This window comes from Paeniglutamicibacter psychrophenolicus (genome assembly GCF_017876575.1).
GTDB classification, from domain to species: domain Bacteria; phylum Actinomycetota; class Actinomycetes; order Actinomycetales; family Micrococcaceae; genus Paeniglutamicibacter; species Paeniglutamicibacter psychrophenolicus.
On record NZ_JAGIOE010000001.1, the window covers coordinates 2,280,378 to 2,338,048 of the forward strand.

Annotated in this window: 48 protein-coding genes (1 of these 48 only partly in view); 26 read left to right on the plus strand and 22 right to left on the minus strand. The window is 67.6% G+C overall.

Annotation, left to right across the window (positions count from 1 at the left end):
• A protein-coding gene (locus JOF46_RS10360) for an O-methyltransferase (RefSeq protein ID WP_209907218.1) crosses the window boundary here: on the minus strand, positions 1-306 show its 5' end (the start). It extends 330 nt beyond the left edge of the window; only the first 306 of its 636 coding nucleotides appear in the window; its start codon is at positions 304-306; its stop codon lies off the left edge, out of view.
• Between the two features lie 221 nt (positions 307-527).
• Between JOF46_RS10360 and sigE the strand changes: the two genes are divergently transcribed.
• Genes sigE through JOF46_RS10375 form a run of 3 tightly spaced genes read left to right on the plus strand, consistent with a single transcriptional unit; the run spans position 528 to position 2,480 of the window.
• Entirely contained in the window at positions 528-1,157 is a 630-nt protein-coding gene (sigE, locus tag JOF46_RS10365) for an RNA polymerase sigma factor SigE (RefSeq protein ID WP_425355049.1), read from the plus strand.
• A gap of 3 nt (positions 1,158-1,160) precedes the next feature.
• Positions 1,161-2,060, plus strand: a complete 900-nt coding sequence (locus tag JOF46_RS10370; RefSeq protein WP_209907219.1) for a zf-HC2 domain-containing protein — start codon at positions 1,161-1,163, stop codon at positions 2,058-2,060.
• Between the two features lie 42 nt (positions 2,061-2,102).
• A complete protein-coding gene (locus JOF46_RS10375) occupies positions 2,103-2,480 on the plus strand; it encodes a sec-independent translocase (protein WP_209907220.1) in 378 nt (125 codons plus the stop codon).
• Between the two features lie 163 nt (positions 2,481-2,643).
• Here JOF46_RS10375 and JOF46_RS10380 read toward each other — a convergent pair whose 3' ends face one another.
• Genes JOF46_RS10380 through JOF46_RS10390 form a run of 3 tightly spaced genes read right to left on the minus strand, consistent with a single transcriptional unit; the run spans position 2,644 to position 5,703 of the window.
• On the minus strand, positions 2,644-3,753 hold the full coding sequence (locus JOF46_RS10380) for an Mrp/NBP35 family ATP-binding protein (protein WP_209907221.1): 1,110 nt from the start codon (positions 3,751-3,753) through the stop codon (positions 2,644-2,646).
• A complete protein-coding gene (locus JOF46_RS10385) occupies positions 3,750-4,373 on the minus strand; it encodes a DUF1003 domain-containing protein (RefSeq protein WP_209907222.1) in 624 nt (207 codons plus the stop codon). Before JOF46_RS10385 ends, JOF46_RS10380 begins: the two co-directional genes overlap by 4 nt.
• Positions 4,366-5,703, minus strand: a complete 1,338-nt coding sequence (locus JOF46_RS10390) for a magnesium transporter MgtE N-terminal domain-containing protein (RefSeq protein ID WP_342592417.1) — start codon at positions 5,701-5,703, stop codon at positions 4,366-4,368. Before JOF46_RS10390 ends, JOF46_RS10385 begins: the two co-directional genes overlap by 8 nt.
• A gap of 150 nt (positions 5,704-5,853) precedes the next feature.
• Between JOF46_RS10390 and JOF46_RS10395 the strand changes: the two genes are divergently transcribed.
• Complete coding sequence (locus tag JOF46_RS10395; RefSeq protein ID WP_209907223.1) at positions 5,854-6,702, plus strand: YflT domain-containing protein; 849 nt, start codon at positions 5,854-5,856, stop codon at positions 6,700-6,702.
• A gap of 165 nt (positions 6,703-6,867) precedes the next feature.
• On the opposite strand, the gene JOF46_RS10400 is transcribed toward JOF46_RS10395, so the two are convergent.
• Positions 6,868-8,418, minus strand: coding sequence for an aminopeptidase P family protein (locus tag JOF46_RS10400; protein WP_209907224.1), 1,551 nt, complete (start codon positions 8,416-8,418; stop codon positions 6,868-6,870).
• A 220-nt stretch (positions 8,419-8,638) separates the two neighbouring features.
• Between JOF46_RS10400 and JOF46_RS10405 the strand changes: the two genes are divergently transcribed.
• The 3 genes from JOF46_RS10405 to JOF46_RS10415 all read left to right on the plus strand — a co-directional run bounded on the left by JOF46_RS10405 (position 8,639) and on the right by JOF46_RS10415 (position 11,986).
• Complete coding sequence (locus tag JOF46_RS10405; RefSeq protein ID WP_209907225.1) at positions 8,639-9,499, plus strand: PHP domain-containing protein; 861 nt, start codon at positions 8,639-8,641, stop codon at positions 9,497-9,499.
• A 649-nt stretch (positions 9,500-10,148) separates the two neighbouring features.
• Positions 10,149-11,831 carry a sodium:solute symporter family protein gene (locus JOF46_RS10410; RefSeq protein ID WP_209907226.1) on the plus strand — a complete coding sequence of 561 codons (1,683 nt, stop codon included), beginning with the start codon at positions 10,149-10,151 and terminating at the stop codon, positions 11,829-11,831.
• A 23-nt stretch (positions 11,832-11,854) separates the two neighbouring features.
• Complete coding sequence (locus JOF46_RS10415; protein WP_209907227.1) at positions 11,855-11,986, plus strand: putative transporter small subunit; 132 nt, start codon at positions 11,855-11,857, stop codon at positions 11,984-11,986.
• A gap of 478 nt (positions 11,987-12,464) precedes the next feature.
• Here JOF46_RS10415 and JOF46_RS10420 read toward each other — a convergent pair whose 3' ends face one another.
• Positions 12,465-13,004 (minus strand): hypothetical protein, encoded by a 540-nt coding sequence (locus JOF46_RS10420; protein WP_209907228.1) that lies wholly within the window; start codon positions 13,002-13,004, stop codon positions 12,465-12,467.
• 406 nt (positions 13,005-13,410) lie between these two features.
• Complete coding sequence (locus JOF46_RS10425) at positions 13,411-13,812, minus strand: DUF6318 family protein (RefSeq protein WP_209907229.1); 402 nt, start codon at positions 13,810-13,812, stop codon at positions 13,411-13,413.
• Here JOF46_RS10425 and JOF46_RS10430 point away from each other — a divergent pair.
• A complete protein-coding gene (locus tag JOF46_RS10430) occupies positions 13,790-14,098 on the plus strand; it encodes a hypothetical protein (RefSeq protein ID WP_209907230.1) in 309 nt (102 codons plus the stop codon). The two genes, JOF46_RS10425 and JOF46_RS10430, sit on opposite strands and share 23 nt — an antisense overlap.
• Before the next feature lie 61 nt (positions 14,099-14,159).
• Here the strand turns inward: JOF46_RS10430 and JOF46_RS10435 are convergent, their stop codons facing one another.
• The 4 genes from JOF46_RS10435 to JOF46_RS10450 all read right to left on the minus strand — a co-directional run bounded on the left by JOF46_RS10435 (position 14,160) and on the right by JOF46_RS10450 (position 18,848).
• Positions 14,160-14,327: a hypothetical protein gene (locus tag JOF46_RS10435; RefSeq protein WP_209907231.1), complete on the minus strand. Its 168-nt coding sequence runs from the start codon at positions 14,325-14,327 to the stop codon at positions 14,160-14,162.
• A gap of 139 nt (positions 14,328-14,466) precedes the next feature.
• On the minus strand, positions 14,467-15,408 hold the full coding sequence (locus tag JOF46_RS10440) for a DNA-methyltransferase (RefSeq protein ID WP_245348082.1): 942 nt from the start codon (positions 15,406-15,408) through the stop codon (positions 14,467-14,469).
• A gap of 19 nt (positions 15,409-15,427) precedes the next feature.
• A complete protein-coding gene (locus JOF46_RS10445; RefSeq protein WP_245348462.1) occupies positions 15,428-17,089 on the minus strand; it encodes a DEAD/DEAH box helicase in 1,662 nt (553 codons plus the stop codon).
• Positions 17,090-17,396: 307 nt separating this feature from the next.
• The gene (locus tag JOF46_RS10450; protein ID WP_342592419.1) at positions 17,397-18,848 is read right to left on the minus strand and encodes an RNB domain-containing ribonuclease; all 1,452 of its coding nucleotides are present in this window, start codon (positions 18,846-18,848) and stop codon (positions 17,397-17,399) included.
• Between the two features lie 76 nt (positions 18,849-18,924).
• Between JOF46_RS10450 and JOF46_RS10455 the strand changes: the two genes are divergently transcribed.
• Together JOF46_RS10455 and JOF46_RS10460 are read left to right on the plus strand one after the other, a co-directional pair.
• A complete protein-coding gene (locus tag JOF46_RS10455; RefSeq protein ID WP_245348083.1) occupies positions 18,925-19,605 on the plus strand; it encodes a ferritin-like fold-containing protein in 681 nt (226 codons plus the stop codon).
• 79 nt (positions 19,606-19,684) lie between these two features.
• A complete protein-coding gene (locus JOF46_RS10460; protein ID WP_209907234.1) occupies positions 19,685-20,401 on the plus strand; it encodes a 4a-hydroxytetrahydrobiopterin dehydratase in 717 nt (238 codons plus the stop codon).
• 74 nt (positions 20,402-20,475) lie between these two features.
• Here JOF46_RS10460 and JOF46_RS10465 read toward each other — a convergent pair whose 3' ends face one another.
• Both JOF46_RS10465 and JOF46_RS10470 read right to left on the minus strand, forming a co-directional pair.
• Positions 20,476-20,697 (minus strand): DUF3107 domain-containing protein, encoded by a 222-nt coding sequence (locus JOF46_RS10465; RefSeq protein WP_209907235.1) that lies wholly within the window; start codon positions 20,695-20,697, stop codon positions 20,476-20,478.
• A gap of 71 nt (positions 20,698-20,768) precedes the next feature.
• A complete protein-coding gene (locus tag JOF46_RS10470) occupies positions 20,769-21,350 on the minus strand; it encodes a TetR/AcrR family transcriptional regulator (protein WP_209911817.1) in 582 nt (193 codons plus the stop codon).
• 165 nt (positions 21,351-21,515) lie between these two features.
• On the opposite strand from JOF46_RS10470, the gene moeB reads away from it, so the two are divergent.
• A complete protein-coding gene (gene moeB / locus JOF46_RS10475) occupies positions 21,516-22,739 on the plus strand; it encodes a molybdopterin-synthase adenylyltransferase MoeB (protein ID WP_209907236.1) in 1,224 nt (407 codons plus the stop codon).
• Between the two features lie 155 nt (positions 22,740-22,894).
• Positions 22,895-23,971 (plus strand): SH3 domain-containing protein, encoded by a 1,077-nt coding sequence (locus JOF46_RS10480; RefSeq protein ID WP_209907237.1) that lies wholly within the window; start codon positions 22,895-22,897, stop codon positions 23,969-23,971.
• Positions 23,972-24,155: 184 nt separating this feature from the next.
• Here JOF46_RS10480 and JOF46_RS10485 read toward each other — a convergent pair whose 3' ends face one another.
• Positions 24,156-25,514, minus strand: a complete 1,359-nt coding sequence (locus tag JOF46_RS10485) for a glutamyl-tRNA reductase (protein WP_209911819.1) — start codon at positions 25,512-25,514, stop codon at positions 24,156-24,158.
• 134 nt (positions 25,515-25,648) lie between these two features.
• On the opposite strand from JOF46_RS10485, the gene hemE reads away from it, so the two are divergent.
• From hemE to JOF46_RS10530, 9 genes are all read left to right on the plus strand, one after another.
• Positions 25,649-26,719 (plus strand): uroporphyrinogen decarboxylase, encoded by a 1,071-nt coding sequence (hemE, locus tag JOF46_RS10490; protein ID WP_209907238.1) that lies wholly within the window; start codon positions 25,649-25,651, stop codon positions 26,717-26,719.
• Between the two features lie 127 nt (positions 26,720-26,846).
• Positions 26,847-28,931: a protoporphyrinogen/coproporphyrinogen oxidase gene (locus JOF46_RS10495; protein WP_342592420.1), complete on the plus strand. Its 2,085-nt coding sequence runs from the start codon at positions 26,847-26,849 to the stop codon at positions 28,929-28,931.
• Positions 28,932-29,059: 128 nt separating this feature from the next.
• Positions 29,060-29,773 carry a hydrogen peroxide-dependent heme synthase gene (hemQ, locus tag JOF46_RS10500; protein WP_425355050.1) on the plus strand — a complete coding sequence of 238 codons (714 nt, stop codon included), beginning with the start codon at positions 29,060-29,062 and terminating at the stop codon, positions 29,771-29,773.
• Complete coding sequence (locus tag JOF46_RS10505) at positions 29,770-30,975, plus strand: ferrochelatase (protein WP_209907239.1); 1,206 nt, start codon at positions 29,770-29,772, stop codon at positions 30,973-30,975. Before hemQ ends, JOF46_RS10505 begins: the two co-directional genes overlap by 4 nt.
• The gene (gene hemC, locus JOF46_RS10510) at positions 30,972-31,946 is read left to right on the plus strand and encodes a hydroxymethylbilane synthase (protein ID WP_209907240.1); all 975 of its coding nucleotides are present in this window, start codon (positions 30,972-30,974) and stop codon (positions 31,944-31,946) included. The genes JOF46_RS10505 and hemC overlap by 4 nt, the downstream gene beginning before the upstream one ends.
• Positions 31,947-31,951: 5 nt before the next feature.
• On the plus strand, positions 31,952-32,872 hold the full coding sequence (locus tag JOF46_RS10515; RefSeq protein WP_209907241.1) for a uroporphyrinogen-III synthase: 921 nt from the start codon (positions 31,952-31,954) through the stop codon (positions 32,870-32,872).
• 40 nt (positions 32,873-32,912) lie between these two features.
• Entirely contained in the window at positions 32,913-33,896 is a 984-nt protein-coding gene (hemB, locus tag JOF46_RS10520; protein ID WP_209907242.1) for a porphobilinogen synthase, read from the plus strand.
• Positions 33,896-35,209, plus strand: coding sequence for a glutamate-1-semialdehyde 2,1-aminomutase (gene hemL / locus JOF46_RS10525; protein WP_209907243.1), 1,314 nt, complete (start codon positions 33,896-33,898; stop codon positions 35,207-35,209). The genes hemB and hemL overlap by 1 nt, the downstream gene beginning before the upstream one ends.
• Before the next feature lie 380 nt (positions 35,210-35,589).
• A complete protein-coding gene (locus tag JOF46_RS10530) occupies positions 35,590-37,116 on the plus strand; it encodes an amino acid permease (protein WP_209907244.1) in 1,527 nt (508 codons plus the stop codon).
• 201 nt (positions 37,117-37,317) lie between these two features.
• On the opposite strand, the gene JOF46_RS10535 is transcribed toward JOF46_RS10530, so the two are convergent.
• The 6 genes from JOF46_RS10535 to JOF46_RS10560 form a co-directional block, all read right to left on the minus strand.
• Positions 37,318-37,740: a GNAT family N-acetyltransferase gene (locus JOF46_RS10535; RefSeq protein ID WP_209907245.1), complete on the minus strand. Its 423-nt coding sequence runs from the start codon at positions 37,738-37,740 to the stop codon at positions 37,318-37,320.
• Positions 37,741-37,845: 105 nt separating this feature from the next.
• Complete coding sequence (locus tag JOF46_RS10540; RefSeq protein ID WP_209907246.1) at positions 37,846-39,744, minus strand: HNH endonuclease signature motif containing protein; 1,899 nt, start codon at positions 39,742-39,744, stop codon at positions 37,846-37,848.
• Between the two features lie 301 nt (positions 39,745-40,045).
• Positions 40,046-40,897: a MetQ/NlpA family ABC transporter substrate-binding protein gene (locus tag JOF46_RS10545; RefSeq protein ID WP_209907247.1), complete on the minus strand. Its 852-nt coding sequence runs from the start codon at positions 40,895-40,897 to the stop codon at positions 40,046-40,048.
• A gap of 132 nt (positions 40,898-41,029) precedes the next feature.
• Positions 41,030-41,710: a methionine ABC transporter permease gene (locus tag JOF46_RS10550; protein ID WP_209907248.1), complete on the minus strand. Its 681-nt coding sequence runs from the start codon at positions 41,708-41,710 to the stop codon at positions 41,030-41,032.
• Positions 41,711-41,713: 3 nt separating this feature from the next.
• Positions 41,714-42,706, minus strand: coding sequence for a methionine ABC transporter ATP-binding protein (locus JOF46_RS10555; protein WP_209907249.1), 993 nt, complete (start codon positions 42,704-42,706; stop codon positions 41,714-41,716).
• Positions 42,707-43,119: 413 nt separating this feature from the next.
• On the minus strand, positions 43,120-43,800 hold the full coding sequence (locus tag JOF46_RS10560; RefSeq protein WP_209907250.1) for a 3'-5' exonuclease: 681 nt from the start codon (positions 43,798-43,800) through the stop codon (positions 43,120-43,122).
• 119 nt (positions 43,801-43,919) lie between these two features.
• Here JOF46_RS10560 and JOF46_RS10565 point away from each other — a divergent pair, with 119 nt between their 5' ends.
• From JOF46_RS10565 to JOF46_RS10575, 3 genes are read left to right on the plus strand one after another with little or no spacing between them, the layout of a single operon-like run.
• The gene (locus JOF46_RS10565; protein WP_245348085.1) at positions 43,920-44,363 is read left to right on the plus strand and encodes an MGMT family protein; all 444 of its coding nucleotides are present in this window, start codon (positions 43,920-43,922) and stop codon (positions 44,361-44,363) included.
• A gap of 8 nt (positions 44,364-44,371) precedes the next feature.
• Positions 44,372-47,878 (plus strand): ATP-dependent helicase, encoded by a 3,507-nt coding sequence (locus JOF46_RS10570; RefSeq protein ID WP_245348086.1) that lies wholly within the window; start codon positions 44,372-44,374, stop codon positions 47,876-47,878.
• Entirely contained in the window at positions 47,875-51,435 is a 3,561-nt protein-coding gene (locus JOF46_RS10575; protein ID WP_209907253.1) for an ATP-dependent helicase, read from the plus strand. Before JOF46_RS10570 ends, JOF46_RS10575 begins: the two co-directional genes overlap by 4 nt.
• A 120-nt stretch (positions 51,436-51,555) precedes the next feature.
• On the opposite strand, the gene JOF46_RS10580 is transcribed toward JOF46_RS10575, so the two are convergent.
• Positions 51,556-53,043 (minus strand): macrolide 2'-phosphotransferase, encoded by a 1,488-nt coding sequence (locus tag JOF46_RS10580; protein ID WP_342592421.1) that lies wholly within the window; start codon positions 53,041-53,043, stop codon positions 51,556-51,558.
• A 209-nt stretch (positions 53,044-53,252) separates the two neighbouring features.
• On the opposite strand from JOF46_RS10580, the gene nudC reads away from it, so the two are divergent.
• Both nudC and JOF46_RS10590 read left to right on the plus strand, forming a co-directional pair.
• Positions 53,253-54,218: an NAD(+) diphosphatase gene (gene nudC / locus JOF46_RS10585; protein WP_209907254.1), complete on the plus strand. Its 966-nt coding sequence runs from the start codon at positions 53,253-53,255 to the stop codon at positions 54,216-54,218.
• A gap of 3 nt (positions 54,219-54,221) precedes the next feature.
• Complete coding sequence (locus JOF46_RS10590) at positions 54,222-56,369, plus strand: ATP-dependent DNA helicase UvrD2 (protein ID WP_209907255.1); 2,148 nt, start codon at positions 54,222-54,224, stop codon at positions 56,367-56,369.
• A 100-nt stretch (positions 56,370-56,469) separates the two neighbouring features.
• On the opposite strand, the gene JOF46_RS10595 is transcribed toward JOF46_RS10590, so the two are convergent.
• The gene (locus JOF46_RS10595) at positions 56,470-57,540 is read right to left on the minus strand and encodes a ThiF family adenylyltransferase (protein WP_209907256.1); all 1,071 of its coding nucleotides are present in this window, start codon (positions 57,538-57,540) and stop codon (positions 56,470-56,472) included.
• Positions 57,541-57,671 lie beyond the last annotated feature (131 nt).

The window sequence follows — 57,671 nt, forward strand, 5'->3', positions numbered from 1 at the left end:
TCCCGCGTCATGGAATGCCTCGCGGGCCGCGGCCAGGTGGTCGACATCGATGTCGATGGTGGTCAATGCGGACTGCTTTCCCGCGCCGCGCAGCAGGCTGGTGCCCGACACGCCGACTCCCGTCCCGATTTCCACGATGTTCCGGGCCCCTGAGACGGCGGCCAGGACCGTGAGAAAACCGGCGGTGGCCGAACCCACCGATTCGACCCCCAGCTCGCGCCCGCGTTCGCGGGCCCGCTCGAGCACCGCATCCTCCTGGGCCTGGGCCTGTGCGTATGTCCAGCTGCTAAAGATGTCCAGGTTCATGGTTGTGCAGCAAATCCTTTGCGGTGCAAGAGTGTTAGATGAGCGGGCGGCTCGCCCGGCGACCGGCAGCGGAACCGATCGCGTCGGAGGGAAAGCCCCGCGCCCATCTTATCCCCGTGCGGTTATCCCCGTGTGGGTGACCCTGCCGGGGACGCCAAACCAAAGTGGGGGCACAGGCCGCTTTCAGCTTCTGCTCAGGAGCCTGCGCGAGACTTGTTGTCGTGAACGCATCGAATCTGTCCGTGACCAGCGACGTACGCTCCCTTGATGAGCCTGCGGAGCACACGGTGCCCAGCTGGGACGAAATCGTCAGGGACCATTCGCCGCGGGTATACCGCCTGGCCTACCGGCTGACCGGCAACCGGCAGGACGCCGAGGACCTGGCCCAGGAGACCTTTGTCAGGGTCTTCCGCTCCCTGCACACCTTCACCCCCGGCACCATCGGCGGCTGGCTCCACCGCATCACCACGAACCTGTTCCTGGACCAGGCCCGCCGCAAGTCCCGGATCCGCTTTGACGGACTGGCCGAGGACGCGGAAGCCAAGATCCCCGGGACCGCACCGGGCCCGGAACGCAGTTTTGAATACAACAACCTGGATGTCGACGTGCAGGCGGCGCTCGAAGCGCTGGGCCCCGAATTCCGGGCGGCCGTGGTCCTGTGCGATCTGGAGGGCCTGTCCTACGAAGAGGTCTCCGAGGCGCTGAACGTGAAGCTTGGCACGGTTCGTTCTCGCATCCACCGCGGGCGGGGAATGCTCCGCGAGAAGCTGGCCCACCGCAACCCCGCCGCCAGGCAGCCTGCAACGATGACGTTGCCCAAGATTCGGCGGACGATCCCGGGAGTGCGCTAGGGCATGCATCGTTACGAACGTTGGATGGGTGAATACGTCGCCGGTTCCCTGGACGGGCGCCGCGCGCAGGCATTGGAACGGCACGTGCGGCATTGCGCGCAGTGTTCGGCGGCGCTGGGACATGCCCGGCGCGCCGGATCGCGCGGGCCCGCGTTGGTGCCCCGTCCGCTGAGCCCGTTGAACGCCCAAACCCTGCTGGGCACCCACTACTCGCTGCCGCGTGAACGCGAGGCCGGATCCCGCCGTGCCGGCTCCTTCGTGCCCATGGCCGTGTTGCTGATGGTCTTCGCCCTGGTGGGCACGATCGCCGCGATGTCATGGTTCCTCGGCGCACCGGCCGCCCAGGGCGCACCGGAGCATGATCCGGCCGAATCCTTCAGCACCTCGGCCCGCAACCTGGATGCCGAAGCCATCAACCAATTGCGCCAGGCCGGCTGGACCTGCCCGGTGATCGAAGCCGCGGGGTTCACCCTCACCTCCGCCACCGGGGCAATCAGCAAGGGCGAGGCGACCGTGACCCTGGTGCTGAGCGACAGCCAGCACACCGTGCAGGTGGCCGAGACCCGTGCCCTTTCCGGCAGCCCGGCCGCATTGCTGCAGAAGTCGGTGGCGGCCGGGGCCACCACCGACCCGACCTCGGGCATGCTCACCGAGCTGGGGCACCGCCTGGGCGCCAAGGCCGCTGCCGCGGTCACGTATGCTGATGGAACCGCCACGTTGAACATGGAAGACGTCAAGTACAAGGTCACCACGAACCTTTCCAAGTCAGACGTGGAAGGGATCCTGCAGCGGCTGGTCGTGGGGGAGCACACGCGCATCGTGTCCCTGGACCCGGCGGCCGAGAATTTCTCCCAACGCCTGCTGCGGGGCTTTTCCCGCCTCATGGTTTTGGACTTCCAATAGCAAATGGCCTCACCGCCGCTCGAAAGCAGGTAGTCTACAAAGGTGTTTTTGGGAATCAATGGCAGTGAACTGCTCGTGCTTGCGGTGTTGGCCGTGGTTATCTTGGGACCCGAAAAGCTCCCGGAATACGCTGCCCAGCTGGCGCGCCTGGTCAAGGAGCTGCGCCGGATGGCCACCGGCGCCAAGGAACAGCTGCGCGAGGAAGTCGGCGACGACATCGCCGACATGGACTGGCGCAAGCTCGACCCGCGCCAATACGACCCGCGGAAGATCATCAAGGACGCGCTGCTCGAGGACTTCGAGGATGCTGTGTCCGCGGTGAAGGAAACCCCTGCCATCGAGCAGCGTCCGGTGGCGATCGCCCGGAGCGCTCCGCTGGCCCCGCACGAACCGGCGCCCTTCGACAACGAAGCGACCTGAACCCACGGCCCCAGGCCCAGGAGCTGGCCTCCCGCATCGGGGTTCCGGACAAGGAACTTGAACAAGGAAGGCGGCATCCACTGGATGCCGCCTTCGTTCTGCCCGCCGGGTAGGTGCCCGCCTGGCCACCCCGCGCAGGCGCCGGGTGGGAGCGTCGGTGTGCCTAGACCGGGGTGACGCCCAGTTTCAGGCCCGCCAGGCCGCGTGGGCGGCGGGTGAGGGCCCGTGACATGGCAAGGATCTGCGCAGCTGCCGGCGACTCGGGGTGCGAGAGCACCAGGGGCACCCCCGCATCGCCCCCGGCCCGCAGCATCGGATCCAGCGGGACCTGTCCCAGCAGCGGAACCTCGGTGCCCAGCACCAGCTCCAGACGCTTGGCCAGCTCCGCCCCGCCCCCGGCGCCGAAGACCTCCATGGTGGACCCGTCGGGCAACACCAGCCAACTCATGTTCTCGATGACGCCGACAACCTTCTGCCCGGTCTGCACCGCAATGGACCCGGCGCGCTCGGCGACCTGGGCGGCTGCGGCCTGCGGGGTGGTGACCACCACCAGCTCGGAGCCGGGGAGCAGCTGGGAGACGGAGATCGCGATGTCCCCGGTGCCCGGGGGCAAATCCAGCAGCAGCACGTCCAGGTCCCCGAAGTGAACATCGGTGAGGAATTGCTCCAGTGCCCGGTGCAGCATCGGCCCGCGCCAGATCACCGGCTTGTTGTCCGGGACGAACATGCCGATGGAGATGACCTTGACCCCGTGGGCGACCGGCGGCAGGATCATCTCGTCCACCCGGGTGGGCTGGGCGTTCGGGATGCCCAGCAGCCCGGGGATGGAGAAGCCGTGCACATCCGCGTCGATGAGCCCCACGCGCAGCCCGTCGGCGGCCATCGCGCAGGCCAGGTTGGCGGTCAGCGAGGACTTGCCGACCCCGCCCTTGCCGCTGGCGATGCCGATGACCCGGGTCAGCGAGGAAGGATCGGAGAACGGGATGGAGCGGCTTTTCAGCGATTCGCGCAGCTCGGCCCGCTGCGCCGGGCTCATCACGCCCAGCTCCAGCTTCACCTCGGTGACCTCGGGCAGGGCCGCCAGGGCGGCGGAGACGTCGGCCTCGATGGTGGAGCGCATCGGGCAGGCGGCGATGGTCAGCAGCACCTTCACGTGCGCGGTGCCATCGGCCAGGACGGCCGATTCGACCATGCCCAGCTCGGTGATGGGGCGGCGCAGTTCGGGGTCCTGGACGGTTGCAAGTGCTTCAAGGAGCCGGGGTGCAAGGCTCATGGGGTGTCGTTCCTTCGGGTGCGCCGTTCGCGGCGCGGTGCGGGGACCTGCGGGATCAGCCCGGTGTTGGTGGAGGTGCGGTCGCGGCGCCGCGGGTTTCGGGCGCGCAGGTTCAGTTCCTCGCCGTCGCTGGTTTCCAGCAGGTCCTCCAGGGCCGAGCGCAGCTCGGAGCGGACGTAGTCGCGGGTGGCGACGTCGCGCAGGGCGATGCGCAGCGCGGCGAGCTCGCGGGTGAGGTACTCGGTGTCGGAGAGGTTGCGCTCGGCCCGGCCGCGGTCCTCGGACAGCGAGACCCGGTCGCGGTCGTCCTGCCGGTTCTGGGCCAGCAGCAGCAGCGGGGCCGCATAGGAGGCCTGCAGCGAGAGCATCAGGGTCAGCGCCGTGAAGCCCAGCGCGGCGGAGTCGAAGCGCCAGCCCTCGGGTGCCAGGGTGTTCCAGATCAGCCAGAACACGCAGAAGATCGTCATGTAGAAGAGGAACTGCGGGGTGCCCATGAAACGTGCGAACTTCTCGGTGCTGGAGCCGAACCTGTCGGGGTTCGGGGCGAAGCGCGGGAAGAAGCGGGCGCGCGCGGTCATCGGGGTGTCGAGGCCGGTCGACACTCGCCGGTTCTCAGCCATGGGGCCCTCCGTTCACTGGTGGTTTCGGGGTTCCGGACGGCTCGGCGTCCGGGACGTGCACGGCGGCGCCGTCGGGATGGTCGTCGTGGGTGCGCCAGTCGTCGGGCAGCAGGTGGTCCAGCACGTCATCGACGGTCACCGCACCGACCAGCCGGCCGTCGTCGTTCACCACGGCCAGCGAGGTCAGGTTGTAGCTGGCCAGGGTGCGGGCGACCTCGGCGACCTGCGCCAGGTCGTCGATGGGCTCGACGTCGGAGTCCAGGATGTTGCCCAGGGACTCGGGCGGCGGGGTGCGCAGCAGCGCCTGGATGTGCACCGCCCCCAGGTAGCGGCCGGTGGGGGTCTCCAGCGGGGGACGGGTCACGAACACGGTGGAGGCCAGCGCGGGGCTCAGTTCCTCGCGGCGCACCGCGGCCAGGGCCTCGGCGACGGTGGCCTCGGGGGAGAGGATCACCGGGACCGGGGTCATCATCGACCCGGCGGTGCCCTCGGCGTATTCGAGCAGGCGGCGCACGTCGCGCGCGTCCTCGGGCTCCATCAGCTCCAGCAGTGCGTGCTTGGTGTCCTCGGAGAGCTCGGAGAGCAGGTCGGCGGCGTCGTCCGGGTCCATTTCCTCCAGCACGTCCGCGGCGCGTTCCATGTCCAGGGCGGAGATGATCTGCACCTGCTCGTTGTCGGGCATTTCCTGCAGCACGTCGGCCAGGCGTTCGTCCTGCAGCTCGCTGGCGACCTCGACGCGGCGCTTGAGGTTCATCTCGTGCAGCGCGTCGGCGAAGTCGGCAGGCTTCATCTCGTCGTGGGCGGCGACGTAGGTGCTGGCGGCCTGCGGTTCGTGCAGCGCGGTGTGCACGATCGCGTCCCAGGGCACCAGCAGCCGCTCGCCGCGCGCCCTTCGCAGCCCCAGCAGCCCGGAGGCCGGGTCGCCGCGGCGCACGAAGTAGTCGGAGATGATCCAGTCCCCGTTGCGTTCGCGGGCCAGACCGATGTCCTCGACCACGGCGTTGCCGCTGCCGTCCTCGAAGACCACGCGCCGGTCGAAGAGCTCGGCGGCGACCAGGATCTCGGCGCCGCGCTGGACGAAGCGGCGCATGTTCACCAGGCCGGTGCAGATGATCTGCCCGGACTCCATGGCCTGGATGCGGGTCATCGGCACGAAGACCCGGCGCTTTCCGGGCACCTCGACGACCACGCCGACGCATTGGGCGGGCTTGGTGGCCAGGCGCGAGATGACCACGACATCGCGCAGCCGCCCCAGGCGGTCGCCCAGGGGGTCAAAGACGTCCAGCCCCAGCAGGCGTGCGATGAAGACCTTCGTTGAATTGCTGCTCACGCTCTCTAGGCTACTGCCTGTGCTGCACCCGGACCCGGTTTGGTCGATGTGTTGAGCGCGACGCCGCCAAACCCCGCGGCGCGCCGCCTGCGCTTTCACCTTCAGCGATCAAGCCCGGTCTTCTGCCTGCGCAACGTGCACAATGGATATATGTCTTCCCCACTTGGTGCGTCCCCGTCCAACCCGAACTCGCTCGGCCTGCCGCGCGGCGAGCTTTTGGGGCGCTACAACACCTACCTGGACGCCCAGAAGGTGGTCGACTACCTGGCCGACAACGACTTCCCCGTCGCCAACCTCACGATCGTGGGCAACGACCTCAAGTCGGTGGAGCGGGTCACCGCCAAGCTCAGTTACCCGAAGGTCGCCGCCGCGGGTGCGGCACAGGGCGCGATGTTCGGCGTGTTCGTCGGTTTGGTGCTGACCATCTTCAGTCCGGGCTCCAACGCACTGGCGCAGATCCTGTCCTCGGTGGGCATCGGCATGGCGATCTGGATGCTGGTGGGCGTGGTGAGCTACTCGTTCAGGCGCGGCAAGCGCGACTTCGCCTCGCAGTCCCAGGTGCTGGCAACCAGCTACGACGTGGTGGTCTCGTTCTCCCACGCTCATGCGGCACGCGCGATGGCTGCCAAGCTGCCGATGAGCCGCACGGCGGCAGACGCCGGGGTCGGCGCCAACCACGGCTCGCACCAGCACCAGCACCAGCCTCCGGCCCAGGCCCCGGCACCCGCCCAGCCGGAGGCACCCACGGTCCCGTCCGCCCCGTCGACGGGCAGCTACTCGGACCTGCCCGACGGGCGCCCGCAGTTCGGCATCCGGATCCAGGACAACCCGCCCGCCGCTGCCCCCGCACCCGAGCCGGCCTCCGAGCCTGCCCCCGCGCCTGCCGCAGAACCGGAAGCGAAGCCCGAAGCCGAAGCACCCCGTGACGGCGATGCACCGGCATCGGACGGCTCGGTCTCGGAGACCCATGACCAGGCGGAGCACGGCAAGCACTCCTAGAACGGCTGGGCCGCGACCCGGCCAAACCGGTACGCGAACCGGAGGGACGCAAGGCCACAGGCGGCCCCAGGCAACAACGTGAAACAACAACGGCGGTCCTTCACCCAAAAGGGTGCGGGGCCGCCGTTGCCATGCCCGGGGCCATCCGCCGGGCCGCAGTCGAATCTAGCCCTTGCGGACCTGCGCCATCCAGGCCTCGACGTCGGCCGGGGTGCGGGGCAGCGCCGCGGAGAGGTTCACGCATCCGTCGGCCGTGACCAGCACGTCGTCCTCGATGCGCACGCCGATGCCGCGGTACTCCTCCGGCACGGCAAGGTCCTCGTTCTTGAAGTACAAGCCGGGCTCGATGGTGAAGACCATGCCTTCCTCCAGGATTCCGTCCAGGTACAGCTCCGCCTTGGCCTGCGCGCAGTCGTGCACGTCCAGGCCCAGGTGGTGGCTGGTTCCGTGCGGCATCCAGCGGCGGTGCTGCTGCCCCTCGGGGGACAGCGCCTCCTCCAGCGACACCGGCAGCAGGCCCCAGGCGTCGAGGTTCTGCGCCAGCACCGTCACCGCAGCGGTGTGCAGGTCGCGGAACTTGGACCCGGGCTTGGCAACGGCGAAGGCGGCATCCGCCGCGTCGAGCACCGCCTGGTAGATCTTGCGCTGAACCTCGGTGTAGCTGCCGTTCACCGGAAGGGTGCGGGTCACATCGGCGGTGTACAGCGATTCGGCCTCGACGCCGGCGTCCAGCAGCAGCAGGTCACCGTCGTTGACGGTGCCGTTGTTGTTGATCCAGTGCAGCACCGTGGCGTTGTTGCCCGAGGCGGCGATGGTGTCGTAGCCCAGGTCGTTGCCCTCCTCGCGGGCACGGGCGAAGAAGGCGCCCTCGACCACGCGTTCGCCGCGTTCGTGGGTCATGGCGCGGTCCAGCGACTTGACCACATCGTGGAAGCCGTTGACCGTGGCGGCCACCGACTTCTTCATCTCGCCGATTTCCCAGGCGTCCTTGACGAGGCGGATCTCGGACAGTGCCTCGGTCAGCTCCCCGTCCAATGCGTCGGATGCCTCCAGGTCGACGCCGGTGTTGATGCGCGAAGTGTCGACCAAGGCGTCGCAGTTCATATCTACATCGCGCAGCAGGCGGATGCGCATGCCGCCGAACTCCACCACTCCGGCATCGGTGGTGATGGCGAACTCCAGGCCGGTGAGGTCTGCGGTGGGCAGGCCCAGGCGCGCCTGCAACAGGGCCAGCGTCGGGCGCGGGCCGATCCAGAATTCGCCGCTGCGGGCGCTGGAATAGAACTCCTCGGAATCGCGTCCGGCCATCGGGGCGAAGAAGAGCGTGGAAACGTGGTTCGAACCATCGTCCCCGGAACCCTCGGCGGTCGGCTCCATGACCAGGACGGCGTCGGGTTCATGGTCCAGGCCAAGCCCGGTGAGGTGGGCGAAGCCCGAGTGCGGGCGGAAGCGGTAGTCGGTGTCGTTGGAACGGACCTTGTGCGGCCCGGCCGGAATGACCAGGCGCTCACCCGGGAAGCGGACGGAGATCGCGGCGCGGCGTTTGGCCGCGTACGGTGCCACTTCGTCCTGGCCGGGAAGTTCGGCGGTGTCGGGGGCCCAGGAGGAGGCCATGAATGCCTTGAAGGCCTCGGAGTTGGGGCGCTGGGAACGGTTGTTCACGCGCTCTTCGAGGGGCTGGTCGCTGCCGGTGGTGGTGGTTGCATCAGTGCTCATTGACCAATCGTCTCAAAGCCCGGGCGCATACGCCAAGGCACCCGGCTCTGCGCGTGGTGCCGGTGCTGGCGCGGCCCCTGCAATCGGCCCGATCAGGCGACTCCCAAGTGGACGTCTAAGTCACGGCATCGACCCATGGTGCTTCCGGAGGTGTTCGTCCGGGGAAGAACACCGGGGGACCGCGCCCGTTGCCAGTCAGGGAGGGGATACCCTGAGAGCTATGCGGATCGACCTTCATGCTCATTCACACGTTTCCGACGGGACGGAGCCTCCCGCCGATTTGGTTGCCTCGGCGAAGGCAGCCGGGCTTGACGTGGTTGCCTTGACCGACCATGACCAGACCGCCGGGTGGCAGGAAGCCGGTGCAGCCGCTCTCGAGCTTGGCATCGGGATGGTCCCGGGGATGGAGATCTCCTGCAAGACCGAGCTCGGCATCAGCGTCCATTTATTGTCCTACCTGCACGATCCTTCGCATCCGGGGCTGGTTGAGGAAATCGACAAGGCCCGCGACGCCCGCATCACCCGTGCCCGGCGCATGGTGGAGTTGCTCGCGGAAGACTATCCGGTGGACTGGGACATGATCGCCCGCCACACGGCTCCCGGGGCAACCATTGGGCGACCACATATTGCCGACGCATTGGTGACTGCAGGGGTTGTCAGGACGCGCACCGAGGCCTTCGCCCAAGTGCTGACCGCACGTTCGCGCTATTACGTCGGGCATTACGCCATGGACCCGGTGACCGCCGTCAAGCTCGTGCGCGAGGCGGGAGGCGTGCCAGTGTTTGCCCACCCAGTGGCCTCCGCCAGGGGCCGGGTGGTCGGTGAGGAAACGTTCGAGCAAATGATCGAGGCTGGATTGCTTGGCCTGGAAATCAACCACCGTGACAACCCGGAAGAAGGGCGCGAGTATTTGCGTGCCATCGCCGCTGAACACGACTTGATCGTTACCGGGTCATCCGATTACCACGGCACCGGCAAGCCGAACAGGCTCGGCGAAAACACCACCACGGTGGAGATGCTTCAGAGGATCCTTGAAGCAGGAACGGGCACAGCACCGGTGGGCATGCCCGAATTGTCCTGAACGACCATTTCAGCACACCCCCGCTGCCCGTCCAGAACGGGCAGCGGGGTTTTTTGTGTGCCGCATCCGAGCCCTTGCTCTGCACTCCGGGTTGCGGTCAGGCCTATTCTTCGCGGTGTCGATGAGCCAGATTGGCCACGAACCAGAAGCATCTATAATATAAATATCAAACGATATGGTCAGTTGGTAACTGAGATGGCTATCCAATATCAATCTTGGATTCTGAATGCATCGGTGGAACGAGCGGTCGGCTGCCCTCAGCAGCGATTCTGCTGAATCGCTATTTCTCTCACGAGCGGACTCGTGGCATTCCTGCTAGTATCGGTTCAGTTGCTTCGCTGAATGAAATATTTTTGTTGAGCTTTGTTCCAAGGTTTCACGTAGCAACTCACGACCACGACGGCATGAATTTCGCCGTCATATTGGACATGAATCGGCGTCGCGTTGGTGAGGATGACCTCCCGCGACCAATATCCGAAGTCCGATTTCCGGCCTGTTGACCGGGTGGCTTAGCGCGCTCTGAATGCGTCCACGCCGGATGCATACTCGATTTCGTGTACGCGAAATCGATCATAATTGTGCCCTTATTGGCCAGCGCGCATGTAATAGGAATTGTTTCCGGCGGCATTCCTATAATGAGAGGAAAGATATGGATCTCCAAAGCGGAGAATATCAACTTCTCGCGGGATCAGTTGTCCTGGGGCTGTTGGTGCTTTTTTACGGAGGCACATTCGTGATGACTCTGTTTATTGGCAAAAAGAAAGAAAATGCCGATGGGTATATGACTGCCGGAAACAAGATTGGTTTCGGTGTCTCTGCGGCAAGCATGACCGCGACATGGATCTGGGCTGCTTCGATGTATGCTTCGGCTACCTCCGGCTACACCTATGGCATTTCCGGGCCGATTCACTATGGCCTTTGGGGAGCCCTGATGATTCTATTCATCTACCCCTTCGGTCGGAGAATCCGTGCGGTTGCGCCAAAGGCACACACCTTGGCAGAGGTCATGTACGCCCGTCACGGACGGTCCAGCCAGCTCATGCTTGCAGGCTCCAACATCCTGGGCAGCGTCATTTCCCTCACGTCGAACTTCATCGCAGGCGGCGCGCTGATCGCGCTGCTCTCGCCGTTCAGCTTCCGCCAAGGCATCATCGCAGTTGCCGCAGGCATTCTGCTTTATACGCTGTGGTCGGGATTCCGGGCCTCGGTGTTGACTGACTTCGCTCAAGTGGTGGCGATGCTCGGTGCAGTGGTCATCATCATCCCGGTGGTGTTCTTCGCCGCCGGAGGACCCGGACTCTTTGAAACCGGCGCCTCGAACCTGACGGTGCAGCAGGCCAACTTCTTCTCGTCCGAGGCATTCCTGAACCAGGGAGCCCCGTACATTGCGGCCGTGTTGGCCTATGCCATCGGCAACCAGACCATTGCCCAGCGGCTCTTTGCCGTGCGTGAGGACCTGATCAAACCCACCTTTATCACGGCCACCATTGGCTACGGGGCAACGGTGATCGGTTTCGGCATGCTCGGCGTCATCGCCCTGTACGCAGGCATCACCCCGTTGGACGGGGACACGAACAACCTCATTCCGCAGATGGCGGTCACATACCTCGGCCCCGTCCTGCTGTGCGTCTTCTTCATCATGATCCTCGGCTCGTTGTCGTCCACGGCGGACTCGGATTTGGCAGCGCTCTCCTCCATCGCCATGACGGACCTCTACGGCCAGACGGTTGGCAAGAAGAACGTCAAGCCGAAAACCATGTTGCTGGTTGGACGCATCACGATGATCCTTGCCACTGCCGCGGGTCTCTTCTTCGCCAGTGGCCAAATGAATATCCTGGACCTGTTGGTGTTCGTAGGTGCACTTTGGGGAGCGTTGGTCTTCCCGGTTATCGCCAGCTTCTACTGGAAGAAGGTCACCAACAAGGCCTTCACCATCTCGACCCTTGCGGCGCTGGCGTTGTTCTTGCCGGTGCGCTTCGAATGGATTTCGGTGTCGGGATTCACCGGATATGCGGTGGATGTCCTCGGCATCGTCGGTGTCGGCGTCGTCCTTGGCCTCATGACCTTTGGCTTCTTCGGGTTGAAGGTAGCCCGCATTGTGGGAATCGTGGCCATCGTCGTTGCCGCGCCCTTCGCAATGGGTGCACTGCACGAGTACGCGGTGCTCAGCGGATCACTGGTGGCCTATGCAGTTTCGACCATTATCTGCTACGCGATGTCGGTGCGTTCGAAGCAGAACTTCGACTTCAGCACGATCAAGGATCGCGTTGGTGACTTCGACCCCATCGAGACGATCAAGCGCGACACCGACCCCGTAGCCACAAGCAAGTAGAGAAAAGGAAGCAGGAGACAACAATGGAAATCTTTTGGTTGACCGTATATGTCCTGATCTGGCCTGTCATCGTTGCAGGAACCCTCTTCGTGATCACTCGCGCATTCTTCCGTGAATGGAAGCAGGCCCGCGCCGAGGGCCGTAGCTTGGTTTAAGCGATGGTTGGTTGGTCCGTAGGGACCGCACCTCAATGAAGATAGCTGATGCCCCGGTGTTCTGCCTGTATTGGTAGAACACCGGGGCATCTTCATCCGCGACTACGCATCGTCAGGGGCTATTGAAAGGTATGCGACGATCGCCAATCTTCTTTTTAAAGAATGAAGTGAAATTTGGAGCGTCACTGTTTTGATAGCAGTTCTAGGTCATAACGATCTTCGCCGCCCTGCACGCGCTCATCGTAACGCCATTGCCGAATGATTGGGTGGGGTGTCCATGGTCGCTCGGCACTTCGTGCCAGGGACGGAGACGACCACTTCGTGTTGGGGCGGCACCATAGTCGGCCGGTCGCGGGGCGTCCGCTCGGCAGCCACGTATGCCTATGTCCGTTTATACATGGCGCTGGCACGGATGACTAAAGTGTGAATGACCGGATGATTCGTTCGCCGTGTGGCCACCCGGGGAGCCCTTCTGGCGCTACTTGTCGAACAGGGACGCGCAGCCCGGTGCGTCGGGGTTCCGATTGCAGTTCTCGGCGACCAGGATCTTCTTGGTCCGCCACACGCTCATCGTGATTTGCTCGCTGGGCACGTTGGCGACGCCCGGGATCGGGGTCCACGGGCCGCCCTCGGTCGAGTACTCCCCGCGGAACCGGGTGGTCAGGCCGACCCTGAAGTCGCCGGTGTCCTGGTAGACGTGGCTGGTGCTGGTGGGTTCGTCGAAGCCGCGTTCGGCCACGGGCCCGCCGGGGAATGAGAGGATCCGGGAGGTTCCGTCGCCGTACTTCCAGAGGTAGGACACGGGGATCGCCCGCACCCGCACATCCTGGTCGAACAGGGTGATGTTGAAGTCCTGGGGTTTGGATTCGGCGTACATGTGGGCGTGCCCGTTGCGCAGCGAGAAGTTCTCGGGCTGGCTGACGATGCTCGAAGCGAGGATCCGCAGTTTCCGGAAGTCGCTGAGGCTTACCTTGGCGATGTCGCCTTCCGCGCCCGGAATCGTTGTTGGGGGCTCCACCTGGCAGTACTGCGTTACCGAAATTACTTGTCCAGCTCGTGGACCGTTGACCGCTCGAATGGTCCGTACGATTCGATAGCCTCCATCCGGGCAGGTTGGGTCGGAGATGGCATTGCATGCCCGGGCTCGTGTGAGATCCGGGGTGCATTCGCTGAAGTACTCCACGTCGTAACGAAGTCTAGGGCCATTTGAAACAGTTTTTGATTTCCCGGGAATGTGGGCGAAGTTGCTGGAATCCTCAACATTTTTCGGTGGGCATTTGACCTCGATGGTCATGTAACGACCTCCAACCTTCGTATAGTCAACGCACCCTGTCTGCGCGTGCGCAGGCGATGCAAATGCGACCCAAGAGATCAAAAAGGTCAGAACCGCAATAATTAGTCCGCTGCAATTGCGGCCCGACATGTCACTTCACGTCCAGGTATTCAAGCGTCTCCACTGACCAGCCGCTATCCCAACTGAGGAGCATGGTGGCCGGAAACGGCTCTTCGCTTGCCGGAAAGACACCTTGTCTGGTTCCATCACTCATGTAAGCGACCATTTCGCTTTGGGTGGATGTGTAGAGAACGACTCCGTTCTTTGGCTGCAAGATGCTCTTCGTAACGGTGACTTCAAAGTCAGCTCCTGCAAGCCAAGAGCCAGCCTTCTTGTTGTTGTCGAACGGATCAATGAAGCCGCTGGCGCACTCAACACAAGTACGTTTTGTCACCTGCTTGATCGGTTTCGTATCGTTCGTTTGGATCGTGTACTCAATGAGCGCGTAATAGTACTCGGCAAATGCCTTAATGCCAGCCTCTGATTTCTTCATTGCGGCATCCGGCATCTTGGGGACCGGCCAATTCTTTGCCGGTCCCTTGGAACTAGAAGCTATCGGCTTTGGCGATGGTTTTGCCGTTGGGCTGGGAGATACGCTCGGAGAAGAGGTGGAAGATGTAGCTGTGGGCGTCGAAGGTGAAATAGTGGGCTCGACAGGGTCGGCGTTACCGCCGCATCCTGCCGCTGCCAGCAGGAGCGCACCCGAACTCAAGACGACGATGACTTTTCTGGTTTTCGCAAACATGCCACTGGCCTACGATTCGGTCGGAGTCAATTAGCAGACATCCTAACCCCGTTCCAAGGCCTTTGGGAGAGGTTGTCCACAGGCCAGGCTGGCCCTCAGGGCTCCTGCTGTTGCTGGTTCATGGTCAGCAGGCTCTGTGCGATGGACAGCGTGGACAACGCCTGCACCGACTCCCACGATCCGGGCTTGAGTTTGGTCGCAACCTGGAGAGCTTGTTCGGCAAGCATTGCTGCAAGCTGGGCACGGGAATCCATATCGGTCATGATGATCACTCCTGAAAACACTGAACCCCAAGTCGCCTGGGGGATTCGAGACAACTTGGGGTTCAGTGTAGCGGCAGATCCAAGTGGTGGACATGTCGGTCTCTCGACCGGCGACCAATTGCAGCCTGCGTGCGGGTGCTCAGTCTTCGAACGTGTCCAGGATCGTGGCCTTCGGGATGCGCTTGGTCATGACCGCAATGGATTGCGGGTTCTCATCCACGCAGACGAAGCGGCGGCCCAGCGCCTGGGATACGGCCCCGGTGGTGCCGGAGCCGGCGAAGAAGTCCAGGACCCAGTCGCCTTCGCGCGAACTCGCGTTGATGATCCTGCGCAGGATGCCCTCGGGCTTCTGCGTCGGGTAACCGGTCTTTTCCTTGCCCGTGGGCGAGACGATGGTGTGCCACCAGACATCGGTGGGCAGCTTGCCGCGCTCGCGCTTCTCGGCGGTGACCAGCCCGGGGGCCATGTATGGCTCGCGGTCGACCTCCGCCGAATCGAAGTGGAAGGTCTTCGGGTTCTTCACGTACACCAGGATGTTGTCGTGCTTGGCCGGCCAGCGGGACTTGGCACGTGCGCCGTAGTCGTAGGCCCAGATGATCTCGTTCAGGAACGACTCCCGGCCGAAGATCGCATCAAGCATGACCTTGGCATAGTGCACCTCGCGGTAGTCCAGGTGCACGTACAAGGTGCCGTCGTCGGCCAACAGCCGCCAGGCCTCGCGCAGGCGCGGTTCCAGGAAGGACCAGTAGTCGTCGAAGGCGTCGTCGTAGCTGTGCAGGTCCCCGCGCAGGGTGGAGTAGCTCCGGCCCTGGAAGCCGACCCGGTCGCCCTCGCCGGCGGCCGCGCGGACCGCCGTGGTGACCTGGCGCTTTTGCGTACGCCCGGTGTTGAACGGGGGATCGACGTAGATCAAGGTGAATGATTCGTCCGGAAGCGTCGGTAGGAACGCAGCGTTTTCCGCGTGGACGATCAGGTTGGGCCCCGCGGGATCCCAGGCGGTGGCTGGGGATGCAGCGGCGGGCCCATCGGTCTCCTGGGTAGGATCGGCGATGGGCCCGTCGGGAATGCTGGTCAACGTCATCTAGTGGCTGGGCGTCAATCTACTCGGCGTCGTTGTTGGTCACGACTTCGCCGTCGCTGCGGCGGGTGCGGGTGCGGCTGCGGGTGCGGGCCGGGCGATCGGCGGCGGCAGCGGACTGCTCCCCGGAATCGGCGGCGACGGCCGTTTCGCGGTGGCGTTCGCCCTCGCGGGCAGGGCGGTCCGAACGGCCGCGGGAATGGCCGTGGCGTCCGCCGCGCTCACCGCTGTTGCTGCGTTCCGAACGGTCCGAGCGCTCTCCGCGTCGCCCGCCCTCGGAAGAACGGCCGCCGGAACGCGGGGCGTTCTTCTTGCCGGTCTCGCCCAGGTCCTCGAGCTTCTCGCCGGCCAGGCCCTCGAGCTTGCGCGCGTGGCGCGGCAGGCGGCCCTTGGTGCCGGCCGGGATGTTCAGGTCCGCATAGAGGTGCGGGGAGGAGGAGTACGTTTCGACCGGGTCGGTGACGTTCAGGCCCAGGGCCTTGTTGATCAGGCCCCAGCGCGGGACGTCTTCCCAGTCAACGAAGGTGACCGCGGTGCCCTTGTTGCCGGCGCGGCCGGTGCGGCCCACGCGGTGCAGGTAGGTCTTCTCGTCTTCCGGGCACTGCAGGTTGATCACGTGGGTGACGTCGTCCACATCGATGCCGCGGGCTGCGACGTCGGTGGCGACCAAAACGTCGACCTTGTTGTTGCGGAAGGCGCGCAGCGCCTGCTCGCGGGCGCCCTGGCCCAGGTCGCCGTGCATGGCGCCGGCGGCGAACCCGCGATCGATCAGCTCGTCGGTCAGCTTGGCCGCGGAGCGCTTGGTCTTGGTGAAGATGATGGTCCGGCCGCGGCCCTCGGCCTGCAGGATGCGGGCGACGACCTCGTCCTTGTCCAGCTGGTGGGCGCGGTAGACGACCTGGCGGATGTCCTTCTTGGTGATCGAGTCGTCGTCCGGATCCGCGGCGCGGATGTGCGTCGGCTTGGTCATGTAGCGGCGGGCCATCGCGATGACCGGGCCGGGCATGGTGGCCGAGAAAAGCATGGTCTGGCGGATCGCCGGGGTGGCGGCCAGCAGCGTCTCGACGTCGGGCAGGAAGCCCAGGTCAAGCATCTCGTCGGCCTCGTCGAGGATCACGATGCGCACGTTCTTCAGGTTCAGGTGGCGCTGGCGGTGCAGGTCGATCAGGCGCCCGGGGGTGCCGACCACGATCTCGACGCCGTTGTTCAGCTGCTCGATCTGCGGCTCGTAGGCACGGCCGCCGTAGATCGTGGCGATGCGGGCGTTGCGCTTGGTGGCTGCCTTGGCGATGTCGGTGGCGACCTGGACCGCGAGTTCGCGGGTCGGTGCAACGATCAGGGCCTGCGGGGCGCCGGGGGCCGGGAGCTTGTCGTAGCCCTCGTCGTCGGGGCCGATCACGCGCTGCAGCGCGGGAATGCCGAAGCCGAAGGTCTTGCCGGTGCCGGTCTTGGCCTGGCCGATGATGTCGTGCCCGCCCAGTGCAACCGGGAGGGTCATCGACTGGATGGGGAAGGGGTGGATGATCCCGGCGTCCGTCAGGGACTCGACGATGTCGGCGCGCACGCCGAAGTCGGCGAAGGTCAGCTGCGGGATTTCGTGCGGGGTTTCATCGGTGGACAGGGATTCTTCGATGTCCACTGCCTCAGACGCCGAATCGGCGGTGAGCTGGTGTTCTGTATTCAACACAGGGGGTCTCATTCGTTTAGGCACTTTAGGAGAGGGGTGCTCGACGACCGTCCCCGTGAATACCGGGGAAGAGGGGTCGGAGGTCCACCACTATCGGGGTGCTTCCAGCGGAGCCGATCGCAGGCTTAGCTAGCGGTCAAGTGGATCTGACCACGTGGGGCGCGGAAGTCGCTGGGTAATCCCGCATGAATTCTTTTCAAGGTACGCGACCGGGCATCCTTGTATACCGTTCAAGCATATCGTGGACCCGATGAAAATACGGTATTGCCCGCCCCGACCGCTTGGGCGGGCCTTCGGCGGGAAGCTAGGCACCCACGATGCGGAAGAGCACCTTGCGGCTGGCCAGGTCGGCATGCACCAGTTCCACCTCGACGTGCACCCCGGCCTGCGCGCTGCCCTCGAACGGAGCCATGACGGCGGGGGATTCCAGCTGCAGGGTCCCCAGCGAGCGGTGGTTGCCGTTGGAGGACTCCTCGGAACCGGTCAGTGTCACCGCGCGGAAGCGTTCGCCCACGCGGTGGGCCAGCGAGGCGGCCTCCACGGTGTCGATGGCAGCGCGTTCGATCTTGTTCACCACGCGGTTCGAGTCGTTCATCAGATCCGGCAGGGTGGGCAGCACCTCGCGAAGTCCCCGGGGCACTTCCTGGCCGGTGACCGCGTAGGAGCAGACCAGCAGCGCGAAGCGGTCCACCAGCCGGCGCAACGGGGCAGTGGTGTGCGCGTAGGGTGCGGCGATGGCGGCCTGGACGGTGTCCGGGGGCAGTTCGCCGTCGATCGCGGTGTACGTGGCCCCGCGAAACAGGCTGGTGGCCTGGTGCATCAGGGCAAGCTGCCGCGGATCGGCCAGGTCCAGCGAGCGCAGGAACTCGCCATAGGGCTGGGTCGGCTCCCACGTGGTGCCCAGCGCCTTGGCCTGGAGCCGGAAGATGTTGATGTCCTTCTGGGCAGGGGCGGGCATGGTGCGCAGCAGCCCGACCTTGGCCTCGAGCATGATGCGGGCCGCCTCCATTCCGGTCATCAGGGAGATCTGCGCGTTCCAGTCCTCCACCGGCAGTGGGGCATCGGAGACGATCTTGTAGGTGCCATCGATGCATTCGACCTCCTGGGAGGGGATGCGCAGGGAGGCCCCGCCGCGGGCCCGTTCCAGTTCGATGCGCTTGAGCCCGATCTCGCGCAGCAATTGCAGCATCTCGGTGGCCGTTCCCGCATCGAGGGACTCCTGGACGCCGACGTAGCTGAGCTTCTCCCGGCTGCGGACGATGGCCCGCTGCAGGCCGGTGTCGGTGACCGCGCCTTCGGCATCGAGGGTGAAGGTCCACAGGTAGGCGCTGCGGTCCTGGTTCGGCAGCAGCGAACCGGCGTCCTCGCTGATGGATTCGGGATGCAGCGAGATCCGCCGGTGCGGCAGGTACACGGTCTGGCCGCGCAGTCTGGTCTCCGCGTCGAGGATGCCGCCCAGGGCCACGAAGCCGGGCACATCGGCGATCGCATAGTGCACCAGGTAGCCCTCGCCGCTGCGCGAGAGGTGCAGGGCCTGGTCCAGGTCGGTGGAGCTGGCCGGGTCGATGGTGACCAGCTCGATCCCGCGCTTGTCGATGGGCGGCAGCTCGAAGCCCGCGATGGCGCGCTCGGCTTCCTCCAGCACCTCGGCCGGGAATTCGGAACGAACCTCGAACTCCGTTTCCAGGGCCTTGAGGGCCTGGGCCAGTGCGGTGCTTCGGGCCTCGGGGGTCAATGCGATGTATTGGTGGCTCACAACGCCAGCATAACCACCCGGCCGCTTCCGTGGCATCGACGTGCCGCGCGTGTTGGGCCCCGAGTACGCTGAACCCATGACCAAAACACCCTTGACCTATGGTTCGGCGGCCGCCGCCGACGACGCGGAGCTGGCCCTGATGGGGCTGATCGCCTACCAGGAACTCACGGCCTTCGAGCACCTGTCCTCCGATGCGCGCCTGTCGCCGACCCTGGTGGACCGCGAAACCCTGGGCCGCTTCGCCGTGAAGGAGTTCGGGCACTTCGAGATGGTGCGCGAGCGCATTGCCGAGCGCGGACTGGACCCGCAGGAGGTCATCGAGCCGTTCATGGCCTCGCTGGACGAAATGCACAGGCGGACCAAGCCGGGGGACTGGTACGAGTCCCTGACAAAGGTGTATGTGATCGACGGGGTCGCCGCGGACTTCTACGCGCTGATTGCCTCCGGACTGGAACCCGAGGTGCGCACCCTGGTGCACGAGGTCAAGACGTCGCAGGCGAACACCGAATGGTTGCGTGAGCGGCTGCAGCTGGCCATCACCGACCGTCCCGAGCGGGCCTCGCGCCTGGCACTCTGGGGCCGGCGGCTGCTGGGAGAGGCGCTGACCCAGGCCAGGGAGATCGGCGAGAAATACGACTACTGGGGCGCCCTGCAGCTTGAGGGCCCCGACGGCCGCGGACAGGAAATGACGCGGCTCTTTGCCCGGCTGGTGGAGAACCACTCGCGGCGCATGCGCCAGCTGGGCATGACCGCCTGAGTCTGCCGGCCCGGGTCCCGCCGACCTGCTTCGGGCCCCGCGCCGTGCCGACTGCCCGCGCCGGGGCAAACACCGACCAATGACAGCACCACAAGAAACGAGAACCACCACCATGGGCCTTGACAAGGACTCACCCACCCGCGTCCTGACCGACTACGAGATCGCCAGGGCGCTGAAGGAACTGCCGTCGTGGAGGAAGCGGGAAGGATCGCTGGTCTGCGCCTGGACGTTCCCGGGCACCCGGGAAGCCGTCGACTTCCTGGCGCTGGTGGCCGAGGCCGCCGAGCACCAGGGCCACCACCCGGATGTCGACTGGCGGGCGAGCGCCATCTTCCTTCGTACCACCTCCCATGATGTGGGCGACGAAATCACCCTGCGAGATGTGGCCCTGGCGTCGCTGCTGGAATTCGCCGCCACCGACTCGGGCGCCGTCGCGGTGCCCCATCGCCACCAGGACGTCGACCTCGGCATCGAGACGCAGGATCCGGCCAAGCTGGAGGACTTCTGGATCGGCGTCATGGGCTACCGCAAGGGACGCGACGGGTTCCTGGTGGATCCCGAGGGACGCAACCCGCGGATCCGGCTGGAGGGCACGGCAACGCCAAGCGCCAACCGCATCCACGTCGAGAAGTTCATGTCCCATTCCGGGCTCGAGGCGCTCCAGGAGGCACTTCAGCCGCATGCAGGTGCCGGGGACCGGACCCACGCACCGGCCCTGAGCATCTACACGGATGCCGACGGCAACCGCGTGGGCCTGAACACCGAGCAGCGGGACGAACCTCCGGCGTTCCAGTAGCCGCACGGAGGGGTTAAACAGGTGGGGGAGGGACGGTTGCCCGTTCCTCCCCCACCTGCCTGGTGACTCAGTGCCTAATGGGCGAAGCCCACGCGGCGTGCTTCCTCGACACCGATCTCGACATACGCGATGCCCGCGACGGGCACCAGCATGAGCTTGCCCTTGGAGTCGGTGAGGCGAAGTTCCCCGCCTGCCGCCAGTGCGTCGGAAACGCGTTTGGCCAACTCCTCGGCATCCTCGGCGGACTCGATCACGATCTCGCGGGCAACATTCTGAATTCCAATGCGAACGTCCATGGTGGCCTTCCTGGTTTGTTGCATGTGCCGGAGCCCGGTGGCGCCGACCAACATCTAGTGTCGAATTTACGTCAGGATTCCTTGGGGAATCGACCGATTCCGCGCCAAGCTAAACGCGAGACCAGATCGCTGGCCTCTTCCATGGACACCTCGTCGGCCATATCCACCCAGTAGCGCGCCGAGACCTGGGCCATCCCGGCCATGGCCCGGCCCATCAGCAGGGCCTGTGCCGGGGGAAGCCTGGTGTCCTCGGCCACCACGTCGGCGATGCGGCCGGCGAACTTCGCGTTGAACGCCTCGATGCGCCCGCCGATCAACTCGTCGTTGAGCAGGTCGGATTCGAAGATCAGCCGAAACGCCTGCGAATCCCTGGAAATGTACTCGTAGTAGGCGCGAATCGTGGCGCCCACCCGCAACTTGTTGTCGGTGGTGGAATTGATGGCCTGCTGCAATAGTGCGCTGAACTCGTCCATGTGCGCATCGAGCAGCGCGACATACAGCTCCCGCTTGCCCGGGAAGTGCTGGTACAGCACCGGCTTGGACACCTCGGCGACCTCGGCGATCTCATCCATCGAGGCCCCGTGGAAGCCGTGGGCCACAAAGACCTGGTGGGCCGCGTTGAGCAGCTGGCGGCGACGGGCCTCGCGCGGCATCCGTTGCGTCCGGCCGCCGCGGCTTGGGGGAGTAGTCACATCGGCCCTTTCGCGAAAGCTCGCCGCCCGAATCGAAAACGGGCGACATTCCGCACAAGTCTACTCTTGGGTAACGACGGATGCCGGACCGGCGCCAACGCGCCGCACAAGCATTATGGTGAATACATGAACCAGCGCAACAACCCCGCCACCCGATACGAGAACGTCGCCGCCGGCCGGCTGCCGGCCCTCGTGCCGCCCGGGGACGAACTGCTGCCGGAGGAATTGCTGCGCTACTCGCGCCAGATCATCATCCCGGAGATCGGGATGACGGGGCAGCGCCGGCTGAAGAATGCCCGGGTGCTGGTCATCGGCGCCGGCGGGCTCGGTGCCCCCGCGCTGCTCTACCTGGCAGCCGCGGGCATCGGCACCCTGGGCATCATCGACGACGACGAGGTGGACCTGGGCAACCTGCAGCGCCAGGTCATCCACTCCACCCTCACCGTGGGCCAACCGAAGACCGAATCCGCCGCTGCGCGCATCAAGGAACTGAACCCGCTGGTCACCGTGCGGGTGCACAACCACCGGCTGGACGCCACCAACGCCGTGGAGCTCTTCGGCGAATACGACCTGGTCCTGGACGGGACCGACAACTTCGCCACCCGCTACCTGGTCAACGACGCCGCGGCGCTCGCCGGCATCCCGTACGTCTGGGGTTCGATCCTGCGCTTCGACGGCCAGGTATCCGTCTTCTGGGACGCCCACGGCCCGAACTACCGCGACCTGTATCCGACCCCGCCGCCGGCGGGCACAGTGCCCTCCTGCGCCGAGGGCGGGGTCTTCGGGGTGCTGTGCTCGCAGATCGGCTCGGTGATGGTGGCCGAGGCCATCAAGCTGATCACCGGGGTCGGCCGCTCGCTGTTGGGGCGGCTGTTGATCCTGGACTCGCTGGACATGACCTGGCGGGAGGTGTCCCTGCTGCCCGATCCCGACCTCCCGCCGATCACCGGCCTGCTGGAGAGCTACGACGACTTCTGCTCGGTCCCCGCGCTGGATGCACAGGGGCTTGCGCGGATGGCCGCGCACAGCATCGACGCCAGGGAGCTGGCGCGCCTGCTCGCCCTGCGCACCGAGGGGAAGGAAGACTTCCTGCTGGTCGATGTCAGGGAGCCGGGCGAGGCCGAAATCGCCTCGATCCCCGGGGCGATCCTCGCCCCGCGCGGGGCGATCCTGGGCGGGGAAATCGAGCTGCCCAGGGATCGGGAGATCATCCTGCATTGCAAGTCCGGGGGTCGATCCGGGGAGGTGCTGCGCTTCCTGCTGGATGGGGACTACGCGCGCGTGCGTCATGTTGCGGGCGGAATCCTGGATTGGATCAGTGATGTCGATCCGCGCATGGCTGCCTACTGATGCGTTGAACCAGCTTGTCAGCGGTGGATTGGCGGGTTTCCGGGGCGATTTTGCCGTGTCGCGGTGGCCAACGTGCGTCAGGGGTTCCACTACCCTGTGAGTGTTCACACTGAAGTGTTGCTCGTTGGGGAGGGCACTGAGGTTTAAGGCACCACATGAAAACATTCCTGTTTGCGCTCGTTGGCGCACTGGCCCTCACGCAGGGCCTGCTGTCCGCACCGTCGGCCGGCGAAGGGCCGGGCACGGCCACCGTCGTCGAGAAACCATTGGCGGCTCCGGCTCCGGCCGCTGCTCCGGCAACGGCACCGGCGATGCCGGTGGACGCATCCGCCCAGTCGATCGTGCTGGCCGGGTCCAGCACCGTCGGCGCTTCAAAGCCGCACTACATCACCACCGCCACCATCAGGCCGCGCAGCAGCAAGGGCGCCGGGGCCCGGCTGGGGTCGGCCACCAAGGGGTACAAGGTCTGGGGCACCGGCAAGACCTCGAAGGGCTACACCCAGATCAAGTTCCTGGGCCGCACCGGCTGGGTCAAGTCCAACCAGCTCAAGCGCCTGGTCGTGGCGAAGTACACCGCCAAGCAGTCGACCGTCCTGCGTTCGAAGGCCAACGGCGGCAAGAAGCTGGCGACCATTGGGCGGGACTACACCCTCGGAACCGTGGACAACGCCAGGAACAAGTCGCGTTCCTGGGTCCGGGTCCAGTACAAGGGAAAGACCGGCTGGGTCGCGCTGAAGCACGTGAAAAAGGCTTCACTGGGCAAGGCCGTGGGCCCGGGCACCCGGACGTACTCGGACGCGGCATGGTCCAAGGCGGTCTCCAAGAACATCTCCAGATACTGCCCGCGGACCACCGTGCGGGTGAGCCACCGCAAGAACGAGTACTACGCACAGTCCAGTCCACGGCGCATCACGCTGAGCCGGGTGGGCCACCCGGACCCGAACGCGGCACCGATCAAGGCCGTGGCCCTACACGAATGCGCGCACATCATGCAGTTCAAGGCGTATCCCAGGGGCTTCTCGAAGCTGGTTCGCCATGCGGAGAAGATCAACCCGCGCCGTGACGGATACGGGATCGAGCACCTGGCCGATTGCATGTCCGATTCGATGGGTGCCAAGCGCAGCGGACGCCTGGCCGACGGCAGCACCTACTACACCGGGTACCACGGCAAGTGCAGCAGCACGCAGAAGCGGGCGGCGGCCCAGTTGATCGCCGGCAAGCGACCGGCCTGATCGACACCACTGCCCAAAGGCAGCACCCGGCCCCCCCGAAGGGGGGAGCCCTGGACATGGGGATGTCCAGGACCGGTACCGGCACGCGCTGGACGGCAAAGGGGCACCGCGGGAAGATGTTTCCCGCGGTGCCCCTTGCGTGGTGCCCGGTGCCCGGCCGTGCCGACCCGTGTGCCGGAGTTGACTAACCGGCCTGCTGGATGGAGTCGGCCCCGGCGAGGTTCCCGGCCTCGGTGCCCTGGATGCCGGTGACCGGACAGGTGCCCGACTTCTTCATCGAGGGTGCCACCGGCACCTCGACCTCAAGCCCGTACAGCGTCTCCAGGGCGTCGATGTAATCCCCGGCGCGCCCGGCCGCGGCCAGCTCGCGGGCACGGACCGTGGGCACGTGCAGCAGCTGGCGCATCATCCGGCGCATGGCGAATTCGACTTCCTCGGCAGCGGCTGTGCAGCCGTGCTGGGCGCGGACCTTCTCGACCTCGGCCTCCAGGACCTTTTGGGTGTGCCGGCGCAGGGCCACGATGGCGGCATCCGCTGCACGCTCACGCTGTTCGGCGGCGAAGGCCTCGGCCGCGTCGAGCACGATGCCGCGGGCCTGGCGCAGCGACTGCGCCTGCTCCTCGGGGGCTGCCATGCGCACCGACTCCAGGTTGATCAGCTCCACGTTCGCCAGCGAGCCGAGTTCCGGGTCGAAGTCGTGGGTCAGGGCCAGGTCGATGGCGATCAACGGGCGGGAACCGCGGTCAAGGCTCGCGATGTCGGCGGCCATCAGGCGGTGGTCCGAACCGCTGCACCCGATGATGACATCGGCGGCCTCGAGGGCGGCCTCGAGCGTGGACTCGTCCAGCGCGGTTCCCCCGCGGGTGGCGACGAAGGCCTCGGACCGGCCCGAGGCGGAAAACACCGAGACGTTGTGGGCCGCGCGCTCGCGCAAGAGGGACATGGTGGCCCCGGCATAGGCGCCGGTGCCGAAGATGACGATGTTCTTGGAGCCCCAGTCGGGCTCGCGGCTCAGGTCGGTGGCCAAATCCAGCGCCACGGAGACGACCGAGAGGCCGCGCGATCCCAGCGAGGTCCGCGATCCGACGTCCTTGGCGGTGCGCGAGGCGGCCTGGAAGAGCCGGACCAGGGAACCGGTGGCGGTCCCGGCTGCCTGCGCCTCGTTCAGGGCGCGGCGCACCTGGCCGGCGATCTCTCGCTCCCCGATGACGGCGGAATCAAGTCCGGCGCCGACGGAAAAGAGGTGCTCGATGACTTCGGTCTCGGTCTTGGAGACCAGCGCGGTGGAGATGGTGGCCTCGGAAAGCCCGGTGCTGGCGGCAATCTGGGTGATCACCTCCGAGCGCGCGGCAGGTACGTCCTCTGATTGCGGCACTTCGCAATAGATTTCGTAGCGGTTGCAGGTGGCCAGGGTGATGGCGCCGGCAACAGGGCTGGCCGAAGCGAGCACGACGGAAGCGACCTGGGAGGCGTCGGCACTGATCTTTGCCACGGTCTCGAGGTCGATGTCTGAATGAGAGGCAACGAGAGATAGTAAAACCACAGTGCCTCCCATGATAGCGCTTCTACTGGTTGTAGAGCATCGGATGTGACGAGGTCGCCCAATACCATGCAGCGTACGTTCGCTGGGGGCGTGTGGATTACGGTTCGGGCCGATATGTTGGCAGAATCAATAGCATGACGTTGAGCCAGAACCACCCGCTGATGGACGGTCGTACCGCCAATTCCCCGTTGATTACCGCCTACCGCGGCCAGAAGCCAAGCCGCAGACCCGTGTGGTTCATGCGCCAGGCAGGCCGTTCGCTGCCCGAATACCGCAAGTTGCGCGAGGGCACCGAAATGCTTGAGTCGTGCCTGCGCCCCGAGATGGCCTCGGAAATCACCTTGCAGCCGGTGCGCCGGCACGACGTGGATGCCGGGATCTTCTTCTCCGACATCGTCATCCCGCTGAAGCTCGCGGGCATCGACGTCGACATCGTCCCGGGCGTCGGCCCCGTGCTGGGCACCCCGGTGCGCACCGCCGCCGACGTGCGTGCGCTGCCGAAGATGACCGACGCCTCGCTGGACCCGATCCGCGAGGCCGTCGCGATGACCGTCGAGCAGCTGGGCAACACCCCGCTGATCGGCTTCGCCGGCGCCCCGTTCACCGTTGCCGCCTACATGGTCGAGGGACGCCCGTCCCGCGACCACATGGGCCCGCGCACCATGATGCATGCCGAGCCCGGCGTCTGGGAAGAACTGGCGAACTGGGCCGCCGACGCCTCCGGTGCGTTCCTCCGAGCCCAGATCGAGGCCGGCGCCTCCGCCGGGCAGCTCTTCGACTCCTGGGCCGGCTCGCTCTCGCTGGCCGACTACACCAACTTCGTCGCCCCGGCCTCGGCCCGCGCCCTGGATGTCGTGCGCGGCACCGGCGTCCCGCTGGTGCACTTCGGCACAGGCACCGGTGAACTGCTTGGCGCCATGCGCAACGTCGGCGTCGACGTCATGGGCGTTGACTACCGCATTCCGCTGGACGAGGCCAACCGCCGCCTCGGCGGGGACATCCCGCTGCAGGGCAACATCGACCCGGCGCTGCTGTCGGCCCCCTGGGAGATCCTCGAGGTGCACGTGCGCGAGGTGCTCGCCGCGGGTGACACCGCCGTGTCGCACGTGGCAAACCTGGGCCACGGCGTGCCGCCGGAGACCAACCCGGAAACCCTCACGCGTGTGGTTGAACTCATCCACTCGATCCCCGTGGCCGGGCGTTAAGCTAGAAGAAGCAGTACCGGGTGCAGGACACGGTGCGCTGGCCGCACGGCCCAGCGCCGCGCGGACGCCGCGCATCGTGTCCGGCGCCTTCGAAGATACACATTCGTTTCCCTGAAAAGAGTTGATGGTGCCAAACGTCGAAGAGCAGCCACGCCGTGGCTCGGCCAATGAAGCCGGAACGGCCCGGCGCCTTTCGGGCGCTGCGGCGGACCTCGACGACGGGACATCCGGGACCACTCCGGTGACCGATACGCCTTCGGCCGACGACGCCGCCGGCACCGCGGATGCGGCAACGCCTGGCACGGCGACACCGACGGCAGCAGCCGCCGAGACGGCACCGGCCAAGGCACGGCGCACCCCGGTCGCCTCCAACGCCGCGGCCCACGCCATGCGCCTGCTGGCCCGTGCCCGCGGCACCGAAGCCGCAACCCCCGGCCCACGCGGCCAGCTCGCGGCGGACCTCGACGACGGGACATCCAGGACCGCGCCGGTGACCGACACGCCTTCGGCCGACGCCGCCGATGGCACCGCGGATGCGGCAACACCTGAAACGGCAACGCCTGACACGGCGGCACCGGCACCGGGGGCAGCTGCCGCCGAGAAGGCACCGGCCAAGGCCCGGCGCGCCCCCGTCGCCTCCAACGCCGCGGCCCACGCCATGCGCCTGCTGGCCCGGGCCCGCGGGACCGAAGCCGCAGCCCCCGGCCCCAGCGGCCCGCTCGCGGTGGTCATCGGCGGCGGCATCTCCGGGCTCGTGGCCGCCCGCGAACTGGCCATCAGCGGACACCGCGTCCAGGTCCACGAGGCCTCCGCGGCCTTCGGCGGTTGCGTGGGCGTCCACGAGGTCGCCGGACTCAGGCTGGATGCCGGCGCAGAATCCTTCGCCACCCGATCCACCGCCGTCGCCGACCTGCTGGGCGAACTGGGCCTGGGCGATGACATCACCACCCCGGAACCCGGGGGCGCCTGGCTGTATTTGAAGCGCGGGCATGAATCGGTCGCCCAGCCGCTGCCGGCCACCGGCATCCTGGGCATCCCCGGGGACCCGTGGGCCGAAGAGGTGCGCAGCGCCGTGGGACGCGCCGGGGCCCTGCGCGCCGCCGCCGACCTGATCACCCCGGTCTCGAAGAAGATCACCGAGGGCCACATGTCCCTCGGCGCGCTGGTCCGTTCCCGGATGGGCTCGGCGGTGCTGGAAAACCTGGTGACCCCCGTGGTCTCGGGCGTGCACTCGGCCGATCCCGACACCCTTGACGTCGACGCCATTGCCCCCGGGCTGCGTGCCGCGGTGCTCAAGCACGGCTCGCTGGCCCGCGCCGTGGCGGCCATGCGCGCAGCGGCCCCGGCCGGATCCGCCGTCGCCTCGGTGGTCGGGGGCATGAACCGGCTCACCGCAGCCCTGCTGGCCGACCTGTTGTCCGCGGGCGTCGAATTGCACGCCAACAGCGCCGTGGTGGCGCTGGAACCCCACGAGGGCACCTCCGGCTTCCGCGTTCTGCTGGCTGACGCCCCGGCCCCGGCCGCCGCGAAGCACGTACGTCCCGGGCGGGCGGGCAAGCCCCCGGCCGAGACGGCCCCCGTCCCCGAGACCCCGGCCGCGCCCCGCGAGGTGCTGGCCGAACGCGTCGTGGTGGCCACCGGCGGGACAATCGCAGTCGACCTGCTGGTCGGCGTCGACGAGGCCTTCGCCATCCACCGCCCGGCACCCGGCGCGGGCATTTCCCTGGTCACCCTGGTCATCGACAAGCCGGAGCTCGACGACGCCCCGCGCGGGACCGGCCTGCTGGTCGCGCCCACCGCGGACAACGTCGGGGCCAAGGCGCTGACCCACGCGACCGCCAAGTGGCAGTGGCTGGGCGACGAATCGGGCCCCGGCTCGCACGTGCTGCGCCTGTCCTACGGCCGGCTCAACGACGTGGCGTCCGCGCTGGTGAACGCCGACGACGCCTCGCTGCGCAACGCGGCGCTGGCCGACGCCTCGGTGCTGCTGGGCATGGAAATCACCGCCGGGGACGTGCTGGGCTTCGACGTCGTGCGCTATTCCGGCGCGCTGCCCTTCGCGACCACCGGGCACGCGGCGCGCGTGGCGGCGATCCGCGAGATCGCCTCCGCGCACCCGGGCCTCGAGCTGGTCGGCGCCTGGCTGGCCGGCACCGGTCTGGCCGCCGTTGTCAACGACACCCGCAAGCGGCTGCGCATCACCGCCAGCTGACCCATCCCTTCCCGTCCGGCGCCGCCCCGGCGTGCAGGACGGGTGAAGCACCACAGACTTTCGCAACACGTACGAGAACCACTTCGCCGGAAGGCGAAGTACCGCAAAGAAAGCAGGAGAACCAACCCATGAGTGCAGTGGAATCCAATTCACCCGTCATCCGCGACCGCGAAGCAGCGGGTGCCGACGCGACCATGTACTACACCCTGTGGACCGTCTTCAAGCGCGATTCGGACCTGGACCGGTCCGAGGGCGTCGAGGCGTTCGACGCACTGGTGGCCGAGCTGGCCGCCGAGGGCGTGACCCTGCGCGGCACCTACGACGTTTCCGCCATGCGCGAGGACGCCGACGTGATGACCTGGGTGCACGGCCCGACCGCCGAGTCCCTGCAGGCCGCGGTGCGCAAGATCCGCCGTTCCTACCTCTTCGCCGAGACCACCATCGTCTACTCGACCATGGCCGTGCACCGCGAGGCGGAATTCGCCAAGGACCACTCGCCGGCATTCGCCCGCGGCGTTGCCCCCGAGGCCTGGATGACCGTCTACCCGTTCGTCCGCTCCACCGACTGGTACCTGCTTGACCCGAAGGAACGCGGCAAGATGCTGCGCGACCACGGCATCCTGGGCCGCGACTTCCCCGGCGTGCTGGCCAACACCGTGGCGGCCTTCGCCTTTTCCGACTTCGAATGGCAGATCTGCCTCGAGGCCCCGGACATGATCGATTTGGTCGACATGATGCGCCACCTGCGCTACACCGAGGCCCGCAACCACGTGCGCGAGGAAATCCCGTTCTACACCGGCCGCCGCATCTCCACCGCCGAGGTCGCCGAGGTCCTGCGATGAGCCAGGGCTTCGATCCGCGCACCGGGTACGACGAGAACGGGGTGATGGCCCCCAAGGCGTACGACGCGATCCTGCTGGCCTCCTTCGGCGGACCGGAGGGGCAGGACGACGTGATCCCGTTCCTGCGCAACGTCACCAAGGGCCGCGGCATCCCGGACGAGCGACTCGAGGAGGTCGCCACCCACTACCGCGCCAACGGCGGGGTGTCCCCGATCAACGCGCAGAACCGCGCGCTGAAGGCGGCCCTCGAGGCCGAGCTGGCCGCCCGCGGCATCGCCGTGCCGGTCTACTGGGGCAACCGCAACTGGGCGCCCTATGTCGGGCAGACCATCGAGCAGATCCACGCCGAGGGCCACCGCCGGGTGCTGATGCTTTCCACCAGCGCGTACTCCGGCTACTCCTCCTGCCGCCAGTACCGCGAGGACCTGGGCGTCGCGCTGCGCGAGACCGGCCTGGAGGGCAAGCTCGAGGTCGACAAGGTGCGCCAGTACTTCGACACCCCCGGATTCGTCACCCCGTTCATGGGCGGGCTGCGCGATTCGCTGGCCGAGGTCCGGGCGCAGCTGGCCGCGGCCGGCAACCCCGGCGGCGAGATCAAGATCGTCTTCGTCACCCACTCCATCCCGACCTCCGACGCGCAGGCCGCCGGCCCGCGCGACCTGGTCGCGGAGCTGGACACCGACCTGTACTCGGCCCAGCACCTCGCGGTGGCCGACGCGATCCTGGCCGGGGTGCCCGAGGCCGCCGGCCTGGAGCACTCCCTGGTCTTCCAGTCCCGCTCCGGCGCCCCGCATGTGCCGTGGCTGGAACCGGACATCAACGACGCGCTCACCGAGTACAAGACAGCCGGCGTCGCCGGGGTCGTGGTGATGCCCATCGGCTTCGTCTCGGACCACATGGAGGTCCTCTGGGACCTGGACACCGAGGCGAAGGAAACCTGCGCCGAACTCGGACTGGCCTTCCACCGCGCCCCGACCCCCGGCACCCACGCGGACTTCGTCTCCGGCATGGTCGACCTGGTCTCCGAGCGCCTGGCCGGGTCCGACGGTGCCGCGCTGAAGCCGGGCCGCGCCTCGGTCGCCGAGCTCGGTCCCTGGTTCGATGTCTGCCGCCCCAACTGCTGCGCCAAGGTGATGCGCGACGGCACCGTCAAGCCCACCATCGCCGCCGTCGACTCCGAGGTCGGGGTGCCCGCACCATGAGCGCCTCCCGCTTCACCATCGGCACCCGCGGCTCCGCGCTGGCCACCACCCAGACCGGGCATGTCGCGTCGCAGTTGCACGAGATCGCCCAGGTCCCCTACGACACCGTGCTGGTGAAAACCGAGGGCGACGTGACCACCGGTCCGCTCTCGCAGCTCGGCGGCACCGGCGTGTTCGCCGCCGCCCTGCGCCAGGCACTGTACGAGGGTACCTGCGACATGGCGGTGCACTCGCTCAAGGACCTGCCCACCACGCAGCCGGCCGGCCTGGTCATCGCCGCCACCCCGGCGCGCGCGGACGTGCGCGACGCGCTGTGCGCCCGCGACGGGCTCTTCCTGGCCGAGCTGCCCGAGGGCGCCACCGTGGGCACCGGTTCCCCGCGCCGCGCCGCGCAACTGCTGGCCTTCCGCCCGGACCTGAGAATCGTGGACATCCGCGGCAACGTCGGCACCCGGCTTGGCAGGGTCAAGGGCTCGCCGGCGCAGAAGGACGACGGGGGAGTGGGGCGCACCGCCCAGGGCGACCTGGACGCGGTGATCCTGGCCGCAGCCGGCCTGGAACGCCTGGGCCTGGACTCGCACATCACCGAGTACCTCGACCCGGAAATCATGCTCCCGGCCCCCGGCCAGGGGTCCCTGGCCGTGGAGGTGCGGACCGGCGGCACCGGACACGCATCGGTGGACGCGGCGCTGGAAACCATGGACGACTCCGACACGCGCCTAGCGGTCACCGCCGAACGCGCGCTGCTGGCACGCCTCGAGGCCGGCTGCGCCGCGCCCATCGGCGCCCTGGCCACCGTCCGCGGGGACGAATTGGTGCTTGACTCGGTGGCCTGCAAGGTCGACGGATCCGACACCATGCGGCGCTCCGCCACCACCCGGGAGCTTACGCTCGACGGGGCAGCGGCCCTGGGCGTCGCCCTGGCGGAGCAATTGCTGCGCGAGGGCGCGGCCGAGCTGGCGGGACTGTAGGAACCATGTCGAATCCCGGGGTGTTGGCGGGGCGCACCGCCCTGCTGCTGCGCAGTGCCGACCGTGCCGCGGCGACCGTAAAGGTCCTTGCGGCACGCGGCGCACGCACCGCCGTGTGCCGGCTCATCGACTTCGAGCTGCCCGCCGACACCGCGGAACTCGATGCGCGCCTGCGGCGAATGCTTTCCGGGCACTACGACTGGTGCGTGTTCACCTCCGTCAACACGCTCACCGCGCTGGGCGCCCGGGCCGCGGCGCTGGGCGTGGAATTGCGCATCCCCTCCGGCACCCGGGTCGCGGTGGTCGGCGAAGCCACCGCGCAGGCCGTGCGTGCACTCGGCGCGCACATCGACTTCATGCCCGCCACCGACCACTCGGCCCGCGGCATGCTCGCCGACTGGCAGGATTTGCGCACCTCGGCCGCACGGGTGTTCGCCCCGCAGGCGGACATCGCCTCGGCCACGCTGCGCGACGGATTCGCGGCGCACGGCTGGGATGCGGACATCGTCATCGCCTACAACACCGTGACCGCCCCGGCGGATCCGGCACGTGCACTGCATGCTTCGGGGATCGGGCATCCGCCCGCGCTGCCCGAGGGCGGGTACCTGCTCACGGTCCCCGAACTCCCCGAGGCCCTGGCCGGGATCGATGCGGTCATGTTCTCCTCGCCGAGCACCGTCGACAAGTTCCTGGCACTGCTCCCGGACCCCGCTACGCGCCTGACCGGGGGCCAAGCGCTGATCGCCATCGGGGACAGCACCGCCAAGCGGCTGCGCGAGCATGGGCTGGAACCCTCGGGCATCGCCGCCCTGCCGACCCCCGAGGGGCTTGCGGACGCCTGGGAAGCCGCCGTTGTTGCCACCCGCCACCCAGCTTCCACGCTTGCCGCCTCCACCCATGCAGCCTCCACCGATCCAGCCACCTAAGACTTGGCTACCACCACACCAGCTTCACAAGGAGCGAAGAATGTCATTCCCCGCCCGCAGGCCCCGCCGCCTGCGCACCACCCCCGCCATGCGCCGGCTCACCGCCGAGCTGACCCTGGCCCCCCCACAGCTGATCCTGCCCGCGTTCGTCCGCGAAGGCCTGACCGAGCCCAACCCGATCACCTCCATGCCCGGGGTCGTGCAGCACACCATGGACACGCTCAAGGCAGCCGCGGCCGAGGCCGTCGAGCTGGGCCTGGGCGGCATCATGCTCTTTGGCATCCCGGAGACCCGCGACGCGACCGGCAGCGCCGGCCTTGACCCGAAGGGCATCCTGAACCTGGGCATCGAGGCGGTGCGCGCCGAGGTCGGCGACGAGCTGGTCATCATGTCCGATGTCTGCCTGGACGAGTTCACCGACCACGGCCACTGCGGCGTGCTGGATGCGGCGGGCAACGTCGATAACGACGCGACCCTGGAAATCTACGGCCAGCTCGCCGTGGCCCAGGCCAACGCCGGAGCGCACATCGTCGCCCCTTCGGGCATGATGGACGGCCAGGTCGGCATCATTCGCCAGGCCCTGGATGAGGCAGGCCACCAGGACGTCTCGATCCTGGCCTACGCCGCCAAGTACGCCAGCGCGTTCTACGGCCCGTTCCGTGAGGCGGTGGATTCCCAGCTGACCGGGGACCGCCGCACCTACCAGATGGACGCCGCAAACCGCCGCGAGGCCATGCTCGAGGTCGAACTCGACCTGGCCGAGGGCGCCGACATGGTCATGGTCAAACCCGCCATGAGCTACCTCGACGTGCTGGCCGACGTCGCCGCCATGTCCCCGGTTCCGGTCTCCGCCTACCAGATCAGTGGCGAGTACGCGATGATCGAGGCCGCCGCAGCCAACGGCTGGATCGACCGCCGCGCAGCAATCCTCGAATCCGTGCTGGGCATCCGCCGCGCCGGCGCCGACACCGTGTTGACCTACTGGGCTTCTGAAATCGCCCAGTGGCTGAAAGAAGGAAAGTAATGACCAGCTCAGCTGAACTCTTTGCCACCGCCCAGAAGCTCATGCCCGGCGGGGTGAACTCCCCGGTGCGCGCCTTCGGCTCGGTGGGCGGGGTGCCCCCGTTCATGGTCGGTGCCAAGGGAGCCTACCTGACCGACGCCGACGGGAACTCCTACGTCGACCTGGTCTGCTCCTGGGGCCCGGCCCTGCTGGGCCATGCGCACCCGGCCATCCAGGATGCCGTGCACGCCGCGGTTGACCGTGGGCTGTCCTTCGGCGCCTCCACCCCGGATGAGGGCAAGTTGGCCCGACTGGTGATGGACCGCTTCGGCGGGGTCGAGCGCATGCGCATGGTCTCCACCGGCACCGAGGCCACCATGACCGCGGTGCGCCTGGCCCGCGGCTACGCCGGCCGCGACCTGATCGTGAAGTTCGCCGGCTGCTACCACGGCCACCTTGACGGCCTGCTTGCAGCCGCAGGTTCCGGCCTGGCCACCCTGGCGCTGCCCGGCTCCGCCGGCGTCACCGCGGCCACCGCCGCCGAGACCCTGGTGCTGCCGTACAACGACCGCGAGGCCATCACCGCCGCGTTCGCCGAACATGGCCCCAAAATCGCCGCGGTCATCACCGAATCCGCGCCCTGCAACATGGGCGTCGTGACCCCGGAACCGGGCTTCAACAAGTTCCTGGCCGAGACCACCACCGCCAACGGCGCGCTGCTGATCCTCGACGAGGTGCTCACCGGGTTCCGCGCCTCCGACGCCGGGTACTGGGGCTTGACCGGCCGCACCGAGGGCTGGACCCCGGATCTCTACACCTTCGGCAAGGTCATCGGCGGCGGCCTGCCCACCGCGGCCCTGGGCGGACGTGCCGAGGTCATGGACTACCTGGCTCCGCTGGGCCCGGTCTACCAGGCCGGCACGCTCTCGGGCAACCCGGTGGCCATGGCAGCGGGCATCGCACAGCTGACCAATGCAACACCCGAGGTCTACGCGCACATCGACGCGAAGTCCCTCGAACTGCAGGCCGCCCTCACCGGGGCGCTTGCCGCCGCCGGCGTCGACCACTCGATCCAGAGAGCGGGCAACCTGTTCTCCGTCGCCTTCGGAACCTCGGAAAACGGCGTGCACAACTACGCGCAGGCCCAGGCCCAAGAGGCCTACCGCTACGCGCCGTTCTTCCACTCGATGCTGGAGTCCGGCATCTACCTGCCGCCGAGCGTCTTCGAGGCCTGGTTCCTCTCCTCGGCGCACGACGACGAAGCCATGAACAAGATCTTCGACGCACTCCCGGCCGCCGCACGTGCGGCGGCTTCGGCTGTTCCCGCCGTCTAGCTCGACAGGGTTGTGAAAGCCCCCGGAAGCTGCCGCGTCAATCGTTTGATGCAGCGGTTTCCGGGGGTATTTTCGTGTGTTTGGGCACCTCGCGCCGCCTCGGAGATGAAATTCGGTGAGGTCTAGACCACTTTTTCGTCCGGTGTATTTGTCTGACCGAGGCCCGTGCGGGAAAGTGGCGCCGGCGCGTTTGGGCAATGTGAGAGACGGTAAAAGGGCACGTCAGATATTGATTGGTCGGCAAGTTCGGGTGTGGGGGCAGGTGCAAGGATTCCCGGCGCCGGGACGCATCCGGGGGTAATCGGTTCACCAGGGCGTATAGGCAACGCGGCTAGGCTTGTCCGGTTAGTTTTCGCGTTTCATTGCCGCCGAGGAAATCAGTGAGCCTTTTTCGTACCAAACCCGTGGAGAGTTTCCTGGCTGACGCCGCGGAACCCGGCCGCCAGCTCAAGCGGACCCTGAACACCTGGGATCTGATGATCATGGGCGTTGCCGTATCGGTGGGTGCCGGAATCTTCTCCGTGGGCGCGAGGGCAGCAGCAAACTTCTCCGGACCCGCAGTCACGCTGTCATTCGTGATCGCAGCGCTTACCTGCGCCATGGCCATCATGTGCTACGCGGAATTCGCGACGGCGATCCCCGTCGCAGGCTCGGCGTATGTGTTTTCCTACGCCACCATGGGTGAGTTCATTGCGTGGATCATCGGTTGGAACCTGATCCTCGAACTCTTCACCGCAGCAGCGGTGATCGCCAAGTATTGGGGTATCTACCTCACCGAAGTTTTCCAGCTCGTGGGAGTACACCTCTCACCCACCATTGACCTAGGCATCGTCACCATGAGCTGGGGACCATTGCTGATCGTTGCGCTGTTCACGCTGCTGCTCGTCATGGGCACCAAGCTGTCAGCCACGGTCGGGAATGTGTTCACCATCATCAAGATCGCCGTCGTGCTCTTTGTCATCGTCGCCGGTCTGTTCTACATCAAGGCGGAGAACTTCACTCCGTTCATCCCTGAAGCGGTTCCGGCCACGGGGGATGGCACCGCCGAGGTGCTCAAGCAGTCGCTCTTCGCCTTTGCCACCGGCGCCGCACCGGCCCAGTACGGCATGATGGGCGTACTTGCCGGCGCCGCACTGGTCTTCTTTGCGTTCGTCGGCTTCGACGTCGTGGCCACCAGCGCCGAAGAGGTCAAGAACCCGAACAAGACGCTGCCCCGCGGCATCTTTGCCGGCCTTGCCCTGACCACGTTGCTCTATGTCGGTGTTTCGTTCGCGCTGACCGGCATGGTCTCCTACAAGGACCTGGCAGCAGTGGAAACCCCGACGCTGGCCACCGCGTTCTCGCTGGTGGGCAACGAAGGGGCGGCCTCGGTCGTTGCCGTCGGCTCACTCATCGGCCTGACCACGGTGGTCATGGTGCTGCTCATGGGGCTCTCACGAGTCGTTCTCGCCATCAGCCGCGACGGGCTGCTGCCGCACGCGCTGTCCAAGACCAGCGCCAAGCGCGGCACACCGGTGCGCATCACCATCATCTGCGGATCGCTGGTCGCCCTGGTGGCCGGCTTCACCCGCGTGGATGTGCTCGAGGAAATGATCAACATCGGAACGCTGTCGGCCTTCGTGATGGTCAGCCTGGGCATCATCGTGCTGCGCCGCAAGCGCCCGGACCTCAAGCCCGCCTTCCGGGTTCCGTTCGGTCCGGTCATCCCGATTGTCTCCGCCCTGCTGTGCACCTATCTGATGCTCAACCTCGCCGTCGAGACGTGGATCTACTTTGTCGTGTGGTTGGTTCTCGGCGTGCTGATCTACTTCGGCTACGGACGCAGCCACTCGCGCCTGAACCAGAAGTACACAGATCAGATGGCGGCGATGGCTGAGATCACCGAGCCGGAGCTTGCCAACAAGTAGTTCTGCATCGTTGATGTGCGCGGCAGGACGTCTTGGTAGCCAGTTGCAATGGTCAACAAGCGGCAAAGCGCCGGTGCCAAGAAGCCTCGGTGGTTCAGAGGCAGGCACCGGCGCTTTTGCGTAGCTGCGGGCAGCCCGTGGGGTTGGACACGAGGGCCCATTTCGGCCGGGGCGCCGGCGTTCAACGTGGTCGGGATTGATTTAGTCGAATTTGACGAAGGCACGCATTTCGCCGGAGGGGTGCTCGCTGGCCTGTGTCATGCCGAGGGACTCGTAGAAGGCCTTCTGCCCGGGTTCGTTGTCGGTCAACAAGACTTTTTGCCGCACACCCGGGTACTGCGCGAAGACCAGCTCGGCAAGCCCACGGCCAATCCCTGCCCGGTGGTGCTCCGGGTGGACGAGTATGTCCTGCAGGTAGCAGATCGAGGCGCCATCGGAAATGCTTCGGGCCAGCCCGACCAGCTGGTTGCCGGCTCGGGCGACAGCTACCGTGTGCGAACCCTGGATCGCGGCCAGCAGTGTCTCGGGGGAGCTTGTGTAGGCGCTCCAGCCGACAGCGTCGTACAGGCCGATCAGCTCGACGGCCTCGATCTTCTTCGTGAGTGAATACTCGATGTTCTCCATTCCCGTAGTTCTATCACGCGGCGCATATGGGAGTGGGGAGGCACCGGGCGAGGGCCACGAGTGGGACAGCGGAGCAGGTTGACCCGCGGGAGGAATGGAGAAAAATCAGGCGGCTGCGGTTTCCGGATGGAAAACCCAATTCCGCCTGGGTAATCGCAGCGGATCACGCGATGCGGGTAGCACCACATGGGGGATTTGGTCGATCACGACGATGTCGAAATGGCCCGCGTGGTAGGCGGTGTGGCACCGGATGCATAAGAGCAGGCCATTGGATACGTTGGTCTTCCCGCCCTCGGAGAACGCCTTGATGTGGTGGACCTCGGTGCGGTGCACCGGCATCGAACAGCCCGGGTTCGCACAGCCGCGGTCTCGGGCGGCGATGGCACGCTTCTGCGCCTTGGTGAAGTAGCGAACTTTCCTGCCAAGATCCAGCGGCTGGCTCTTGCCGCCCATGACCAGGGGCAGGATTCCGGCGTTGCAGGCCAGCCGGCGTGCCGTTGCAGCGGAAATGAGTTCGCCGTGCTGGGTGAAGCCGGGTTCGTCGGTGATTCCGGCCAGGGCCTCATAGGTGATCGTCACCAGGATGTCGATGCGGGAATTCATCGGCATCCACACGTCTTCGGGCGTTGGAGGATCGACCAGCCTGGTGATGGCGTCGAACACCAATTGGTACAGCCGGCGCGCGCGCAACCTGGCGTTTGCTTCCTTGGCGGTTTCCCCGGGGCGCGGTGCTTCCTCGGGGTCGGTGACCAGCGGGCGGCCAACGTCGTTGAATCCTGCGCGTGGGCGTTGATCGACGGGAGTGTCGGGGTTTGCCGCCCATTCGGGGATGGGGAGGAAGTCCTGGTCGAACGGGGTGCCGATCGTGCCGGGAGTGCCAGATCCGGTGAAATGGACACCGGGGGTGGCCGTCTCGTCGTCGGTGGATACATCCGTGAGGTCTGCCGGGGAACCGATGCAGTCGGCGTCGTCCGCAGGGGAAGCTGTGCCATCGGTTTCGGCGGTATCGGGCGCGTGCTCCTTGGTGTTGCTGTCGCCGGGATCCTCGCCATCGACAAGAACGCCGGGAAGCGGGAGCCGGCCGGAAGAGGTGCGGGGGTTGTTCAGGTCGTCGGCCAGGCTCATCAGCAGCTCGTGGCCCACGGCGTCGGTGGTCAACTCCCAGACGTAGCCGGTGGGCCGTTTGCCCTTGAAGTTCAGGGCGAGGTTGCTCTCCATGCTGGCTTCGTCGCGGTCAAGGACACTGCGGTCCAGGTCCACGGATGCCTGCTTGATGAGCTTTTCAACGGTCTTCTGTCCGGCGGTGACCAAGGTGCCGGCGACCAGGCCCTCGAGCTTGGTGCGAACATCGACGGGGTCCGGTTGGGCTTCGATGGAGGGCTCGAGTGCTGCGAGCTTGGCCGCGGCGCTGGCAACGGCGCGCGGATCGGCCGCTCCCGACACCAGGATCCTGCCCAGTTGCGGGTACTTCGCCGGGGTGCTCCGCCCGTCGGCGCCAGGGTGCGGCAGCAACCGGTCGTGGGATTTCACGCGGTGCTCGGCCTGGAAGTAGTCGAGATTGAACTGCGACTCGAGGAATTCGGGGGTGCCCTTGTGCAGGGGCTTGCGGTCGGCGGCGCTGACGGCATCGGCAGGAAGCTGAGTGTCGCCGTGTGCGAAAGCCTCGGGGGCTGCCAGGACCCGGTTGAGCCCGGCCAGTGCGCCGTCGGTCAGCGTATTGACCTCGGTCCGGTCGCATGAGCCCGCGGCGACGAGTTGCGCGTGGCCGCCGGCATGGGCGAAGCGCTCGGAGAGCCGCGCAAAGGCCGCGGCGCGGACCGGGGAATCACCGATGGACCTGTCCACGGCATCAACGGTGCGGCGCAGCAGGAGCTCGAGGGCGGCCAGGGTCCGCAACGGGTCGATGGGCGTGCCGGCATCCGGGGCTGGGCCGGTCGTCCCGGTTCCCAATGCCCCGTTGAGCGCGGCCAGGGTCGCGTCGATGATGCCGGTGGAGGTGGTCATGTCTCCCATGATGCGCTTTGCACACCGCGCGTGGGTGACCAATGGCGGGCTTGTGGATAAGCGCTGGGTACTCGCAGTCCGGGATGTTGTCGGCAGCGGACGCGGACCGGGGAAAGCTGCCAGACCGGCGGCGTCGGGCAACTGGCACGGGTCCGCCAAGCACAAGCACGCGGTCGGCCAACGGGAAGTTGCGGAGACAAAAAATGCGCTGTTCCCCTTTCTGCCATGCGGCAACAGGTGGAACAGCGCATTTCCGGGTTCTCCGTCCAGCCGGAATGCCTTCTGGAGCGAAGAATGGAACCTAGAAAGCGGGGATGACGCTTCCGTCGGTCCAGGTCTTCTTGATGTAGTCCCCGACCTCGGGGGAGTGAAGCAGCTCTTCGAGCTTGGCGATGGCCGGGGTCTTTTCGCCTTCACGCCAGGTGAGGAAGTTGGCGTTCGGGTTGTTGACGGCCGACTCCTGGGCAACAACCTCGTCCAGGTTCAGCTTCGCCTGGACGATGTAGTTGCCGTTGATGATGGACAGGCCGATGGTCGGATCCTCGGCGTAGAACTTGGGAACCTGCTCGGAGTTGACTTCCTTGAAGGTCAGCTTCTTCGGGTTCTTGGCATCGTCACCCTCGAGGGTGAGTGCCGAGTCGGTGTCCTCGAGGCCCTTGAGCAAGCCGACGGTCTCCAGGACGCGCAGGCCGCGCAGCTGGTTCACCGGGTCGTTGTTCAGCAGAACGGTGGAACCCTCGGTGACGTCGGCGATGTCCTTGAACTTCTTGGAGAAGACGGTCAGCGGCTCGACGTGGATGCCCGCGCCGTGCTCGAACTTGTAGCCCTTGGACTTGACCTGGTCGGCGAGGTACGCCTCGGTCTGGAAGTAGTTGGCATCCAGGGTCTTGTCGGCCAGTGCAATGTTCGGCGTCTGGTAGTCGTCGATCTCGGTGATTTCCAGGTCGATGCCCGCATCCTTGGCCAGGTTCTCATCGATGTACTGGAGGATCTGGGCCTGCGGGATCGGGCTGGAACCGACCTTCACGACGGTCGGGTTGGCCGGGTCGAGGGATGCTTCCGCGCTGGGGGTGGTGGCAGTGCCGCCTCCGCAAGCCGTCAGTGCGAACAGCGTGGCGACACCGGTCAGGGCAAGTGCGAGTTTCTTACGCATGTGATGCGCTTCCTTTTCATCAGGTTCCGGTGTCGGCGACAACGGATAACAAACGCAGCTAGCGGCTACTGGCTGCGCGCCGGCGGGATGAACCGCCGGAATTCTTTGCTGCGGGGGCCGGGCCCTGGCGGTCTAGCGGTGGTCCACCAGGCGGGCCAGCCAGTCGCCCAGGATCTGGACCAGCTGGACCAGCAGAACCATGATCACGATGGTCACGATCATCACGGTGCCGTCATAGCGCTGGAAACCGTAGTTGTAGGCCAGACGGCCCAATCCGCCACCTCCGACAAGTCCCGCCATCGCGGAGTATCCGATGAGCGTGACGACGGTCGTGGTGGTTGCCGCGATGATGCCCGGCAATGCTTCGGGGACCAGGACCTTGCGCGTGACCTGCATCTTCGTCGAACCCATGACCAGGGCCGCATCGATCTTCCCGGTGGAGACGTCACGCAGCGCGGATTCCACCAGGCGTGCGAAGAACGGGATGGTGCCGATCGTCAGCGACACCGAGGCCGCGACCGGGCCGAGCGAGACGCCCACGAGCAGGGTGGCAAACGGGATCAGCGACAGCATCAGGATGGCGAAGGGGATGGAACGGGTGATGTTGGTGATGACGCCCGAAAGCACCACGTTCAGCCAAGGGATCGGGGTCAACCCGCCCTTGGCGGTGTTGAGCAGGAGGACGCCCAGCGGCAGTCCAACCAGGACCGTGAAGAAGCCGGAGATTCCGGTCATTTGCAGGGTCTCGAGGAACGCCGGCCACATGGCCTTGGTGATGCCGGGGTTGGTGACAAGATCGTTGAAGAAGTCCATGGACTACTTGGCCTCCTTGGGCGTCACGGCAACACCGTTGGCGAGCAGGTGGTTGGTGATGGCGGTGATGTCCGAGCCTTCGGGAAGCTGGATGCGCAGGTGTGCGAACTGGTGTTCTCCAAGGTTCTCGACGGAACCTGCAAGAACGTTCACATCGACATTGAAGGTGCGGGCGATCGAAGAGATCACCGGCTCGGTGGCCTGGGAACCCGAGTAGAGCAGATCCAGCACGACGCCGGCGGGAAGATCCGCCGGAAGCCTGCCGGGCATCGGCAGCAGGGCCTGGGAGAGGCGCCCGGCCGGGTCGGCCACGACCTTTTCGATGTCGCCGTGTTCGACGATGCGTCCGGCTTCGAGCAGCGAGACGGAGTCGCAGGCCTGCTTCACGACGTTCATTTCGTGGGTGATGATCAGCACCGTGAGGTTCAGCCGGTCACGCACGGACTTGATGAGTTCGAGGATCTCGTCGGTGGTCTTGGGATCCAGCGCGCTGGTGGGTTCGTCGCACAGCAGCACATCGGGATCCGACGACAGGGCGCGGGCAATGCCGACGCGCTGGCGCTGTCCTCCGGAAAGCTGGGCCGGGTAGGCATCGGCGAACTGGGTCAGTCCGACCAGTTCCAGCAATGCGTTGACCTTTTCGGCGATCTTTGCCTTGGGGGTGCCGATGAGTTCCAACGGGAAGGCCACGTTCTGCGCGGTGGTGCGCGAATCCATCAGGTTGGCGTGCTGGAAGACCATGCCGATGCGCCGGCGCGCCGTGCGCAGGTCGGAGTCGGAGACATTGGCCAGTTCCTGGTTGTTCACGGCAACGGACCCGGAGGTCGGGCGGTCAAGCAAGGTCAGGCAACGGACAAGTGTTGACTTGCCGGCGCCGGAGTGGCCGATGATGCCGTGGATTTGGCCGGCATCGACGTGCAAGGAGACGCCATCCAGGGCGACGACGGTGCGGTCGCCCTGCTGGTAGACCTTGCGCAGGTCAGTGACTGTGATCAAAAGGGGGATGTCCTTAGCAATCAAAAAGTAAAGGGGGTACCAGACATTGAATCACTGTCGAACGATTGCAGCGCAATCGTGGCCGTTTCTCGACTTTCTTCGCAACGGCTGTCGGTAGCGCCGGGTTTGGCTGCCGTTTCCTTGGGTGGCCGGAGGTTTCTTCGAATAAATCGATGGTGCGGTGTCCACAAAACGGGCCTCGGGGTTACCGAAGCGTAGGGTGAGCTGGCTCACCCGGTGCCATTGGCGGGGAAATGTTGCTCCATGTTGCGCCGATGCCTCCGGGCGTCATGCAGAAAATGCCGGGCCAAGGTTCCCTTGCGGGCAGGTGCGCGCATGGCAGTGCGGCGTCCCGAAAACACCGAAGGGACCCCGATGCGGGATCCCTTCGAAATGTTGCGTGCGGTGCCTGGCTAGGACTTGACCGGCCACTGCCCGTCGACGACGGCATCGGGGTTCTTGCGGCGGAAGTATTCCTGGAGGCTTGCGGCTTGCTCCGCGGCCCACTTGATCTGCTGCGCATGCAGTTCGGCGGGGTCGGCCTGCAGCTGGGGGTACTTCGCGGCCTGCGCGTCGGCAATGCCGATGGTGGCGGCGGCATCGGCCTCCGAGGTGTGGGCGTTGAGCAGCTGCACGCCGTAGAACTCGCTCATCACCGAGAGGTTTCGCTTGCCGCGGCGGTACTTGTCGACCTGCTTGTCCAGGACGTAGGGGTCGATGACCGGGGCCGGGACGATCGAGGCCAGGCCGTGGCGCTTGGCTTCGCGGTCGAGCACCGTGAAGTCGTAGGCGGCGTTGAATGCCATGACCGGCATGGTGAGGAACAGGTCGGCCAGGAACGCCGAGATTTCGGCGACGGCGGTGGCGGCATCCATGCCGTCGGCCTGTGCCTTGGCGGTGGAAATGCCGTGGATGGCCGAGGCCTCTTCCGGGATGGGCACGCCGGGGTTGACGAGCCATTCCTTGGTCTGCAGGATTTCTGAGCGCCCGTTGACCACAACGATGGAAGCGGTGACGATGCGTGCATCGAGCGGGTCGCGGCCGGTGGTTTCGAGATCGAATGCGGCGCGGGGGAGAGTATGCCAGGAAGTCATGGCGTCAACGCTACCGGGAACCGGAGACACTTTGGCGATCCGCAGCGCGCTTGTGGATAATCACCGGGCCCGAGGCCCGATAATGGGTGTGGATGGGCACGGCGTTTGAGGAGAAAAGTTTGGACCAGTCAGAACGGACACCGGATCCGGATGTCGGGGCAGAAGTGGAATCCCGGGGAGAGACCGGAGCTGCGGCCGAAGCGGGGCTGGAGTACGACGAGGCGGTGTTTGCCGTGGTCGCCATGATTCCCGCGGGCAAGGTCCTGTCCTACGGCGACATCGCCGAACTCCTGGGGTCCGGTGGCCCGAGACAGGTGGGCAAGGTGATGGGCCGCGGGGGATCGGAGGTCACCTGGTGGAGGGTCATCCGCTCCAACGGAACCCTGCCGGCCGCCCTGCAGCCGGTCGCGGCCGGGCACTGGGCGCGGGAAGCGACCCCGTGCACCGAGGAACGGGTGCAGATGAAACGTGCACGATGGGTACCGACCGAGGAAGACCATTCGCGCATCGACCGGGTGGCCGAAGCGCTGCCGATTCCAAAACGTCACCCCCGAATGATCTGATGGAGCACATGGACACCCTCGCATCCAACCCGGAGACCGTGGCAACTGCCCCCGGTGCCTCCCCGGCCGCCGATCCGGCCCAGCAAGAACTCCTGGAGCTGGCGCCCGGCCACGGACCGGTGTTGGTCCTGGGTGGACCGGGCACCGGGAAGACCACCACGCTGCTGCGCGTGCTCACACACCGCCTGGATGCCGGGCTCGACCCGCAGCACGTGCTGGTGCTTTCCCCCACGCGTGCCGCTGCGGCCACATTGCGCGACGACCTGTCCGCCGGCACCGAGAAGACGTTCTCCGAGCCCGCCGTGCGCACCTGGTCGGCCTACGCTTTCGACCTGATCCGCAGGGCCCGGCTCGACGGGCTGCTGCCGGCGCTGCAGCGGCCGCCCCGGTTGCTCTCGGGGCCGGAGCAGGACACGCTGATCGGGCACCTGCTCGAAGGCCATGCCCTGGGGATCACCCCCGGACCGGAGTGGCCCGAGTCGCTGGGGGAAGCCATCGGCACCCGTGGCTTCCGCAAGGAGTTGCGCGAACTCTTCGACCGGATCTCCGAGCATGGGCTGGAGGCCGGTGCGCTGCAGGACCTGGGGGAGTCGCTGCGCCGCCCCGAATGGGTGGCCGCGGCACAGTTCTACCAGGAATACCGGGACCTCCTGGACCTGGGCAGCGCCGAGGCGTTCGACCCGGCGGGGCTCCTGGCGGCCGCCGCAAACATCCTTCAGGAGAACCCGGAGTTCCTGGAAGCCGAACACGAGCGCCTGCACCTGGTGATGGTCGATGACCTGCAGGAGGCGAACCCCGCGCAGCACCACCTGCTCTCGCTGCTCGCCCGGGGCCGGGACCTGATGGCCTTCGCGGTGCCGGACAACGTGGTGCAGGGATTCCGCGGTGCCCGTCCCGACATGCTCGGCGAGTTCGAGGCGCGCCTGGGCACCGGGAACACTCCGGCCCGCATCCTGGAACTGCACACCTCCTACCGGTTGAACCCGGAACTGGCCACGGCCTGGGGCAAGGTCGCCCGGCGCATCCCCGTTGCCGCAGGTGGCGCCGGACGGAAACTGGAGTTCCCCGACGCATCGGCGACCGCTGACGCCACGGGTACGGCCACCGCAACGGAAGATGATGCCGTCGTTCAGGGGGCCACCGGGCTCAACGGGCAACAGCCGGCACCAGGCCGGGCCCCGGCCCAAGGAACCGAATCCGAAGGAACCGAGCCCGAGGGGCAGGACTCCGGAAACGACGAACCCGGCACCCCTGCACCCGGACGGCTGGAAGTGCTGCTGGTCGATTCTCCGATCCACGAGGAACGCCTGGTGGCCCAGCGCCTGCTCGAGGAACACCTGATCAACGACCGCCCGCTGGATTCCATGGCGGTGATCCTGCGCAACGGGGCCCAGGTCCGATCCATGGCCAAGTACCTGGCCGGGGCCGGCATCGCGGTGAACACCCCGCCGGCCGAAACCCCGCTGCGCGAGGAACCTGCCGTGCGCCCGCTGCTGGATCTCATGTCCCTGGCGCTGTCGCCCGGGGCACCGGCCGACCCGCTGCTGCTCCAGGAACTGCTGATGTCCCGCTACGCCAACGCCTCGGCACTTGACGTGCGCCGGCTGCGCCAGGGGTTGCGCCGCCACGAGGTCGCACAGGGCGGGAACCGCTCCAGCGCCGAGCTGCTCGCCGGGATGCTCGACGAGCTGGAACTGCTCGAAACCATGGGACGGGAAGCCGCCGGCGCCCGTCGCCTGGCCCGCATGCACCGCGCGCTGCGCGAGGAGCTGGCCGGAAGCAACGTGAATGCCGAAACCGCGCTGTGGGCACTGTGGGCCGCCAGCGGAATGGGGGAGAAATGGAGCGCCGCCGCGCTCGCCGGCGGCATCCTGGGCACCCGCGCCGACCACGACCTTGACGCGATGCTGGCGATCTTCCAGTCCGCCGAACGCTTCGTGGACCAGCTTCCGGGTTCCTCCGTCGCCCAGTTCGTCGAGCATGTGCTGGGCCAGGAACTGCCCATGGACACCCTGGCCAGCCGCGGCGGGTCCGCGGCCTCCGTCCAGGTGCTCACCACCGCGGCGGCCGCCGGACGCGAATGGGACCTGGTGCTGGTCCCCGGGATGCAGGAAGGCATCTGGCCCAACACCAAGCTGCGCGGCGAGCTGCTCGGCGGGGGCGCGCTGAGCGACGTCATCGAGCACGGCCCCGAGATCCTGCCGGTGCGCAACATTGCCTCGCTGATCCGCGAGACCCGGGCCGACGAGCTGCGCACCTTCGCCAACGCGATCTCCCGCGCCCGGGAGAAGGTCATTGCCATCGCCGTGGCCTCCGAGGACACCGCCCCCTCATCCTTCCTGGACATCGTGGACCCCGACGGCGCCATCCAGGGGCGCGCCGCCGCCTTCGTGCCCCGGCCCCGGACGCTCAGCGCGCTGGTGGCGGAGTTGCGCCAGGCCGCCGAGTCCACGGCGCTGGACGCGGCCCGCGAGCCTTTCCACCGCGACGCAACCGCGGTGCTCGGCGCCCTGGTCGCCGCGCCGCACCCGATCCGCGGGGCACACCCGGCAAGCTGGTGGGGGCTGGCCGAGTCCACCTCCCACGGGCCGGTGGTCCCGCCCGGGGAGCCGGTGAAGGTCTCTCCCTCGAAGGTCGAGTCCGTGATGAACTCCCCGTTGAACTGGTTTGTCCAGGCCGCCGGGGGAGAGGCAGCCACCGACTTCGCCCGGTCCCTGGGCACCCTGGTCCACTCGATCGCCGAGGAACACCCCGAGGCCAGCGGCGGGGAGTACCAGCAGGTGCTTGAGGAGCGCTGGGGCGAGCTGGAAATGCCGCAGAACTGGGAGGGTGCCCGGGACCGCGAGCGGGCCGAGTCGATGCTCAAGAAACTGGCGCAGTACAACGTGATGATGAGCACCGAGAAGCGGCGGCTGATCGGCCGGGAAATCCCCTTCGAGGTGCTCATCCAGCCACCGGGGGCCGGAGACGTGCCGGGGCCTGGACCCGATCCCGCTGCGGTGGCCGGACCCGATGCCTTGGATGCAGGGGACACCGTGGACGTGCCGGAAACCCCGGCCGATCCGCTGGCGCCGCGTGCCGCCTTGCTGCGCGGTGTCGTTGACCGGGTGGAAGCCGATGCGGCGGGCAACCCGTGGGTCGTGGACCTGAAGACCGGCAAATCCCAGCCCAGCGGCAAGGACGTCGAACGCCACCCGCAGCTCGGCGCCTACCAGGCCGCCATCATCAACGGGGCGTTGGCCGGGAAGACCGCCGAAGAGCTCACGACCGTGCCAGCCGGCGCGTCGCTGGTGCAGCTGGGCACCAGCACCAAGACCCCGCGCGAACAGGCCCAACCGGCCATCACCGACCAGGACTGGGCCACACCCATGGTGCTGGCCGCCGCGCAATTGATGGGAGACGCGGACTTCCTCTCGCGCCACGACCCGGCCCGCGGCGGGCGCAGCGGCAGCAACTGCCGGCTGCCGGGCATCTGTCCACTATGTTCCGAAGGAAGGCAGGTCACCGAGCCATGAGCCGCACCCAAGAAGCCAGCCACCCCGAGGCCATGCCCGCACCGGGCAGCGACAGCACAGAACCGCCACGGGTGTATTCGCCCGAGGAGCTGGCCGGGATCCTGGGCCAGCACCAGCCAACCCCGGAGCAGTCGGCGATCATCTCCTCGCCGCTGGAACCGCTGCTGGTCATCGCCGGCGCCGGGTCGGGCAAGACCGCCACCATGGCGGACCGGGTCATCTGGCTGGTCGCCAACCAGAAGGTGCACCCCGAGGAGATCCTCGGGGTGACCTTCACGCGCAAGGCCGCCGGTGAGCTGGCCCAGCGCATTCGCGGGCAGCTGGAGAAACTGGCCCGCTCCGGGCTGCTTCAACTCGACGACGAGGGGCTGCTGGATCCGTCGGTGTCCACCTACCACTCCTACGCCAACACGCTGGTGAAGGAGCACGGGCTGCGCATCGGCGTGGAATCCGACACCGCGCTGCTGGGCACCGCCCAGGCCTGGCAGGTCGCAGCCGCGGTCGTCGAGGGCTACGCGGGGGACTACGAGCACCTGGCCTCCTCGAAGAACACGCTCATCGACGCCGTGGTGACCTTTGCCGGGGAATGCGCCGAGCACCTGGTGGACCCGGTGTACGCCAAGGAGTGGATCGATGCACTGGTGGGCCGGCTCGAGGCACTGCCGTACCGGATCGACAAGCCCGCCGCGCCCTCGCTCGATGCCCGCAAGCTGCTGGACAAGCTGCGCACCCGCGCCACCATCGCCGAGCTGGCCGTGGATTATGCGCGGGCCAAGGCCGCCCGCGGCGCCCTTGACTACGGGGACCTGGTGGCGCTGGCCGCACGCATCGCCCGGGAGATCCCGGAGGCCGCGCACAGCGAACGGGCGAAGTTCAAGGTGGTGCTGCTCGACGAGTTCCAGGACACCTCGCACGCCCAGATGGTGCTCTTTTCCTGCATCTTCGGCGACGGGCACGCGCTGACCGCCGTCGGGGACCCCAACCAGTCCATCTACGGGTTCCGCGGGGCTTCCGCCGGGCAGCTCTTCCGCTTCCCGACCGAGTTCCCGGCGCGCCTCGACGGCACCGGCGGCCCGGGCCCCGAGGTCGCAGGCGTCAGCGATAACCCCGTTCGGCTGCGTCCGGCCTCGGTGGCCTACCTGTCCACCGCCTGGCGCAACTCGATCAACGTGCTGGCGGCCGCCAACGCCGTCTCCGCGAAGCTGAACTCGGTCGCACCCTCGGGCATCTCGGTGCCCTCGCTCAAGCCCAGCGCCTTTGCCGGGACCGGAGCGGTGGAACTGGCCCGCTACGCCACCGGCTCCCAGGAGGCCGCGGCCCTGGCTGCCCGCTTCGGCGCCGAACGCCGCTCGTTTGCCGCCGCGCACGGCCGGAACCCGACGATGGCGGTGCTCTGCCGCACCCGCTCGGCGCTGATGCCCATTGCCCGCGGGCTGGAGGACGCGGGCATCCCGTACGAGATCCTGGGCCTGGGCGGGCTGCTGGGCATGCCGGAGGTCGCCGACATCGTCGCGACGCTCAACGTGCTGGTGGACCCGAACCGCTCCGACCACCTGCTGCGGCTGCTGGCCGGGGCACGCTGGCGCATCGGCCCGGCGGACCTGATGGCCTTCGCCGACTGGTCGCGCTTCCTGGCCCGCCGCCGCGAATTCGCGCTCAAGGACGGGGTGCGCGAAAACCTCGACGCCCCCGAAAGCGCCGAGGAAATCACCCGCGGCGAAGCCAGGGCCGAGCTGAACGACGCCGCGAGCCTCATCGAGGCGCTGGACCACCTGCCGCACCCCGACTGGGTCTCCGGTGACGGGCGCGCGCTGGGGGCCGAGGCGCTGGGAAGGCTGCGGAAGTTGCGCGACGAGCTGCGCTACCTGCGCGGGTTCATCGACGACGACCTGGAGACGCTGCTGCGCGAGACCGAACGCGCCATGGGCCTGGACATCGAGGTGGCCGCCAAGCCCGGGGTGGGCATCCACGAGGCCCGCCGCCACTTGGACGCCTTCGCCGACATCGCCCAGGACTACGCGTCCACCTCCACCCGGGTTGACCTGGCCGGGTTCCTGACCTGGCTGGAGGCCGCGGCCGAGAAGGAGGGCGGGCTGGCGATCGTGCCCGGGGAACTGAACCCGGATGCGGTGCAGCTGCTGACCATCCACGCCTCCAAGGGCCTGGAATGGGACGTGGTCGCGGTGACCGGGATGAACGAGGGCATCTTCCCCAGCGCCAGCGATTCGCGCTGGACCAGCGGGGACGCGGCGCTGCCGTGGCCGCTGCGCGGGGACAAGCACGATCTGCCGCAATGGGACACCGACCAGGAATCCCTCTTCGACGTGGTCAAGGCCGAGGCGATGTTCAAGTCCGAGGTGCTCGCGCACGCCGAGCTGGAGGAGCGGCGGCTGGCCTATGTCGCGCTGACCCGTGCCAAGTCGCTGCTGATTTGTTCGGCGACCGCGTGGACCGGCACGCGCACCAAGCTGACCGAACCCTCCAGCTTCCTGCTGGACATGCGCCCGCTTTCCGAGGGGCCGACTCCGTCGGCGAGAACCACCTTGTGGGTGGCCGACGAGGATGCGCCCCAGGCCAACCCGTTCCGCGAGACGCCGCTGGAGGCCCGCTGGCCGTACGACCCGCTCGAGGGCCCGGTCGTCTCCGGCGGCGGGGTTCTCCGCCCACGTCCGGCCGGCCGCCGCGCCAAGCTGGAGGCCTCGGCGGCGGCGGTGCTTGAAGCCGCAGCGCGGGCCAGGGAGGAATCCCGCGATGGTTCCGGCGATGGTTCCAGTGAAGGTTCCGGCGACGGGCAACGGGAGCCGGCATCCGGCGGGGAGTTGCCCGATGTGCAGGAACCCTGGTTGACCCCGACCGGCAAGGCCTGGTTCCACGAGGCGGAGCTGCTGCTGGCCCGCAAGGCCCGGGAAGCCGCCGAGGAGCGGACCACGGCGATCCCGAAGCACGTGCGTGCCTCGGTCTTCGTGGACCTGGCCACCGATGCGGCCGCGGTGCTGGCGGAGCTGCGCCGCCCGGTGCCGCGCCGTCCGGGCACCGCCGCCCGCCGCGGCACCGCCTTCCACGCCTGGCTGGAGGAGTACTTCGACTCCACCGGCATGCTGGAACTGGGCGAGTACCTGGAGGCCGCCGACGCGTACATCGACGACGCGCTGGACCTGGAAGAGATGAAGAGCGCGTTTCTGGACTCCGAATGGGCCAACCGGCAGCCGGCGTTCGTGGAGGCCGCCATCGAGACCCGGATCGGCCCGGTGTCGGTGCGCGGGCGCATCGACGCGATCTTCAAGGAGCCCGACGGGGACTGGCTGCTGGTGGACTGGAAGACCGGGCGGGTGCCGCGCGGGGAGGAACTGCGGATCAAGGCGCTGCAGCTGGCGGTGTACCGGCTGGGCTGGGCGCGCCTGCGGGGCATCGACGTCTCCCAGGTTCGCGCCGCGTTCTACTACGTGGGTACCGGCACCACCATCAGGCCGCACGACCTGGCATCCGAGGCCGAGCTCGAGGAACTGATCACCGCGTCCATGGCCCAGCTGGGACGGGTACCGGCCGCCGAGAGCTAGCCACCGCAGACGGCAAGGCGCCGACCCCCGCACGGGGATCGGCGCCTTGCCATGTGTGAAGCCGAAGCCGAAGCCGCGGGGGAGTCCGGCGCCTTGGAGGCGCCGTGCGGCTGCTGCCGCCTACTGCTTTTCGAGCTTTTGGATCGGGATCGCGGAAGTCTCGGGTTCCGCTGCCGCTGCCTCGGATCCGGACGCCGGGACATCTTCCGTGTCCGTTCCTGCCGCGTCCTTGTCCGTGCGCTCCTTGTGGCCGTCTTTGTCGCCATCCTTGCGGTCCGATGGGTCCGATGGGTCCGCGGCGACGGGCGCCTTCGGGCCATCGGAGTTCGCGGCCACGGGTGCCGAAGCCTCGGATCCCGTGGCCGTGGCGGCAACGGGACCGGGCACGGGTTCCTTGGGAGCCGCCGGTGCACTGGCCGGCTGCACCGGGGCTGCGGCCGGGACCGGCGGGGACGACGGAGGGGCCGGCGCGGCGCTCACGGGGGAGGGCAGGATCCTCATGGCGGAGGTTTCCGGCTCCGCGGGGTTTGCCGCGGGCGCCTCGTCGGAAGCTGCGCTGTCGGAAGCTGCGTCGTCGGCGATTTCGATGCCGGAGACGGTGACGCGTTCGGCGGAGGGAACCGGTTCGGGCGGTGCGTTCGCGGGCTCGGGGCGGGCCGCACGCGGCGGTTCCACCACGGAGATGGGCTGGCCGCCGTACTCGGCGATGTCGTGGTCGAGCTCCTCGAGCATGACCTTGGCCTCGGCGATGCGCTGCGCGTCGCCCCCGGCAATGGCCTTGACCAGCCACTGGGCCAGGGCGAACTCGGCGGCCAGCGCGGCACGGCGCATGATGTGCGGATCGGCGCGGTCCCCCCGCACCGCGACGTAGCTTTCAAAGGCGGCCTCGGCAAAGGACTGCTCGTGCACCGCCGCCAGCCAGGCGAAGTCGTCGGCCGGGTCCCCGACCTGCAGGTCCGTCCAGCCGGTGACCGCCACGACCTTGGCATCCTGGACCAGGAGCTGGTCCTCGTGCAGGTCCCCGTGGATCACGGTGGCGTTGAAGCGCCACAGCGCCACGTCCTCCAGCGCGTGTTCCCAGCGCCGCAGCAGCCGCGAGGGAATCATGCCGGTGGTGGCCGCGGCGTCGAGCTCGTTGAGCCGGCGCTGGCGCACCTGCTCGGCGGTGTAGGAGGGCAAATCCGCGCGGTCGATGGCCGAGGCAGGCATCGAGTGGATCGCGGCCATCACGGCGCCCAGGTCCCGGGCGCAGCGCGAACCCTGCGACACGAGATCCTCCAGGGAGAACTGCTTGCCGGGCAGGTGGTTGTAGACGAAGGTGCGCAGCGGACCCTGCCGCACGGTTCCGGCGACGGACGGCAGCTGGAAGGGCAGCGAGGCGCGGATGCCGGCGGAGAAGGCGCGCAGCGCGGCCAATTCCGATTCCAGGCGCATCGACGCTTCCTCGTGTCGGGGGGAGCGCACGCGCCAGCGGTTCTTGGCGGCGTCGACAATGAGCACCGAGTCGAAATCATTGCCGTCGTCCGGCAACGAGGCCACGCCCGTGGGCGCCAAGCCGGGGACCGCAGCGGTGGCGATGGCAGCGAGTTCCATGGGAGAGCGTTTCACATCCTCCACCGTAGACCGCAAGGGCTGTTCGAGTCCTGCCGTGCGGCGGCGAGTCGCATGATTTGCGTCCATTCCCCGCCCGCCGCCGGCTTTCGCACACCCCCGCGGCCCGCCCGGCGGCCGGACCCGCGCCGCGGCGGATGCGCCGATAGCCACAACCGGGGCCCCGAAGTATGCGTTGGGGCGGTCGGGTCAGTACGGTTGATGCCATGAGTGATACCGTGCAGCAACCCGTGACCAGCCACCCCGAGCTAGGGGCCCTGCCCCTGGCCCGCACCGCCATCGACCGCGGCTGCGAACGACGTACCCGGGCCGGCTGGCTCGACGGGCTGCGCGCGGATCCCGAAACCCGGCACCTGGTGATGATCGGCGGCCGCGCCCGGGTGCTCGACGGGGAACTGGTGCTGCTTGAAGGCTCGCAGGTGCCGGCCGACGGGACCGAGATCTACCTGGGCGCGGACGGCAGCACCGAAATCGTGCTGCATTCCTTCGCAGAGGCCCCGGCCGCGGCCGACGGTGCCCCGGGCACTGCCGCCACCCACCCGGAGCAGTGGCTGGGCCTGCGCGATGTCGCCGCCGGGCTGGGCGCGCGCGATGCCGGGCTCTTCGTCGAGGCCGTGGCCATCGCCAACTGGAACCACACGATGAACTTCTGCCCGGGCTGCGGCGGGAAGCTGGAATTGCGCGACTCCGGCTGGGTCAAGCACTGTCCCGCGGAAGGCATCGAGCACTTCCCGCGCACCGACCCGGCCGTCATCGTGGCCATCACCGATGAGGACGACCGGCTGCTGCTGGGCGCCAACAAGGCCTGGGGCGGCACCCGCTTCTCCACCCTGGCCGGGTTCGTCGAGCCCGGGGAATCCCTGGAATCCGCGGTCATCCGCGAGGTCGCCGAGGAATCCGGGGTCATCGTGCAAAACCCCCGCTACATGGGCTCCCAGCCCTGGCCCTTCCCGCGCTCGTTGATGCTGGGGTTCACCGCCACCGCGACGGGCACCGAACTGTTGCCCGACGGGGTGGAAATCATCGACCTGCGCTGGTTCACCCGCGAACAGCTGGCCGCCGAAGTCCGCTCCGGCGCCATCGCGGTGCCCTCGGGCGCCTCGATCGCCAGCGCCCTGATCGAACACTGGTTCGGCGGCGTGCTGCCCGAACCCGAACGCCTGGAAAACTAGGACATGGGCGAAGCAACCGGAACCAGCGCCCTGGAGGACCGGATCCTCGGCGGGCTGGACGATGAACAGCGCATGGTGGCCACGACGCTGCGCGGACCGCTGTGCGTGCTGGCCGGGGCCGGCACCGGCAAGACCCGCGCCATCACCCACCGCATCGCCTACGGCGTGCACACCGGGGTGTACAAGCCCTCCTCGATGCTCGCGGTGACCTTCACCGCCCGGGCCGCTGCGGAGATGCGCTCGAGGCTGCGCGAACTGGGCGCCGGGGCCGTGCAGACCCGCACCTTCCACGCCGCCGCGCTGCGCCAGCTGCAATACTTCTGGCCGCAGGCCATCGGCGGGAACCTGCCCAACATCGTGGACTACAAGGCGCCGCTGATCACCGAGGCGGCACGCCGGCTGCGCACCAACGCGGACCGCGCCACGGTGCGCGATTTGGCCAGCGAGATCGAATGGGCGAAGGTCTCGATGCTGACCCCCGAGTCCTACGTCGCCGCCGCCGCGGCAGCCGAGCGCGGGACCCCCGGCGGGCTGGACACCACCACCGTCGCGCGGATCTTCCAGTCCTACGAGGATGTGAAGACCGATAGGCAGTACATCGACTTCGAGGACGTGTTGCTGCTGACCGTCGCGATCCTGGAGGACGACGAGCGGGTCGCGGCCTCGGTGCGCGAACAGTACCGGCACTTCGTGGTCGACGAGTACCAGGACGTTTCCCCGCTGCAGCAGCGCCTGCTGGATCTGTGGCTCGGCGGGCGCGACGAGCTGTGCGTGGTGGGAGACGCCTCGCAGACCATCTACTCCTTCACCGGCGCCACGCCGCGGCACCTTCTGGACTTCACCGCGCGCTACGAGCACGCCCCGGTGGTCAAGCTGGTGCGCGACTACCGTTCCACCCCGCAGGTGGTGCACCTGGCCAACCGGGTGCTTGCCGCCCGCCGCCCCGAGCCCGGGGTCCCGGACCGCGACCACCCCTGGCCCACGCCGCTGGAACTGATCGCCCAGCGCGAGAACGGCCCGGAGCCGAGCTTCTTCGAGGCGAAGGACGACGAGGCCGAGGCCGCGGAGATCGCCGCGCGCATCAAGAAGCTCATCGCGGCCGGGACCCCCGCGGCGGAAATCGCGATCCTGTACCGGACCAACGGGCAGTCCGCCGCCTATGAGCAGGCACTGGCCTCCGCCGGGGTCGGCTACCTGCTGCGCGGCGGGGAGCGCTTCTTCGCCAGGCGCGAGGTCCGCGACGCGATGCTGCAATTGCGCTCCGCGGCCCGCCACGCCACCACCGAGGCCGACGGCGACCCGGTCCCGAAGCTGACCCGCGACATCCTGGTGTCCCTGGGCTACAGCGCCACGGCCCCGGCCGCCTCCGGCGCGGTGCGCGAGAAGTGGGAGTCGCTCTCCGCCCTGGTGGCGCTCGCCGACGAGATGGCCGAGGCGCGCGCCGGGGCCGAGACCCCGTTCACCCTGGGGCTCTTCGTCGCCGAGTTGGAGGAGCGCGCCGCCAGCCAGCACGCACCGACGCTGCAGGGCGTCACGCTGGCCTCGCTGCACGCGGCCAAGGGCCTGGAATGGGACGCGGTGTTCCTGGTCGGGCTCTCCGAGGGGCTGATGCCGATCTCCTTCGCCGACGACCAGGCCGGGTACGACGAGGAACGCCGCCTGCTCTACGTGGGCATCACCCGCGCCCGCATGCACCTGGGGCTGTCCTGGTCCCTGGCCCGCACCCCCGGGGGACGGGCCAACCGGCGGCCCTCGCGCTTCCTGGACGGGCTGCGCCCGGCGGGAACCTCTTCGGTGGCTTCGGCCCCGCGGGCCACCCGGCGACGGGCCCCGGCCGGCCCGCCGATGTGCCGGGTCTGCGGCACGCTGCTGACGTCCGCCACCGAGCGGAAGCTGGGCCGCTGCGGGAACTGCCCCGCCGGATACGACGAGGCCGTGTTCGAATCCCTGCGCGCCTGGCGGCTGTCGGTGGCCCAGGCCAACTCGCTTCCGGCCTTCGTGATCTTCACCGATGCGACGCTGATGGCGATCGCCGAGGCGAAGCCCTCCGGGCTCTCGGACCTGGGCCGGGTCTCGGGGGTCGGCAAGGGCAAGCTGGAGCGCTACGGCGAAGCGGTGCTGGCGATCCTGGGCGGGGAAACCCCGGACTGACCGGCGCCCGCTTCCGGCCGGGGCATCCCCGAATCGTCCGACCCGCGAAGCCGTGGTCCGGCAGGCCGTCGAAGCCCGGGTCGCGCGGGGGCCCGAAGCTTCAGGCGGCCAGCGAGTCCAGGCAGTTGCAGCGCGGCCGGGTCTTGGCCGGAACCATGGTGGTGGACCCGGTGGGCAGGTCGCACACGAGCATCGAGCCGGCGGCGGAGGGGATGTTGATGCGGTCCAGCACCATCAGCACCTGCATCGCTGCCATCCCCGCGGCAACGGCGGCCAGCGACGCCTCCGGGCGCAACCCCGGGACCCGCGCGCCAATGCCGGCATCGGCGAGCAGCCGCAGCGTCGGATCGCACTGCTCCCACACGCAGCGCTCGCACATGGTCAACCCCGGAAGGCACAGCGGGCCCAGGTTCATCCCCGAATCGGTGAACAGCACCGGCAACACCGCGGCATCCGTGGCCAGCGATTCCAGCGGCGGGAGCATGCCGCCGGAGATCACCACCGCCATGTCCAGCGGCGGGGCATCGGGGCTCCGCTGCCCTGTCTCGGCCACCACCAGGTGCGGGTACAGGGGCGCCAGCGCCCGGGCCGTGGCGCGGGCCCGCGGGGTGCCGACGCTGCCGATTCCGGTGGTCCCGGCGCCCAGGTCCCCGGCATCCATCGACGCCGCATCGCTGAGCATCAGCGAACCGACGCCCGCCGCGGCCAGGATGTGCGCCAACAGCTGGCCCATCCTCCCGCATCCCTGCACCGCGACCCGGGCACCGGCCCGGCGTTCGAGCACCTCGGCCGCGTCCATCTGGTAGGCCGCGCTCCACTGCCGCACATCGGGCACCAGCCGCGCGCCGAGTCCGTGGCCGAGTCCGTGGCCGGATCCCGGCCGGGCTCCGGGGGCGGTCCGGGCGGGGGTGTCCAACAGCACCGGCGCCAGCATCGCCAGGATCTCGCTGCGCCGGGTGGCATCGGGCCCCTGCTCCCTCGGCTGGCCCTTGGGCCGGTCCTGCGTCGGGTCCACGGGTGCCGCGGTGCCTTGCCCGTCGTTGCCCAGGGAGAGCACGAACCGCTTTTCGGCCGCGCTCAGGCCGGTTATCCACCGGGCGCGCTGCCCGGTGCCGATTTGCACCACGCCCTCCATTAGGCTGAGTACCTGCAAGCCCGGGTTGATCCTCATGATGTTGCTCCTTCGGGAACGGCGGCCCCGGCGCGAATCCTCGTGGCCGGTGCCCTGCATGAACCCATCGTGGCACCGGGCCGCGAACGCCGCCGAGGTTATCCACACCCCGGAGCGGGAAAGCGGTCCGG

Bases quoted from the DNA above. Each gene is read 5' to 3' on its own strand.
- JOF46_RS10370 (WP_209907219.1), top strand. From the start codon at position 1,161: ATGCATCGTTACGAACGTTGGATGGGTGAATACGTCGCCGGTTCCCTG.
- JOF46_RS10380 (WP_209907221.1), bottom strand. From the start codon at position 3,753: ATGAGCCTTGCACCCCGGCTCCTTGAAGCACTTGCAACCGTCCAGGAC.
- JOF46_RS10385 (WP_209907222.1), bottom strand. From the start codon at position 4,373: ATGGCTGAGAACCGGCGAGTGTCGACCGGCCTCGACACCCCGATGACC.
- JOF46_RS10395 (WP_209907223.1), top strand. From the start codon at position 5,854: ATGTCTTCCCCACTTGGTGCGTCCCCGTCCAACCCGAACTCGCTCGGC.
- JOF46_RS10400 (WP_209907224.1), bottom strand. From the start codon at position 8,418: ATGAGCACTGATGCAACCACCACCACCGGCAGCGACCAGCCCCTCGAA.
- JOF46_RS10405 (WP_209907225.1), top strand. From the start codon at position 8,639: ATGCGGATCGACCTTCATGCTCATTCACACGTTTCCGACGGGACGGAG.
- JOF46_RS10410 (WP_209907226.1), top strand. From the start codon at position 10,149: ATGGATCTCCAAAGCGGAGAATATCAACTTCTCGCGGGATCAGTTGTC.
- JOF46_RS10415 (WP_209907227.1), top strand. From the start codon at position 11,855: ATGGAAATCTTTTGGTTGACCGTATATGTCCTGATCTGGCCTGTCATC.
- JOF46_RS10430 (WP_209907230.1), top strand. From the start codon at position 13,790: ATGCCAGCCTCTGATTTCTTCATTGCGGCATCCGGCATCTTGGGGACC.
- JOF46_RS10425 (WP_209907229.1), bottom strand. From the start codon at position 13,812: ATGAAGAAATCAGAGGCTGGCATTAAGGCATTTGCCGAGTACTATTAC.
- JOF46_RS10435 (WP_209907231.1), bottom strand. From the start codon at position 14,327: ATGACCGATATGGATTCCCGTGCCCAGCTTGCAGCAATGCTTGCCGAA.
- JOF46_RS10440 (WP_245348082.1), bottom strand. From the start codon at position 15,408: ATGACGTTGACCAGCATTCCCGACGGGCCCATCGCCGATCCTACCCAG.
- JOF46_RS10455 (WP_245348083.1), top strand. From the start codon at position 18,925: ATGACCAAAACACCCTTGACCTATGGTTCGGCGGCCGCCGCCGACGAC.
- JOF46_RS10460 (WP_209907234.1), top strand. From the start codon at position 19,685: ATGACAGCACCACAAGAAACGAGAACCACCACCATGGGCCTTGACAAG.
- JOF46_RS10465 (WP_209907235.1), bottom strand. From the start codon at position 20,697: ATGGACGTTCGCATTGGAATTCAGAATGTTGCCCGCGAGATCGTGATC.
- JOF46_RS10470 (WP_209911817.1), bottom strand. From the start codon at position 21,350: ATGCCGCGCGAGGCCCGTCGCCGCCAGCTGCTCAACGCGGCCCACCAG.
- moeB (WP_209907236.1), top strand. From the start codon at position 21,516: ATGAACCAGCGCAACAACCCCGCCACCCGATACGAGAACGTCGCCGCC.
- JOF46_RS10480 (WP_209907237.1), top strand. From the start codon at position 22,895: ATGAAAACATTCCTGTTTGCGCTCGTTGGCGCACTGGCCCTCACGCAG.
- hemE (WP_209907238.1), top strand. From the start codon at position 25,649: ATGACGTTGAGCCAGAACCACCCGCTGATGGACGGTCGTACCGCCAAT.
- hemQ (WP_425355050.1), top strand. From the start codon at position 29,060: ATGAGTGCAGTGGAATCCAATTCACCCGTCATCCGCGACCGCGAAGCA.
- JOF46_RS10505 (WP_209907239.1), top strand. From the start codon at position 29,770: ATGAGCCAGGGCTTCGATCCGCGCACCGGGTACGACGAGAACGGGGTG.
- hemC (WP_209907240.1), top strand. From the start codon at position 30,972: ATGAGCGCCTCCCGCTTCACCATCGGCACCCGCGGCTCCGCGCTGGCC.
- JOF46_RS10515 (WP_209907241.1), top strand. From the start codon at position 31,952: ATGTCGAATCCCGGGGTGTTGGCGGGGCGCACCGCCCTGCTGCTGCGC.
- hemB (WP_209907242.1), top strand. From the start codon at position 32,913: ATGTCATTCCCCGCCCGCAGGCCCCGCCGCCTGCGCACCACCCCCGCC.
- hemL (WP_209907243.1), top strand. From the start codon at position 33,896: ATGACCAGCTCAGCTGAACTCTTTGCCACCGCCCAGAAGCTCATGCCC.
- JOF46_RS10535 (WP_209907245.1), bottom strand. From the start codon at position 37,740: ATGGAGAACATCGAGTATTCACTCACGAAGAAGATCGAGGCCGTCGAG.
- JOF46_RS10540 (WP_209907246.1), bottom strand. From the start codon at position 39,744: ATGACCACCTCCACCGGCATCATCGACGCGACCCTGGCCGCGCTCAAC.
- JOF46_RS10545 (WP_209907247.1), bottom strand. From the start codon at position 40,897: ATGCGTAAGAAACTCGCACTTGCCCTGACCGGTGTCGCCACGCTGTTC.
- JOF46_RS10550 (WP_209907248.1), bottom strand. From the start codon at position 41,710: ATGGACTTCTTCAACGATCTTGTCACCAACCCCGGCATCACCAAGGCC.
- JOF46_RS10560 (WP_209907250.1), bottom strand. From the start codon at position 43,800: ATGACTTCCTGGCATACTCTCCCCCGCGCCGCATTCGATCTCGAAACC.
- JOF46_RS10570 (WP_245348086.1), top strand. From the start codon at position 44,372: ATGGACACCCTCGCATCCAACCCGGAGACCGTGGCAACTGCCCCCGGT.
- JOF46_RS10575 (WP_209907253.1), top strand. From the start codon at position 47,875: ATGAGCCGCACCCAAGAAGCCAGCCACCCCGAGGCCATGCCCGCACCG.
- nudC (WP_209907254.1), top strand. From the start codon at position 53,253: ATGAGTGATACCGTGCAGCAACCCGTGACCAGCCACCCCGAGCTAGGG.
- JOF46_RS10590 (WP_209907255.1), top strand. From the start codon at position 54,222: ATGGGCGAAGCAACCGGAACCAGCGCCCTGGAGGACCGGATCCTCGGC.
- JOF46_RS10595 (WP_209907256.1), bottom strand. From the start codon at position 57,540: ATGAGGATCAACCCGGGCTTGCAGGTACTCAGCCTAATGGAGGGCGTG.